The organism is Maribacter luteus, assembly GCF_009674825.1.
Lineage (GTDB): Bacteria > Bacteroidota > Bacteroidia > Flavobacteriales > Flavobacteriaceae > Maribacter_A > Maribacter_A luteus.
Genome location: NZ_WKJH01000005.1, coordinates 230,685 through 288,355, shown reverse-complemented (window position 1 = coordinate 288,355; position 57,671 = coordinate 230,685). Strand labels below are relative to the sequence as shown.

52 protein-coding genes and 1 pseudogene (2 of these 53 cut by a window edge) are annotated in these 57,671 nt (G+C 35.9%); 39 read left to right on the top strand and 14 right to left on the bottom strand.

All coding sequences use genetic code 11. The features are described 5' to 3' along the window. On the bottom strand, positions 1 to 453 hold the beginning of the coding sequence (locus GJ691_RS09145) for an SPFH domain-containing protein (RefSeq protein ID WP_154366092.1). 474 nt of this gene lie to the left of the window's left edge; only the first 453 of its 927 coding nucleotides appear in the window; it begins with the start codon at positions 451 to 453; the stop codon falls past the left edge of the window. A gap of 87 nt (positions 454 to 540) precedes the next feature. Continuing rightward, on the bottom strand, positions 541 to 2,046 hold the full coding sequence (gene gltX / locus GJ691_RS09140) for a glutamate--tRNA ligase (protein WP_154366090.1): 1,506 nt from the start codon (positions 2,044 to 2,046) through the stop codon (positions 541 to 543). 152 nt (positions 2,047 to 2,198) lie between these two features. Here gltX and GJ691_RS09135 point away from each other — a divergent pair, with 152 nt between their 5' ends. From GJ691_RS09135 to GJ691_RS09105, 7 genes are all read left to right on the top strand, one after another. Continuing rightward, positions 2,199 to 5,624, top strand: a complete 3,426-nt coding sequence (locus tag GJ691_RS09135) for a hypothetical protein (RefSeq protein ID WP_154366088.1) — start codon at positions 2,199 to 2,201, stop codon at positions 5,622 to 5,624. After that, on the top strand, positions 5,617 to 6,039 hold the full coding sequence (gene ybeY / locus GJ691_RS09130) for an rRNA maturation RNase YbeY (RefSeq protein ID WP_154366086.1): 423 nt from the start codon (positions 5,617 to 5,619) through the stop codon (positions 6,037 to 6,039). The genes GJ691_RS09135 and ybeY overlap by 8 nt, the downstream gene beginning before the upstream one ends. A 4-nt stretch (positions 6,040 to 6,043) precedes the next feature. Beyond that, entirely contained in the window at positions 6,044 to 7,912 is a 1,869-nt protein-coding gene (gene mnmG, locus GJ691_RS09125; RefSeq protein ID WP_154366084.1) for a tRNA uridine-5-carboxymethylaminomethyl(34) synthesis enzyme MnmG, read from the top strand. Beyond that, positions 7,909 to 8,385, top strand: a complete 477-nt coding sequence (locus GJ691_RS09120) for a hypothetical protein (RefSeq protein ID WP_154366082.1) — start codon at positions 7,909 to 7,911, stop codon at positions 8,383 to 8,385. The genes mnmG and GJ691_RS09120 overlap by 4 nt, the downstream gene beginning before the upstream one ends. Positions 8,386 to 8,514: 129 nt before the next feature. After that, positions 8,515 to 9,075, top strand: coding sequence for a hypothetical protein (locus tag GJ691_RS09115; protein WP_154366080.1), 561 nt, complete (start codon positions 8,515 to 8,517; stop codon positions 9,073 to 9,075). Next, a complete protein-coding gene (locus GJ691_RS09110) occupies positions 9,053 to 9,880 on the top strand; it encodes a class I SAM-dependent methyltransferase (protein WP_154366078.1) in 828 nt (275 codons plus the stop codon). Before GJ691_RS09115 ends, GJ691_RS09110 begins: the two co-directional genes overlap by 23 nt. A 315-nt stretch (positions 9,881 to 10,195) precedes the next feature. Further along, positions 10,196 to 10,702: an OmpH/Skp family outer membrane protein gene (locus GJ691_RS09105; protein WP_154366076.1), complete on the top strand. Its 507-nt coding sequence runs from the start codon at positions 10,196 to 10,198 to the stop codon at positions 10,700 to 10,702. 55 nt (positions 10,703 to 10,757) lie between these two features. Here the strand turns inward: GJ691_RS09105 and GJ691_RS09100 are convergent, their stop codons facing one another. Both GJ691_RS09100 and GJ691_RS09095 read right to left on the bottom strand, forming a co-directional pair. Further along, positions 10,758 to 11,156, bottom strand: a complete 399-nt coding sequence (locus tag GJ691_RS09100) for a DoxX family membrane protein (protein ID WP_154366074.1) — start codon at positions 11,154 to 11,156, stop codon at positions 10,758 to 10,760. Between the two features lie 11 nt (positions 11,157 to 11,167). Further along, positions 11,168 to 12,337 (bottom strand): DNA polymerase III subunit, encoded by a 1,170-nt coding sequence (locus tag GJ691_RS09095; protein ID WP_154366072.1) that lies wholly within the window; start codon positions 12,335 to 12,337, stop codon positions 11,168 to 11,170. Positions 12,338 to 12,474: 137 nt separating this feature from the next. On the opposite strand from GJ691_RS09095, the gene GJ691_RS09090 reads away from it, so the two are divergent. From GJ691_RS09090 to GJ691_RS09080, 3 genes are all read left to right on the top strand, one after another. Continuing rightward, positions 12,475 to 13,668 (top strand): phosphoglycerate kinase, encoded by a 1,194-nt coding sequence (locus tag GJ691_RS09090; protein WP_154366070.1) that lies wholly within the window; start codon positions 12,475 to 12,477, stop codon positions 13,666 to 13,668. A 115-nt stretch (positions 13,669 to 13,783) separates the two neighbouring features. After that, entirely contained in the window at positions 13,784 to 15,427 is a 1,644-nt protein-coding gene (locus tag GJ691_RS09085) for a LysM peptidoglycan-binding domain-containing protein (RefSeq protein ID WP_154366068.1), read from the top strand. 13 nt (positions 15,428 to 15,440) lie between these two features. Further along, positions 15,441 to 16,433: a DUF4837 family protein gene (locus tag GJ691_RS09080; protein ID WP_154366066.1), complete on the top strand. Its 993-nt coding sequence runs from the start codon at positions 15,441 to 15,443 to the stop codon at positions 16,431 to 16,433. A gap of 70 nt (positions 16,434 to 16,503) precedes the next feature. On the opposite strand, the gene GJ691_RS19510 is transcribed toward GJ691_RS09080, so the two are convergent. The 4 genes from GJ691_RS19510 to tatA all read right to left on the bottom strand — a co-directional run bounded on the left by GJ691_RS19510 (position 16,504) and on the right by tatA (position 20,296). Continuing rightward, on the bottom strand, positions 16,504 to 16,680 hold the full coding sequence (locus GJ691_RS19510; protein WP_179955071.1) for a DUF6747 family protein: 177 nt from the start codon (positions 16,678 to 16,680) through the stop codon (positions 16,504 to 16,506). 244 nt (positions 16,681 to 16,924) lie between these two features. Continuing rightward, entirely contained in the window at positions 16,925 to 17,095 is a 171-nt protein-coding gene (locus GJ691_RS19505) for a DUF6747 family protein (RefSeq protein ID WP_179955070.1), read from the bottom strand. Between the two features lie 190 nt (positions 17,096 to 17,285). Beyond that, a complete protein-coding gene (locus tag GJ691_RS09075; RefSeq protein WP_154366064.1) occupies positions 17,286 to 19,757 on the bottom strand; it encodes an OmpA family protein in 2,472 nt (823 codons plus the stop codon). Between the two features lie 353 nt (positions 19,758 to 20,110). Beyond that, on the bottom strand, positions 20,111 to 20,296 hold the full coding sequence (gene tatA / locus GJ691_RS09070) for a twin-arginine translocase TatA/TatE family subunit (RefSeq protein WP_154366062.1): 186 nt from the start codon (positions 20,294 to 20,296) through the stop codon (positions 20,111 to 20,113). Between the two features lie 489 nt (positions 20,297 to 20,785). Here tatA and GJ691_RS09065 point away from each other — a divergent pair, with 489 nt between their 5' ends. The 23 genes and pseudogenes from GJ691_RS09065 to purD all read left to right on the top strand — a co-directional run bounded on the left by GJ691_RS09065 (position 20,786) and on the right by purD (position 46,203). Further along, the gene (locus GJ691_RS09065; protein ID WP_154366060.1) at positions 20,786 to 21,655 is read left to right on the top strand and encodes a M23 family metallopeptidase; all 870 of its coding nucleotides are present in this window, start codon (positions 20,786 to 20,788) and stop codon (positions 21,653 to 21,655) included. A 1-nt stretch (position 21,656) separates the two neighbouring features. Beyond that, entirely contained in the window at positions 21,657 to 23,156 is a 1,500-nt protein-coding gene (locus GJ691_RS09060; RefSeq protein WP_154366057.1) for a GH3 auxin-responsive promoter family protein, read from the top strand. A 75-nt stretch (positions 23,157 to 23,231) separates the two neighbouring features. Further along, positions 23,232 to 24,917 (top strand): DUF6909 family protein, encoded by a 1,686-nt coding sequence (locus GJ691_RS09055; RefSeq protein ID WP_154366055.1) that lies wholly within the window; start codon positions 23,232 to 23,234, stop codon positions 24,915 to 24,917. 6 nt (positions 24,918 to 24,923) lie between these two features. Further along, a complete protein-coding gene (locus GJ691_RS09050; protein ID WP_154366053.1) occupies positions 24,924 to 25,931 on the top strand; it encodes a hypothetical protein in 1,008 nt (335 codons plus the stop codon). Between the two features lie 134 nt (positions 25,932 to 26,065). Further along, positions 26,066 to 27,079, top strand: a complete 1,014-nt coding sequence (gene pseB, locus GJ691_RS09045) for a UDP-N-acetylglucosamine 4,6-dehydratase (inverting) (RefSeq protein ID WP_154366051.1) — start codon at positions 26,066 to 26,068, stop codon at positions 27,077 to 27,079. Continuing rightward, entirely contained in the window at positions 27,080 to 28,225 is a 1,146-nt protein-coding gene (gene pseC, locus GJ691_RS09040) for a UDP-4-amino-4,6-dideoxy-N-acetyl-beta-L-altrosamine transaminase (protein WP_154366050.1), read from the top strand. Continuing rightward, positions 28,218 to 28,886 carry a pseudaminic acid cytidylyltransferase gene (gene pseF, locus GJ691_RS09035; protein WP_154366048.1) on the top strand — a complete coding sequence of 223 codons (669 nt, stop codon included), beginning with the start codon at positions 28,218 to 28,220 and terminating at the stop codon, positions 28,884 to 28,886. The genes pseC and pseF overlap by 8 nt, the downstream gene beginning before the upstream one ends. Then, entirely contained in the window at positions 28,887 to 29,708 is an 822-nt protein-coding gene (locus tag GJ691_RS09030) for an aldolase/citrate lyase family protein (protein ID WP_154366045.1), read from the top strand. A 1-nt stretch (position 29,709) separates the two neighbouring features. After that, positions 29,710 to 30,165: a MaoC family dehydratase gene (locus GJ691_RS09025; protein WP_154366043.1), complete on the top strand. Its 456-nt coding sequence runs from the start codon at positions 29,710 to 29,712 to the stop codon at positions 30,163 to 30,165. Between the two features lie 5 nt (positions 30,166 to 30,170). Beyond that, positions 30,171 to 31,058, top strand: coding sequence for an HpcH/HpaI aldolase/citrate lyase family protein (locus GJ691_RS09020; RefSeq protein WP_154366041.1), 888 nt, complete (start codon positions 30,171 to 30,173; stop codon positions 31,056 to 31,058). After that, entirely contained in the window at positions 31,055 to 31,711 is a 657-nt protein-coding gene (locus GJ691_RS09015) for a PglD-related sugar-binding protein (RefSeq protein ID WP_154366039.1), read from the top strand. The genes GJ691_RS09020 and GJ691_RS09015 overlap by 4 nt, the downstream gene beginning before the upstream one ends. Before the next feature lie 6 nt (positions 31,712 to 31,717). After that, the gene (locus GJ691_RS09010) at positions 31,718 to 32,722 is read left to right on the top strand and encodes a hypothetical protein (protein WP_154366037.1); all 1,005 of its coding nucleotides are present in this window, start codon (positions 31,718 to 31,720) and stop codon (positions 32,720 to 32,722) included. Between the two features lies 1 nt (position 32,723). Then, a complete protein-coding gene (gene pseI / locus GJ691_RS09005) occupies positions 32,724 to 33,734 on the top strand; it encodes a pseudaminic acid synthase (RefSeq protein ID WP_154366035.1) in 1,011 nt (336 codons plus the stop codon). Then, positions 33,716 to 34,987 (top strand): MATE family efflux transporter, encoded by a 1,272-nt coding sequence (locus GJ691_RS09000; protein ID WP_154366033.1) that lies wholly within the window; start codon positions 33,716 to 33,718, stop codon positions 34,985 to 34,987. Before pseI ends, GJ691_RS09000 begins: the two co-directional genes overlap by 19 nt. A 449-nt stretch (positions 34,988 to 35,436) precedes the next feature. Then, on the top strand, positions 35,437 to 36,477 hold the full coding sequence (locus tag GJ691_RS08995) for a polysialyltransferase family glycosyltransferase (protein WP_154366031.1): 1,041 nt from the start codon (positions 35,437 to 35,439) through the stop codon (positions 36,475 to 36,477). Beyond that, entirely contained in the window at positions 36,470 to 37,633 is a 1,164-nt protein-coding gene (locus tag GJ691_RS08990; protein ID WP_154366029.1) for an O-antigen polymerase, read from the top strand. The genes GJ691_RS08995 and GJ691_RS08990 overlap by 8 nt, the downstream gene beginning before the upstream one ends. Before the next feature lie 4 nt (positions 37,634 to 37,637). Beyond that, on the top strand, positions 37,638 to 38,726 hold the full coding sequence (locus tag GJ691_RS08985; RefSeq protein ID WP_154366027.1) for a glycosyltransferase family 4 protein: 1,089 nt from the start codon (positions 37,638 to 37,640) through the stop codon (positions 38,724 to 38,726). A gap of 7 nt (positions 38,727 to 38,733) precedes the next feature. Next, entirely contained in the window at positions 38,734 to 39,954 is a 1,221-nt protein-coding gene (locus GJ691_RS08980) for an O-antigen ligase family protein (protein ID WP_154366025.1), read from the top strand. Positions 39,955 to 39,990: 36 nt separating this feature from the next. Further along, positions 39,991 to 41,049: pseudogene (locus GJ691_RS08975) on the top strand (IS3 family transposase); the annotation flags it as partial. A 102-nt stretch (positions 41,050 to 41,151) separates the two neighbouring features. Further along, positions 41,152 to 42,273, top strand: coding sequence for a glycosyltransferase (locus GJ691_RS08970; RefSeq protein ID WP_154366023.1), 1,122 nt, complete (start codon positions 41,152 to 41,154; stop codon positions 42,271 to 42,273). Positions 42,274 to 42,470: 197 nt separating this feature from the next. Beyond that, the gene (locus GJ691_RS08965; RefSeq protein WP_154366020.1) at positions 42,471 to 43,823 is read left to right on the top strand and encodes an exopolysaccharide biosynthesis polyprenyl glycosylphosphotransferase; all 1,353 of its coding nucleotides are present in this window, start codon (positions 42,471 to 42,473) and stop codon (positions 43,821 to 43,823) included. Between the two features lie 27 nt (positions 43,824 to 43,850). Next, positions 43,851 to 44,834: a UDP-glucuronic acid decarboxylase family protein gene (locus tag GJ691_RS08960; protein WP_154366010.1), complete on the top strand. Its 984-nt coding sequence runs from the start codon at positions 43,851 to 43,853 to the stop codon at positions 44,832 to 44,834. A gap of 97 nt (positions 44,835 to 44,931) precedes the next feature. After that, a complete protein-coding gene (purD, locus tag GJ691_RS08955) occupies positions 44,932 to 46,203 on the top strand; it encodes a phosphoribosylamine--glycine ligase (RefSeq protein ID WP_154366008.1) in 1,272 nt (423 codons plus the stop codon). On the opposite strand, the gene GJ691_RS08950 is transcribed toward purD, so the two are convergent. Further along, complete coding sequence (locus GJ691_RS08950) at positions 46,198 to 46,419, bottom strand: DUF6341 family protein (protein WP_154366006.1); 222 nt, start codon at positions 46,417 to 46,419, stop codon at positions 46,198 to 46,200. The two genes, purD and GJ691_RS08950, sit on opposite strands and share 6 nt — an antisense overlap. Before the next feature lie 40 nt (positions 46,420 to 46,459). Between GJ691_RS08950 and GJ691_RS08945 the strand changes: the two genes are divergently transcribed. From GJ691_RS08945 to GJ691_RS08935, 3 genes are read left to right on the top strand one after another with little or no spacing between them, the layout of a single operon-like run. Continuing rightward, complete coding sequence (locus tag GJ691_RS08945; RefSeq protein ID WP_154366004.1) at positions 46,460 to 47,395, top strand: hypothetical protein; 936 nt, start codon at positions 46,460 to 46,462, stop codon at positions 47,393 to 47,395. A gap of 35 nt (positions 47,396 to 47,430) precedes the next feature. Beyond that, entirely contained in the window at positions 47,431 to 48,033 is a 603-nt protein-coding gene (locus tag GJ691_RS08940; RefSeq protein WP_154366002.1) for a DUF4254 domain-containing protein, read from the top strand. A 17-nt stretch (positions 48,034 to 48,050) separates the two neighbouring features. Next, the gene (locus GJ691_RS08935) at positions 48,051 to 49,094 is read left to right on the top strand and encodes a glycosyltransferase family 9 protein (RefSeq protein ID WP_154366000.1); all 1,044 of its coding nucleotides are present in this window, start codon (positions 48,051 to 48,053) and stop codon (positions 49,092 to 49,094) included. Between the two features lie 8 nt (positions 49,095 to 49,102). Here GJ691_RS08935 and GJ691_RS08930 read toward each other — a convergent pair whose 3' ends face one another. The 5 genes from GJ691_RS08930 to GJ691_RS08910 form a co-directional block, all read right to left on the bottom strand. Continuing rightward, positions 49,103 to 49,720 (bottom strand): TetR/AcrR family transcriptional regulator, encoded by a 618-nt coding sequence (locus GJ691_RS08930; RefSeq protein WP_154365998.1) that lies wholly within the window; start codon positions 49,718 to 49,720, stop codon positions 49,103 to 49,105. 236 nt (positions 49,721 to 49,956) lie between these two features. Then, positions 49,957 to 51,012: an arsenosugar biosynthesis radical SAM (seleno)protein ArsS gene (gene arsS / locus GJ691_RS08925; protein WP_154365996.1), complete on the bottom strand. Its 1,056-nt coding sequence runs from the start codon at positions 51,010 to 51,012 to the stop codon at positions 49,957 to 49,959. 81 nt (positions 51,013 to 51,093) lie between these two features. Next, on the bottom strand, positions 51,094 to 51,429 hold the full coding sequence (locus tag GJ691_RS08920; RefSeq protein ID WP_154365994.1) for an arsenosugar biosynthesis-associated peroxidase-like protein: 336 nt from the start codon (positions 51,427 to 51,429) through the stop codon (positions 51,094 to 51,096). Between the two features lie 118 nt (positions 51,430 to 51,547). After that, on the bottom strand, positions 51,548 to 52,240 hold the full coding sequence (locus tag GJ691_RS08915; protein ID WP_179955069.1) for a TIGR04282 family arsenosugar biosynthesis glycosyltransferase: 693 nt from the start codon (positions 52,238 to 52,240) through the stop codon (positions 51,548 to 51,550). A gap of 304 nt (positions 52,241 to 52,544) precedes the next feature. Further along, complete coding sequence (locus GJ691_RS08910; RefSeq protein WP_154365990.1) at positions 52,545 to 53,597, bottom strand: ferredoxin--NADP reductase; 1,053 nt, start codon at positions 53,595 to 53,597, stop codon at positions 52,545 to 52,547. A 138-nt stretch (positions 53,598 to 53,735) separates the two neighbouring features. Here GJ691_RS08910 and GJ691_RS08905 point away from each other — a divergent pair, with 138 nt between their 5' ends. From GJ691_RS08905 to porW, 3 genes are all read left to right on the top strand, one after another. Continuing rightward, the gene (locus tag GJ691_RS08905) at positions 53,736 to 55,205 is read left to right on the top strand and encodes a DUF5687 family protein (protein ID WP_154365988.1); all 1,470 of its coding nucleotides are present in this window, start codon (positions 53,736 to 53,738) and stop codon (positions 55,203 to 55,205) included. A gap of 45 nt (positions 55,206 to 55,250) precedes the next feature. After that, on the top strand, positions 55,251 to 55,970 hold the full coding sequence (locus GJ691_RS08900; RefSeq protein ID WP_154365985.1) for an ABC transporter ATP-binding protein: 720 nt from the start codon (positions 55,251 to 55,253) through the stop codon (positions 55,968 to 55,970). A gap of 142 nt (positions 55,971 to 56,112) precedes the next feature. Beyond that, a protein-coding gene (porW, locus tag GJ691_RS08895) for a type IX secretion system periplasmic lipoprotein PorW/SprE (RefSeq protein WP_154365983.1) crosses the window boundary here: on the top strand, positions 56,113 to 57,671 show its 5' portion. Its footprint extends 994 nt past the window's final position; only the first 1,559 of its 2,553 coding nucleotides appear in the window; it begins with the start codon at positions 56,113 to 56,115; the stop codon falls past the right edge of the window.

Genomic DNA, 57,671 nt, shown 5'->3' with positions numbered 1-57,671 from the left:
GTTGATCATAGCATCCTGTAACTCAGCTTTAACGGCAATGGCTATGTCGTCTTTTTTTACGAAGACATCATCTAATTTCATTTTAGGGACTTCGGCACGAACTACGTCGAATACATAGGATGTAATTTGATCATGGGGATATTCCAATTTATAAAAAGCTTCGTATACTTTTTCTTTGATGACTACATATTGTACAGAGACTTTCAATTTTACAAAAACATCATCCAAAGTTTTGGTTTCGACAATAACATCGAGCTGTTGGATTTTTAACCCAACACGGGCAGCAATACGCTGAACGAACGGTATTTTAAATTGAATACCAGAATGCCGAACACTTGTAAACTTTCCAAAAGTTTCAATGAGAACTGCGGTTTGTTGTTTGACGATAAATATTCCTGAGGCAATGGTTACCAATAAAAAAAGGAATAAGGGAATTAATAGATAGTCACCCATAATACATATGATTTTGTTAGTTAATGAATTTACGAAAAGACTTTTTTATATACGTATGAAAATGTGTTGTTTTGTTACAAGATAGGTTTAAAGTCGGTTTATCGCATTTTCTATTCTATCTATAGTTTCTTTAGAACCTATCATTTCCAGAATATCGAATATGTGGGGACCTTTCATTCCTCCAACGATAATTAAACGAAGGGGAGGCATTACTTTACCAAAAGAAAGTTCTTTGTCGGTAATCCATTGTTTTACTATGGTCTCTATATTTTCGGATGAAAAATCCTTAATATCTTTCAGTACGGATTTTAATTCTGTTAGTATCGACGGAGTGTCTTCTTTCCATTGTTTACGTACCGCTTTTTCATCATAAACCTTTGGCGCTTCAAAAAAGTAGTCACTTAATTCCCAAAAATCAGCGACGAAATCTGCCCGTTCTTTTATTAGTGCCACTACTTTTTCTAGATATGTGATATCGGGAAAAGATACTGGAATTTCACGTTTGGTAAGTTCAGCTGCGAATAAAGTAGCTAATTCTTCATTAGTCTTGTTCTGCAGGTATTGGTGATTATACCATTTGTTTTTTTCTGGATCAAAACGTGCGCCTGATTTGTTCACACGGTCTAAACTAAAGTTAGCTATAAGTTCTTCAAGACTGAATATTTCTTGTTCAGTGCCCGGGTTCCAACCTAATAGGGCTAAAAAGTTAACAACGGCTTCGGGGAAGAAACCTGCTTCACGATAGCCTTTGGATTCATTCCAATTAAGGGGAAATACGGGAAAACCAAGTTTTTCTCCGTCTCGCTTGCTTAATTTACCTTTGCCTACCGGTTTCATGATTAAAGGTAAATGTGCGAATTCCGGTGTTTCCCAATTAAAGGCTTTATATAATAGTTGGTGCAGGGCCAAAGACGGAAGCCATTCCTCACCACGAATTACATGTGTAATTTGCATTAGGTGGTCATCAACTATATTGGCTAGATGATAAGTTGGCATACCATCACTTTTATAAAGCACCTTATCATCTAATATGTTGGTGTCTATTTCAATGTCTCCCCTGATGATATCCTCTAAATGTAATTTTTGATCTTGTGGTGTAAAAAAGCGGATTACGTAGTCTTCACCAGAATCAATCCTCCTTTGGGTTTCCTCTTTACTCAAAGAGAGCGAATTTTTTAATTTTAGACGATTGTGCCAATTATAAATAAAGGTTTTTCCCTTAACTTCATGATCTTTTCTATGGGCATCCAATTCTTCTGCAGTATCGAAGGCATAATAGGCGTGACAATTATTGATTAGGGTTTCGGCGTATTCCTTATAAAGATGCTTTCTTTCACTTTGACGGTAGGGACCATAACCTTTGTCTTTTCCAGGGCCTTCATCAAAAGATAACCCACACCACTGCAAGGAATCTATAATATATTTTTCTGCACCGTCTACGTATCTGTTTTGATCGGTATCCTCTATACGTAGTATAAAATCACCTTTATGCTGTTTGGCGAACAAATAATTGAAAAGGGCGGTTCGTACACCACCGATATGTAAAGGCCCGGTTGGACTTGGAGCAAATCTAACTCTTACTTTCTTACTCATATAATCGTTTCTATTTTAGCAAAGATAGGGGATCAGCGGCATGAACCAAAGGAAGAATTATAGTGATAGATACGTTATGGAGGGGTGTTTTAACAAGATTTTGATGTTGAAGTACAAGAGATCATTTATCTTGGTATAAAATACGTTATATTTTGAAGGCTTACGATGACATAATTGATAAATTAAATCACTTCACTAGAAAGTATTATTCTAAGATGTTGATTAAAGGAATTCTTCTTTTTTTAACACTAGGAATGATTTTGTCTTTTTTTATCGTTGGAATCGAATATCTTCTTTGGTTGGGCAATACATGGAGAATGTTACTTTTCTTTTGTCTACTGTTGTTAACACTGGTGCTCTTTTATAAATTTATTGTAGTCCCAATACTATTTTTATTTAGGTTAAAAAGAGGACTAACATATAAAGAAGCTTCACGGCTTATTGGTGCTCATTTTCCAGATGTTGCTGATAAATTGTACAATCTTTTCGATCTTACCGAAAGTAAATACCAATCGGAATTATTACTAGCTAGTATTGAACAACGTAGTAATGATTTAGGCAATATACCTTTCGTCAAGGCTATAGATTATATGGATATTTTTAAATATGCACGCTATCTGTTGATTCCGATTCTTGTTTTTATAGCTATTTATATTTCAGGTAACTTGAACTCTTTTTTTAGTTCTTATAATAGGGTACTCAATTATGACGTGGCCTATGCACCCCCAGCTCCATTTACGTTTCATTTGCTTAATAATGACTTGAAGGCTTTGGAGGATAAATCGTATACGATTCAGGTTACTACTCTTGGAAGTGTTCGTCCGGACGTTGCATACATTGATATTAATGGTAAGGAGTTAATTCTTCAAAAAGAAGATGATATATTCTCTTATACTTTTTCCCCGCCACTTCAAGATTCGTATTTTCAATTTGTATCTGGTAATATAAAGTCAGAAAAATATCAATTAGAGGTTGTAGATATACCTTCGATACAGAGTTTTGAAATGAAATTGGTTTTTCCTGGGTATCTAAAAAGGGAAAACGAGATTTTAAGGAGTACCGGTAGTGCATTTGTACCTGAAGGAACAGAAGTCACATGGAATATTAAAGGGGAAAATACGGGTGCAATACATCTGGTAGATAAAGATACCGTATGGAATTTTTCTGAAAATTCTAGAACATTTACTTTATCAAAATCTATTCTATTTTCATATGATTACCAAATTACCGCTTCAAATGACAATGTAAAGGATTATGAAAAATTGGATTATAGCTTTACGGTTATCAAAGATGCCTTTCCGACTATAAAAGTTCAACAAGTTTTGGATTCACTTAATCCTAACACTTCATACTATGTTGGGGAATCAACTGATGATTACGGATTACGTTCTATTACATTAGTGTGTTATGATATTGAACAACCTGAAAGTAAACAGGTTATAAATTTGCTTAAACCCAATTCAAACTATAGTCAATTTTATTACACCTTCCCATCAGGATTGGTTGTCAATGAGAATGTTGATTATGAATTTTATTTTCAAGCTAATGATAATGATGGAATTAATGGAAGTAAGGGGGTTAAAAGTAAAATATTCAGAAGTAGGTTGTTCAATGAAAATGAATTGATAAATAAAGATCTTCAGATCCGTGAAGCTATTATTAAGAATATGGATCGTTCGTTGGATAAACTTGCGGAACAGGATAAAGAATTGGATAAAATTAATAGGGCACAGAAGGAAAAGAAAGAATTGAACTTCAATGATCAAAATGAGATTAAGAACTTCTTAAAGAAACAAAAGGTTCAGGAAGAACTAATGCAGAATTATAGCAAACAGCTTCAAGAGAGCTTAAAGAAAACAGATAATGAAGATGAAAATAGTAAATTATTGCAAGAACGGTTGGAAAGACAGGAGATTGAAGCAAGAAAAAATGAAAAACTCCTAGATGAGCTTAATAAAATTGCTGATAAAATAGATAAGGAAGAATTAAGTAAACGATTAGATGAACTAGGGAAAAAGCAACAAAATAGTAAACGAAATTTAGAACAACTTCTAGAATTGACCAAGAGATATTATGTAACTGAAAAGGTTGCGCAAATGGCTAATGAATTAAAAAAGCTTGCAGAAAAGCAAGAATTATTAGCTAACAAACCGAAGACAAAAGAAGATAGTAAAGATCAGGAAAAACTCAATGAAGATTTTGACGATTTTACAAAGGAATTTAAAGAATTACAAAAGGATAATGATCGGTTAAAAAAACCTATTGATTTGAATTATGATTCTAAAAAAGAAGAAGCTATTAAAGAAGATCAAAAATCAATAGTACAGGATTTTAATAAAACGCAATCTTTAGATTCTAATAAAGATGAACAGGATTCTAAATCAAACTTGGATAAAATCGGTAAAAAACAAAAATCTGCTTCTGATAAAATGAAGGAAATGGCAGAGAAATTAGAAAGCTCGGCTTCTGATGGGGGAGGTTCTACAATTACAGAAGATGCTGAAATGCTTAGGCAAATACTCGATAATCTTGTGATATTTTCTTTTAATCAAGAAGAATTGTTCGACGACTTGGAAGAAACTGATCTAGATGTTGCAAATTTTTCAAAATCGGTTAGGGACCAAAAGGAATTACGGAGCTTGTTTGAGCATGTTGATGATAGTCTTTTCGCTTTGTCTTTGAGAAGGGCTGAACTTTCTGAGTATGTTAACGAGCAGATAACGGAGGTTTATTACAACATAGACAAATCATTAGAGAGTATTGCGGATAATCAAATGTACCAGGGTGTATCTTATCAAAAATATGTTTTGAATGCTAGTAATGGCTTAGCGGATTTTCTTGCCAATATTTTGGATAATATGCAGCAAAGTATGCAGGCCGGTTCAGGTTCAGGCAAAGGTGAACCAGGTTTTCAATTACCTGATATAATAAAGGGTCAAGGAGATTTAAAAGAAAAAATCGAGGGTATGGGAGATGACAAAAGTGGACAGGCCCAAGGCGAAGGACAAGAACAAAAAGGGGAAAATGGTGAAAATGGTCAAAAAGGTGAAGGGGAAGAAGGAAATGCAGGTGGTGATACTAAGGGCAAAGGCGATAAAAAGAACGCTAGAGGCAAAGATGATACTAATGGCAATGAAGGGGTTAACGGAATTGGTGAGGAAGAACTTAAAGAAATATACGAGATATATAAACAACAGCAAATGCTCCGTAATCAATTGGAGGATGAACTAAAGGAGATGATAGATTCGGATGAAAGGAAACTAGGCGAAAAGTTGATAAAACAAATGGAAGATTTTGAGAACGATTTGCTTGAAAACGGTATCACCAAACGTACAGTAAGTAAAGTTAATAATATAGAACACGAGTTATTGAAATTGGAAAACGCGACTTTATCTAAAGGCCGAAAATCGGAGCGGGAAAGTAGCACCAATCTAAATTTATTTAGGAATCCAATTTTGTCCAAGCCTGCAATACTTGATGGATACAAAAACAACATTGAAATATTAAATAGGCAAGCGTTACCTTTGCGTCAAAATTATCAAATTAAAGTTAAAGATTATTTTGAACGGAATGATTGAATTTTTTTATGAACTTGATTTTGGATTGGATAAAGAAGAATATTATATCCATTGGTTAAATAGGGTTTTAGTTTCAGAAGGTTTCGTGTTGGGTGATTTAAATTATATTTTTTGTGATGATACCTATTTACTGGAAATCAACAAGAAGTACTTATATCATGATACATTTACTGATATTATAACTTTTGATTATACCGAGAGTAATGTTCTTAATGGGGATATTTTTATATCCATTGAAAGGGTTAGGGAGAATGCAGGTAAGTTTAAGAAAGATTTCGACAATGAACTTTTACGGGTTATGTCTCATGGCATTTTGCATCTGATGGATTATAATGATAAAACACAGGAGGAGGTTTTGGTGATGAGAGAAAAGGAAGAAGAAAAAATTAAAATGTTCCACGTGGAACAATTATAGAATTATGTTTGGAGAAGTATACGATGTTATTGTTGTAGGTGGTGGTCATGCCGGGGCAGAAGCTGCGGCTGCAGCTGCTAATATGGGTTCAAAAACCCTACTGGCAACAATGAATTTGCAAACTATTGGGCAAATGAGTTGTAATCCTGCTATGGGCGGTATAGCAAAAGGACAAATTGTAAGGGAGATCGATGCGCTTGGCGGTTATTCAGGTATCATAACCGACAAATCTGCCATTCAATTTAAGATGTTGAACAAATCCAAAGGACCGGCGATGTGGAGTCCTAGGGCGCAAAGTGATAGAATGCGTTTTGCTGAAGAATGGAGATTGGCATTGGAAAGAACATCTAATGTTGATTTCTACCAGGAAATGATCAGTGGTTTAATTATACAAAATCATAAAGTAGTCGGTGTAAAGACTTCCCTTGGAATCGAAATCAAAGCAAAATCAGTTGTATTGACCAATGGAACTTTTTTAAACGGTTTAATACATATTGGAGATAAACAATTTGGTGGGGGAAGAGCAGGTGAAAAAGCTGCAACAGGGATTACTGAACAGTTGACCACCTTGGGTTTTGAAAGTGGTAGAATGAAAACTGGGACACCACCAAGGGTTGATGGGCGTTCATTGGATTATTCTAAAATGATCGTTCAACCTGGGGATAAAATTCCTGAAAAATTTTCTTATTTAGATACGCCTGTTCTTACCAAACAGAGGGATTGTCATATGAGTCACACCAGTGAACAAGTACATGATTTGTTACGTGAGGGATTTGATAGATCCCCTATGTTCAATGGTAGGATTAAAAGTATTGGTCCGCGATATTGTCCATCAATAGAAGATAAAATAAATCGTTTCGCGGATAAGGATAGTCATCAATTATTTGTTGAACCGGAAGGGTGGGATACCGTAGAGGTTTATGTAAATGGCTTTTCTACTTCCTTACCTGAAGACGTGCAATTTAAAGCTTTACGTTCCGTAGTTGGATTCGAGAATGTCAAGTTCTTTAGACCTGGATATGCTATAGAGTATGATTATTTTCCACCTACCCAATTGAAGCATACTTTAGAAACAAAATTGGTGGAAAACCTTTATTTTGCCGGTCAAATAAATGGCACAACTGGTTATGAGGAGGCTGCTTCCCAAGGTTTGATGGCTGGTGTAAATGCACATTTAAAGATTAATGGCAAGGATCCTTTTATCTTAAAACGTGATGAGGCGTATATAGGGGTTCTTATAGATGATCTGATTACTAAAGGCACGGAAGAACCCTATCGCATGTTCACATCAAGGGCGGAATACAGAACGCTCTTACGACAAGATAATGCAGATTTGAGATTAACTCCTAAAGGTTTTGAGATTGGATTGGCAGATAAAAGTAGGATGGAACGTATGGAAGAGAAGGAAAGAAAATCAGCTGATTTCGTTTCTTTTTTCAAGAATACGAGTGTACTTCCAGAAGATATTAATCCTATATTGGATAGTGTTGATTCTGCTTTGGTAAAGCAATCGGATAAAATGTTCAAAGCTTTTTCTAGGCCAAAGGTAACCATGGATCACATGTTACAATTATCATCAGTTGCCCAATTTGTTGAACAAAATAATTTAGGTCGTGAGGAAATGGAACAAGCAGAAATCCAAATTAAATATGCGGGCTATATAGAAAAAGAGAAGAATAATGCCGATAAATTGCACCGTTTGGAAAATGTCAAAATCCCTGAAAATTTCGACTATTCAAAACTTAAATCCTTGTCGTTTGAAGCCCGCGAGAAATTAGAGCGCATTAAGCCGGTAACCATTTCACAAGCTTCTCGAATCAGCGGAGTTTCACCTTCCGATATAAGTGTCCTTTTGGTTTATATGGGGCGATGATACGATCACTTTTTTTCAAACAAAAAAAACCACAGACCATTGTTGTTTTGGGAATTGTAACGCTACTGCTTGGGTTATTTATGTCTTTTGACGACATAGGTACATTAAGTCAAAGTTTTGCGTTAATGTTTATTTCAATGGTGCTGTTGGGGTATTCAATTTCATTTGAAATTCGTCAGGATTTTAAAAATTATAAGCACTATAGATTATTGGGTTTTACTATTTTTAAAAGTAAGCTAAAGATTTCCTTTCCAGATTATTTGATTGTGTTCTCTGCACGACATAAACAAGGTACGGAATGGGGTTCTGTTGCTGCTTTGGGCAAACAACGTTCCGGGGATGATTTTGTAGTACGATTTTTTAAAGGGGTATCGCATTTTACATTATTCAGAACTAATTCTTATCAATTGGCCAAGGATAGGGCTATGGAGTTGTCTGAATTTCTTGGGGTGGAAATTAAAGGAAAAATTTGAATTGTTCCACGTGGAACATCATACGCGAACCGCTTCATTATAGAATCTATTGTATTGATTTTCCCCTAATATTTTTTATAAAATGGCTTGATTGTTGTGGCGTTAGGTTATAATCCAAACCATATTTTCATGAGAATTGTTGTATCGGCTGTAGTTGCTGTTTTTCTTTTCAACTCTTGCATACCATTACGAATTGCCCCCGATATCCATGATTATAAAATCACGAAAGGGAAATCTTTTAAAAAAGGCTTGCCCAAACGAGAAATGTTCGTTTTTGAAGACCCTAAAGAAGCAGATGGGTTTTATGATTATGTGAATATAAAATTTCAACTGAATAATGAAAATGTTTACGATGACGTTCCTTTTGAAATAAATACTCAAACATATTTCTTTTCTTTTTATGAGGTAGAGATTCCTGATAAGACCATTAATTTATTTCCTGCAGTCCTTGATGTTTTCGTAAATGCCGCTCTAGGAAATGAAGATGTGGAACCTATTTTTTCAGATGATGAAAACGGTGTAACCAGAAACGGTCATTGGTATATTGCTATAGAAGCATATAGTGACTATGAAAAGGATTGCTTAAAGGTAGGCTCACTTTCACGGGAAGTAGTTTTAAACTACCTTAGGGCTCTCAAAAAAGAATATATTTCTACCCACAACTATAATGAAACCGTATTTAAAAATTAAGGATCATTCCGTATCCGGTGAAAGTTTTGAACTCGAATTTGATGCCTCTTTAGATATGTTGTCAACGAGACCACAACCTGAAGATCTAGACAAATATTACATTAGTGAGGATTATATTTCCCACACAGATTCTAACAAAACTGTAATCGATAAGCTATATCAAATCATAAAGAGATATAGTCTAAGAAAAAAAGAACGACTGATTTCAAAATATGTGGTAGGTGAAAAAACACTTTTAGATGTTGGGGCGGGTACAGGTGATTTTCTCCTGGAAACAAAAAATAGGAGTTGGGTAGTTGAAGGCGTTGAACCGAATAGGGGAGCTAAGGATCGGGCTAATGCAAAAGGAATAATTCTACATGAAACCCTTCAATCCATAAAGAACAAAAAATATTCGATAATTACCTTATGGCATGTTTTGGAACATTTGCCAAATCTAGAATTACAAATTAAAGATTTGGTTTCATTACTTAATGACAACGGAACCCTTGTGGTGGCCGTACCGAATTTCAAATCATACGATGCAGGGCATTATAAGGAGTTTTGGGCAGCTTATGATGTTCCTCGCCATCTTTGGCATTTTTCAAAATCATCTATCGAAAAACTTTTTGCCGCACAGGGAATGAAAGTGGTGGAAATAAAACCGATGGTATTTGACTCGTTCTACGTTTCATTGTTATCCGAAAAATATAAGTCGGGCCATACTAATTTTGTAAAGGCTTTTGCGGTTGGTTTGTGGTCTAATTTAAAAGGTTGGCGCACTAAAGAGTATTCTTCCCATATTTATATTCTAAAGAGAGCATAAAACCGATTTTAAGGCGCTCTAACGACTTTTCGATCTCTAAAGGGTAATATGTATTGCGGATTTTAAAAAACACCCTGAAATTAGTTTGTATTTCACCAAATATAATAGATATTGTTAATTGCAATAGATTAACAGAATAGATATTGTCTATAGCATATAAAAACAGGTTTTTAGGGTTCATTTTATAACCGACGGGCATAGTTATCATCAAGACATAAATAGTGCAATAAAAGTAAAAGTTCTAAAAAGCTTTCCTATTTTTGCCCAATTCGAAAAAGTAAGTTTTTCTGAAAAACGGAATTTAAAACATAAGAAATGAAGAAATTAGTATTGGCCGCTATTGTTTTGGTCATGGTATCGTGTCAACAAGAAAAAATCGGATTTGTAGACAACGTAAAGTTGATGGAGGATTATCAGGAAAGATCTGATGTTGAAGCCAAATACAAAACCAAATTGGAAACTTTCGGGAAAAAGAAAGATAGTATAACCCAAGCTTTTCAATTAGAGGCACAGGCCTTCCAGGTAAAAGCACAGAAAATGTCGCAGCAGAAAGCGCAGGAAGAGTATGGGGTTTTTCAGCAAAAGGGACAGTTTATCGGCCAACAATTGCAACAAGAGGAACAGCAACTACAAATTGCGGGTCAGACCGAAATGGACAGTTTGGTCAACAAAGTAAAAGACGAAATCAAAGCCTATGGTAAAGCTAATGCCTATTCCTATATTCTAGGAGGAGGTGATGGTGGCAGTGTGCTATACGGTAAAGAAGCAAATGATCTTACGGAAGAAATCACTAAGATCCTAAATGACAAGTATAAAAAATAGGACTGTTCAAGTCTAATGAAGAAACCCTGACCATTTGGTCGGGGTTTTTTTATGCTCAAGATTGAAGCAAGAAAACCAGGAAAATAGCTGGTATAAAATAGACCGCAATGGTTTTGGCTCCTTCATAGTCCTTCGCAATTCGTTGACCAAAAAGCAACATCAACAAAACTATACATGATAGTATGGCGCCATATAATGCAAACGAACTGTCCCTGCTATTTATAATTTGAAAAACCCCTATACAGCAAAAAATCCCTGCGAGTATCTCCAAAAACAAAATAATACCCAATAACAACGGGACAGTATTTTTTAAGGGCGTTTTCTCAAAATGACCTTTTAACCAAGATAGATTGCCGTTCCAGTCCATTAATTTATCCAATCCACTTTGAATAAAGGTGATTATCAAAAAAAACAGAAGAAGAAGTTCGGTACTTTGGGTGATTAAGGTTGCCATATAAAAACGGTTTAAGGTTGGTTCTGTAAAGGGGTTTCTTTAGTATGGAGTAAACGGGTCAATTTAATGGATAGGTCGGTAAAGATGATTTTCGCATTACCGTTTCTCTCGATATGATAAATGGCATCTTCCAATTCAGAGACGATATTTAGGATATTGTTCTCATGTACGAACGGAGCGAATTTCTCCATTTTAAATCCGTCTACGTGCATGCGCATGAATGCCAATTCCTTTACATTATAATTTATGAGCATGGCCTGGCGCATGACCGTGATACAATATTGGAGAAATTTCTTTTGGGTTTCCCTACCGGTCTTAGCCACTTCTTCTGCCCACAAGATCAATTCATGTATAACCGTCTTGTTGCCCCTGGCTTTGAATGCACTGCGTACCCATTGTACAAACCATTTTTCAAAGACAAGATCCTCTGAATCCTTGTTCATTAAATCTAAGGCCTTGTTAAAGTTACCATCTGCTTCTAAAGCCAACCTAAGTGCCTCTTCACGCTCTAACCCCTTGTTCTCAAGACCTTTGGCAATAGATTCTTCGGCCAAGGGAGGAAATTGTAAAATCTGACATCGTGATCGTATGGTCTGTATGATCTGATCTTCATTTTGAGCGACCAGAAGAAAAACGGTTTTTTCAGGAGGTTCTTCAATAAGCTTTAAAAGTTTATTGGCCGAAGCGGTGTTCATTTTTTCCGCCATCCAAATAAGCATCACTTTGTAGCCTCCTTCGTAAGATTTCAATGATAATTTTTTAACAATGTCGTAAGCCTCGTCAACCCCGATCTGTCCTTGTTTTTTTTCTATCCCTATCAATCTATACCAGTCAAAAAGGTTACCATAGGGTTGTTCCTTCACAAATTCCCGCCATTCTTCCATATAATGGTTACTAACGGCATGGCTTTTTACCTTATCCGAATTTGCTACCGGAAACGCAAAATGCATATCGGGGTGCGAAAGAGAATCACATTTAATGTTACAAGCCTGGTTCTCCCCATTGTTTTCTGCATCCTGGTTGCCACAGATTATATATTGCGCATAGGCCAAAGCCATTGGCAAGGTGCCGGAACCCTCAGGGCCCACAAATAATTGTGCGTGGGGAATTCGACCGGCGTTGGCACTCATTGCCAAGTGTTTTTTGATATGTGTAAGTCCTAAAATTTCCTTGAAAAGCATGGTTCAAAGATAGTTCTTTTGCCTAAGTAAATAAATGCAACGAAACACGTGAAATTATGGGGTCCTATTTTTTTTAAGAACCTTATAAATCTTTACCTTTGCCATTCGTTAAAAGCATACTACTAAAGCATACTACTATGATGACCATCGACGATTTTAATTTTGAAAAGAAAAAAGCATTGATACGTGTAGATTTCAACGTACCCTTGGATGAGGATTTCAATGTAACCGATACCAATAGGATCGAAGCAGCAAAGCCAACGATTATCAAAGTCTTGGAAGATGGAGGTAGTGCTGTGCTTATGAGCCATTTGGGTAGACCAAAAGGCCAAAGAAACGATGCAATGTCACTAAAACATATCTGCGCCAAGGTTTCGGATATAATCGGTGTGCAGGTTAAGTTCGTTGATGATTGTGTAGGTGAAGAGGCTGAAAAAGCCGTTGCTGAATTAAAAGAGGGTGAAGTTCTTTTGTTGGAAAACTTACGTTTTTACAATGAAGAAACCTCTGGGGATGTTGACTTTGCGGAAAAGCTTTCCAAATTAGGTGATATTTATGTGAATGACGCTTTCGGTACCGCTCATAGGGCCCATGCATCAACTACGATCGTTGCCCAATTCTTTCCAGGCCAAAAATGTTTTGGCTATTTATTGGCTAAAGAAATAAAATCTATTGAAAAAGTGATGCGAACTGGGGAAAAACCGGTTTTGGCCATTTTAGGTGGAGCAAAGGTTTCTTCAAAAATCACCATTATAGAAAATATTTTGGACAAGGTAGACCACTTGATCATTGGTGGGGGTATGACCTATACTTTCGTTAAGGCACAAGGAGGTACCATTGGGGATTCTATCTGTGAGGATGATAAAATGGACCTTGCTTTAAGCATATTGGAACAAGCGAAAGCAAAAGGGGTCCAAGTACATATTCCAGTAGATGTTGTTGCAGCCAATGACTTTAGTAACGATGCCGATACACAAATAGTCGATGTAGATAAGATTCCTGATGGATGGCAAGGATTGGATGCCGGACCTAAGACCTTGGAAATTTTCAAGGAAGTTATATTGAAGAGCAAAACCATTCTTTGGAACGGACCTGTTGGGGTTTTTGAAATGGAAAGTTTTGCGAAAGGAACGATAAGCGTTGGCAACTTTATAGATGAAGCAACCCAAAAAGGGGCATTTTCACTTGTAGGTGGTGGTGATTCCGTTGCGGCCGTTAAACAATTCGGTTTTCAGGATAAAGTAAGTTACGTATCCACTGGTGGTGGCGCTATGCTAGAAAGCCTAGAGGGTAAGACCTTACCTGGAATCGCCGCAATATTAGAAGGGTAAGCGCGTTATCGATTAACGGAATGCGCGGTAACAATCCATACTTTAAGGTTTAAAATTTTATTCTTTCAAAAAAAAATGCGATTTTCGTTAGTTCCCTTTAACTAAAGAAATTCCTATGCATTTATATAAATTTGGACGATTAAGTTTTATTTTGGTTCTTTTTGCCAATATTTCGGTATTTGCACAAGAAGTAAAAGAGGTTCAAAAAGAACACATCAAAGTCATTAAGGCCAAGGATATTCCTTTGGATACCCTTGCTCTTGATATGCAGGGCATTGAGCAGATGGATGAGCTGGAGTCTTCAAGTGACCTAAACGACAATTCCTTACCGATCGTTACCATTGGGGATAAGAAAACCTATGATCTAAAGGATTTAAAGATCGCCTCTACATACGATAGTCTTTGGATGAAAGAGCTGTATGAGAATGCAGCACTTTACGATGAGATGTATGAAACGGTATTGGAGATAGATACCACAGAGGTTGTCGACAACACATTGAATACCGATACCCTTAAATTAAGATTACAGCGGTTAAACCAGAAAACACCTTTCAACGTTGCCTACAATCCATCTTTGGAGAAAGTGATCAATTCATTTTTGGTACGTAAGCGAGGTCTTATAGAAAGGATGTTGACGGTAAGTCAGTTTTATTTCCCGATGTTCGAGGAGCAATTGGATAAATATGACATTCCGTTGGAAATGAAATATTTGGCCATTGTAGAATCTGCCTTGAACCCAAGGGCCAGGTCGCGGGTAGGGGCAACGGGTCTTTGGCAATTCATGTACGGTACGGGAAAAATGTACAAACTCGATGTGAGCAGTTATGTAGATGAGCGTCGCGATCCTATTAAATCCACTGAAGCGGCATGTAAATATTTATCTAAATTATATGGGATATTCGAGGATTGGGATTTGGCACTTGCAGCCTATAATTCCGGTCCTGGAAATGTGAACAAGGCCATTCGAAGATCAGGTGGGTATAAGAACTACTGGAACATAAGAAGAAACCTCCCACGAGAAACTGCAGGTTATGTACCGGCATTTTTGGCCACAATGTATTTGTTGGAATATGCCGATGAACATGGATTAAAAGGGAAAAAAGTTGACCGCACGTATTTCGAAACGGATACAGTACATATAAAAAGCCTGATTTCCTTTGACCAAATTTCGGAATTGGTCGGTATTGGAGTAGAGGAATTAAAGGTGTTGAATCCTGCTTATAAGCTCGATATTATTCCTCATGTAGAAGGAAAAGAATATACACTTAGATTGCCTATTACAGAAATGGGAAAGTTCGTAGCGAACGAAGAGGCTATTTACGCCCATGTAAAAGAACAATTTAAAAGTAAGGAATCCCCTTTGCCGCAATTGGTAAAGACAGACGATCGTATTCGCTATAAAGTACGCAGTGGGGATTATTTGGGTAAAATTGCGGCCAGATATGGGGTCGGGGTTAGCCAGATCAAACGATGGAACGGTTTAAGGAGTAATAATTTAAGGATTGGCCAGCGACTGACCATATTCACCAGGAATCCGGTTTCTGCCTCTAAAACGGCTTCAAAAAGCCCTCAAACGGTAGCCAGTACCACAAATTTACCAGCATCAAAAATACATACTGTAAAAAGCGGTGACTCGCTTTGGACCATTTCGAGAAAATATCCGGGAATTAGTATCGAAAATTTACGGGAATGGAACGGTATTAGTGGTAATAATCTAAAACCAGGCACAAAATTGAAACTGTGCAATTGTTCATCGTAAACCAATAACACACATGAAACATTTTAAGTTGCTATTTGTTCTTTTCTTTGTAATCGTCGTTTCCTGCAAAGAAAGTGGAACAAAGAATTATTTGCCTAGCTCTATTGGAGCCTATAACTCGTTGATTGTAGTCATAGACAATGAGACATGGAAATCCAAAGTAGGCGATACGGTAAGGGAGTATTTTGCCGCATCGTCCTTAGGTCTGACAATGGAGGAACCTATTTTTACAATAACCCAGATTCCACCAGAAGTATTCTCAGGGGCCGTTCGCAATAGTAGAAATGTACTTTATGTTCAAAAAGACACCTTGAATTTGGCCCATATCAAAAGTGATATGTATTCCAAGCCACAGAAAGTGGCCGTTATCAAGGGAACTACCGATGATGAGATTATGGCCAATATTGCGCGTAAGGCACCGGAAATTATCGAAACGTTCAAAGGGTTAGAGATCAATGAGGCCCAACACCGATTTCTTAAATCCTTGAACAAGGAAAAGGACCTTCAGGATAAATTCGGGATTAGTTTAAATATCCCTTCAGTATATAAGGTTGTAAAGACCGAGGACAATTTTGTTTGGTACGAAAGACAGATACAGAAAGGAACAATGAACATCATAGCCTATACCATGCCTTGGGATAGCTTTGTTTCAGATTCAACTTTTGTAAAAGATATTGTTCGTATGAGGGATTCTATAGGCGACCTGTATATTCCTGGACCGGATGTTCCCGGTAAAAAGACCAGTATGCGAACCGAACCTGCTTTTTCACCTGCCATTTTCCCTGCTGAGATTGCAGGAAAAAAAGCTGCGGAGATCAGAGGATTGTGGGATATTAAGAATTACCCTATGGCCGGACCGTTCTTATCTTATATAATCAATGATAAGGAGCATAACCGTAAAATGGTAATTGAAGGATTTACTTTTGCGCCTTCCACCGAAAAAAGGGACTATATGTTCGAATTGGAAGCGATAATGAAGACTTTTCATTTTATAGAAGAAAAGTAAATAGTGCCAACAATAAATAAAAAGCCCCGTAGAGTAATTCTACGGGGCTTTTTGATTTTAGATCCATTACTTATAAATTACTGAAATTGAATCCTGTTGACACCCTAAATACTAAAGCATAAATTGCCATTACGATCAACGCGAAACAAAACCACGAAAATGCTTTAAAATATTTTTTAAAGAACATGCTCGTCCAGTTTTTAAATGCTTCCAAATAAATCTCCTTCAAAAGTAATAATTTGCTCATACGCCCATTGGTTTTAATTAGTAATGGCGCTAAAATCATTTTTTTTGCCTCGGGTTGAAAATAAATGGGGTGAAATACATATTATTTAGACAACGTTTAGGAACAAATTATAATTGATCTATAAAAAGCTGTTTTATGCGATGAAACGCTCGTTTAAGTTTTTTGACAATGAATGGCCGTGAAATAAAAAACGCCCTTAAAAGGGCGAATTCGTTGGTTAGGTTGGTTATGATATTCAATAAGCTCAATCGAACGCAAATCCTGTGGATATCCTAAATAAGAAGGCATAAAGCACTAGAATATAACTGGCGATACAAAACCATGAAAATGCCTTGAAGTATGATTTGACAAATGCATGACCTAAATTTCTAAAGGCTTCTAAATAAATTTCCTTGATCAATAAAACGTTTTTCATGTTGATTGGTTTAGGTTAAATAAAGATTGTTAGGGGTTTATATAACAGACAATCAGGTGATTAAGTGCGTTGAAGGGGTCGTTTTGTTGTAAATGGACTCTATAATGTTGTGAATATGGCTTAAGGACATAAAAAAAGCGATGACCATTATCGACCATCGCTTGTGAAATTTTCTGATTTTGGGGTTTAATTACATGTCCACTATTATAAATTCGGATCTACGGTTAAGGAGGTGGTCGGTTTCGGAACAAGGTACCGTACCATCACATTCATTGATCAATCTTTCTTCACCATACCCTATGGCGCTTTCAATCCTGTCCGCATCAATACCCTTGGAGATTATATAATCCCTGGTAGACTTGGCACGTTTGTCAGATAAATACTTGTTGTAAGCACGCTTACCTCTAGAGTCGGTATGTGATTCTATTTTAATGACCATTTTAGGATATTCGGTCATCACTTGAACAAGTTTGTCAAGTTCTTTGGCCGCATCTTTCCTAATATAGGATTTGTCGAAATCAAAGTAGATCATTTCGGTTTTCAGCTTACGAATTCCATCCTCAACCGCTATCATTTCTTTTAACCTACGCAATGCGATTTCGGTATTGATTACCTCGTTTTCCTTGGTCGAAACTGCAATTTCCTCATCAAAGAAATCACTTACAGTAGTTTTAATGGTATACTTGGTGTCACCTTCAAGGTCTTCGAAAATGAAGCTACCTTGATCATCGGTCACCATTTCTTTCATTTTGATATTGTTTTCATCCAATAAGGTTATCATCGTTTTTGGCATACGTTCACCTGTTATCAAATCGGTAACCACACCGGCGATGGCATTTTTACTTTCAGGGACTTCTTCAACGATTAGGCGTTTAAAGGAATAGAGGTCATCATCGCCTTGACCTCCTTTTCTATTGGAAGCGAAAAAACCTTTTTGGCCCTCTTTATTTACAATAAAAGAAAAATCATCTTTGTTGCTATTTATGGGTTGGCCTAGATTCCTAGCCTCTAAAAAACCACCATCTTCGGCTATGGTCGCTTCAAAAATATCCAATCCGCCAAGGCCTACATGACCATCGGATGAGAAATATATTTTTTCGTTGTTCACAAAAGGAAACATTTCCTTTCTTTCGGTATTTATTTCGGGCCCCAAGTTTCGTGGTTCTGAAAAATTACCGTCTTCCAATACATCCACAACAAAAATGTCGGTTTGGCCGATACTTCCTGGCATATCGGATACGAAATACAATTTTTTGCCATCAGGACTTAACGCTGGGTGTCCTGTGGAATAACTGTCACTGTTGAAAGGAACTTCGGTGGCTTCTGTCCATTCCCCATTGATTTTCTTGGATCTATAAATTTTCAGGTGGTTAATGCCTTTTTTGTCCCTTTTCAATTTTTTGCCATAGTTATTTCTGGTGAAATACATGGTTTCATTGTCGGGTGAAAAAGTAACCGAAGCCTCGTGGTATTTTGTATTGACCTCTTTAGAGAATTTTACGGCATTTTTTAATTCTTGTGATTCGTCATTTAGTTTGGCCGCATAAAGATCTAAATAAGGCTGGTCGTTCCATTTATATTTTCTTGTAGCGAATATTGACGTATCATTCGCAGAAGCATAAACTATTTGATCTTCGTTATAATACATTGGACCGAACTCTGAATATTTGGAGTTTATCGTAAGATTGTGAATATCAATATTCTGTATTTTATTCGTTAATTGATCCAATTTTACTTCGTTGGGCAATGCTTTTTTGGACAATGCGTCGGTAATGGAAGCATTTGGATCCTTAATTTTTCGATTATATAATCGCATTAAGCGCTTAGATCTTGCGTATTTTCCGGTACCTTTAAGTGAATGGGCATATTTGAAAATATTGTCGGCGGACATTTGTTTCCCATATTTTTTATATAAAATGTTGTACCAGTGATAGGCCTTTTCCATATCGGTATTGAAATAATGTGCATCACCTACCTTTTGTATGACATCGAAAGAGTAGTTTTTCTCATCCTTGCTGAGGGCCTTTTCATATAGTTCAGCTGCTTCCGCATACCACATTTTATCAAAATAACTATCAGCTTTTTGAATCAATTTAGTTTTGTTAACGGGATTGTTGTCGTTGGCTGCGTCAATTATCTTGGAGCTATCTAACATATCGTATGTCACTTCTTCCAAAGCCAAGGGTTCGGTATCATGGTTTTTTTTTGAAGAAGAACTATTTAGAATCCAAATAGAGTCTTTATTATGGCCTTTCAAATATGTATTTCCTGCATCAAGGGCACTTTGCCTATTAGTATAACGTCCCAAATGCACATAATACATATGTTCTTGGGTATTGTGTATAACACCCGAATCAAAACCTTCTTTTATATATTTTGTGGCGGTTTGGTTCGCATAATTACCTGTTTCAGCAGAGGCGGAAATAATGTAGAAACCATCTTCTATATCCAAATTGGTTAATTCTCTTATTGGAATGCCTGTTGGTGCTTTGGCCTGATCTAGATTTCCAGAACTGCTGTAATCTTGATTTTCAACTGTATTTTCAATAGGGTAGGTACTATCAACTTGTGTTATTTCTTTTGTGGGGGAGATTTGCGCTATTAGTCCATAAGAGAAAAACAGCAATAAGAGAATGGAAATATTTTGAATTTGGAATTTCATGATAGCAAAACTAGAGTTGGTCTTAATTAGGTCTGGTCGTTATCTTATTTAACATCTTTGTAGATTATCCCAGAATGTATTAATTACCGAAACTAGGTGTTCTTTGCTTCTGGAAATATTTTTTGTTGTGAAATGAAGTGTTTATGTCGTGTATAACTGCTTTTTGTCGATAAATCCCTTATTTCTAAGGGGATAAAAGGTGTAAAAAGCTTAATACTTACGAAGTTGAAGTTTGTTTGGTGAAACAATAAGAGAGAGAAATATAATGGAAGGTAATATTTGTTTCTCCTTAATTGAAAGGAACAAAAAAACACCCTGAATAGGGTGTTTCATTAATATATTTTCGGATTTTATTATTTTTCGGTTTTCTCCTCTATCTCGTCATCTTCCTTAGAGGCATCCTTAAATTCTTTAATACCACTTCCCAAACCTCTCATAAGTTCTGGGATTTTTTTGCCGCCAAATAAAAGTAGTACGACCAAAACAACAATTGCTATTTGCCATGGGCCTATGGCCAAAAAAGTATGTAAAGCTGTCATGAATAAGTATTTTTAAGGTAAACAAATGTACTAAAAACTTATTAGTTTGCTGTTAAAATTAAGGTAAGCTGCTTATTTTTTAATTCAAAATTAGGACTAGTCCAAGATTAATTCAGCAAGAAACCCATGAATGAGGTTTTTTTAAAGATGAAAAACTTCCCATTTCTTTAAAATACCGAATAGTATATAATAAATTTCGTTCTGTCAAGATTTTGTGATTAGTGTGTAATTAAGGGGCCGCGTTTTTTTTTGGGAAAATTGGGTGGGTCTTTAATAGTTATATGTTTTTTGTTAAATTAAAGTATTCGGCTATTATAGATTCATTTTATATCAACGTAAATCGGTTCCTGATTTCCTAAATGATATTATAACCATAAAAACCAATAGGGGCAAATAAACGTATGTAATGAACAGTTTTAACTTATCTTATGGAATTATATATTTTAAAGTTGGTCATAATATTGAATTCTAATTTTATCTTTGCTAACAATGGCTAAAAAAGTAAAGAAAAGAAAGGATATCAAAAGAAAGCTACTTCACAAGTACCGTTTGGTAATCCTTAATGAAAATACCTTTGAAGAAAAAATAAGTTTTAAACTGAGCCGATTGAATGTATTTGTTTCTGGCTCAATTTTTATAATTTGTTTGATTGGCCTTACCATTCTATTGATTGCCTTTACACCATTACGCGAATATATTCCCGGATATTCCTCTACTAAATTAAAGAGACAGGCGACAGAACTTACCTATAAGACCGATTCTTTGGTGAACTCCCTAAATTATACCAATAAGTATTTAGACAACATCCGAAAAGTTCTTCGTGGTGATATTGAAAATACAGAAATCAATAGGGACTCTCTGTTTGAACAATTTAAATTAGACCCTTCAAGTGTAGATCTTAATCCGATTAAGGAAGATTCCATGTTAAGGGCAGAGGTGGCCTTAGAGGATAAGTACAATTTATTCGAAAGGAATAGTGATAAATCAAGTGTGGTATTGTTTCCACCTTTAAGTGGCACACTTTCCGATACCTTTGATAGGGACAAAAAACATTACGCCGTTGATATAGTCGCTCCTAAAGATACACCGATAAAGGCCGTTGCCAATGGCATCGTGATTTTTGCGGAATGGACTGCCGAAACCGGATATGTTATCATATTGGAGCATAAGGACGGTTTACTAAGTGTTTACAAGCATAATGGCTCTTTGAGCAAGGCGCAGGGTGATATCGTAAGGGCCGGTGAGGTAATAGCCTCGGTAGGTAATACAGGTGAATTAAGCACAGGGCCACATTTGCATTTCGAATTATGGGATAATGGGAATCCTGTAAATCCTCAAGATTTTATAGATTTTAAATAATATGTCATTAAAGTCAATCGCGGCCAAAATTTTCGCAAAACGTGTCGCTAAAAAAACGGAAAAATGGGTAAACCATCCATTGGAAACCCAAGATGCGGTATTCAAGGATTTGATAAAAACCGCCAGCAACACACTTTTTGGCAAAGAACATCATTTTGAGCAGATAAAGACCCATGCCGATTTTGTAAAAAATGTCCCTATACGGGATTATGAGGAACTTAAGGGCTATGTTGAAAAAGTAGTGGCCGGAAATGCCGATATTCTTTGGCCCGGCAAACCTATATATTTTGCTAAAACCTCAGGAACCACTTCAGGAGCAAAATATATTCCCATAACAAAGGTTTCCATAAAACATCAGGTAGAAGCTTCACGAAACGCTATTTTAAATTACATCAATGAGACGGGCAATGTAGATTTCGTTGACGGAAAAATGATCTTTCTGCAAGGGAGCCCCGAATTGGAGGATAAAAACGGAATCAAATTAGGCCGGTTATCCGGAATTTCGGCCCATTATGTACCAAGCTATCTACAGAAGAACAGGTTGCCCAGCTGGGAAACCAATTGTATTGAAGATTGGGAAACAAAAGTTGACGCCATAGTAGATGAAACCATAAATGAAGATATGACCGTCATAGCCGGAATACCTTCATGGGTTCAAATGTATTTTGAGAAGCTTAGTGCCAAAGGGAACAAAAAAGTGGGGGAATTGTTCAAGAATTTTAGACTGTTCATTTATGGTGGTGTAAATTATGAACCCTACAGGGCCAAGTTCGAAAATCTTATAGGGAGAAAAGTGGATAGCATAGAACTGTTTCCCGCAAGTGAAGGTTTTTTTGCCTATCAGGATTCCCAATCCGAAAAGGGGATGTTGTTGCTATTGAATTCAGGCATTTTTTATGAGTTTGTAAAGGCCGATGAGTTTTTCAATGAAGACAGGGAACGACTTACGCTTAAAGATGTTGAGATAGGTGTAAATTATGTAATGATCATATCAACTAATGCCGGGTTATGGGGATATAACCTTGGGGATACCATTCAGTTTATTTCATTGAAACCATTCAAGGTAGTGGTTTCGGGTCGAATAAAACATTTTATTTCGGCCTTTGGTGAACACGTTATCGCGAAAGAAGTTGAAGAAGCAATGTTACAAGCCGTTTCTGCCACTGACGCTCGAATAAACGAGTTTACGGTGGCTCCTCAAATTACCCCGAAAGAAAATGAATTACCCTATCACGAATGGTTGGTCGAGTTTGAAAAGCATCCAACGGATATGAAAAAATTCATTGAGACTTTGGATACTTCACTACAAAAGCAGAACAGTTATTATTTTGATTTGATCGATGGTAAGATTTTGCAGACCCTAAAAATATGTCCGATCAGAAGCGGTGGTTTTCAGGAGTATATGAAATCGATAGGAAAGCTTGGCGGGCAGAACAAGGTACAACGTTTGTCGAACGACCGTAAAGTAGCCGACAACCTATCCCGATTTGCTGAAGAATAATAGCCACTGGCACGAACTTTATTGAACTGCTTATTTATCATATATTTAAATTGTAATTTTGCATGAAATTTACGTATGAAAAATACTAGAGTAACAACAAGGGCACAAGAATCTACCAATGCCATTGAGCGTTTGTACATAACCATGCGCCACCTTTTCAATCGTGGTTTTTATAAACCCATGGGCGTATCGGGAGAAACGTTAAGAAATGCCCTTTTGCAATTACGACCGGAGATTTATGGTTCAATTGCTGAAGAAAAAGCGGAATTGGACGGACTTGTTTATGTTTTAGAACGTTTGCCCGAGGGTATTGAACAGTGTAGGTATATTAACCTTACTTCGGATGAAGGCTATGGAAAAGCCCATTTTGCACCGATTATTCCACCGAAAAGGAGAAGAAATTGTTATCGCATCGATGATGAACAGATGAATATCGAGATCACTAGGGGAAGATCAGATATTTATGATATACTTACGCATCTAACGTTTTTATTTATAGAGTCCCATAAAATATGTAAGCATGTCCTTATAGAGGATACGGCTGAGACCATTCGTGATTGGGGCAAATTGGAAGCTGCCTTTAAAAAGAAAAAACTGACTTTGGCCGATCGCGAGGTAGCTTTGATACATACTTCGAATATTCTGAACCGACCTTTTGAGGAAGTTCTGGAATACCACAAAAAATTCGCTACCAAAGCCGAACCTGAAAAGTTTCTTCATATAATCTATTGGATGGGTAAGCTGGCCATTGAGGAAGAGGTAACCGGAAACAAAAGGGCCATTACCTTTACATCAATGTTACGTGAAAGGTTAGGGCACCATATTCATGGGGAACGTTGGGCGAATACCATTAAAGAAGTTTTGGCGAAAAATGATTTGTTGTCAAGACCTATTCATATCATAAGTGCGAATATGCACAGTGTAATGAATTCGCTCTTTGCCAAAAAAGCCTTGGCAAAAGAATATCCTAAGGATGGCTCCTTGGAAATTTATAAGGCACTGAGTTCACATGAAAATCATTTGTTACAAAAGAAAGTAAGGGATGTTGCAAGAAAAAATGGGATGATTACTATAGATGATGAGACGGGCACCAATATCGATGTCCAGATTTTCGATCTGGCGAAGATAGGGGATGATGCTTGTTGCTATGATTTGCCGAAAGGCCTTTCAAAGGAAGAAAAACCTGTTATATTTGTAATGGATTATGCCTTTGGGGAGCAAGCCTATGAAACCATAGATGAGTTGCTCAAACCTTATAAAAGCAAGGAAAAAGGAGATATTTTCTTGGATGTTGCTTCGATTTCAATCATGGGTAAAGCAGGGATTTTAGAAGGGGGAAAAGGGGACTTGATGATACCTTCAGCACATATTTTCGAAGGTACGTCGGATAATTACCCTTTTAAGAACGAACTTTGTGCGAAAGATTTTCAAGGTCATGGGCTTGAGGTTTTTGAAGGAGCCATGGTTACGGTTTTGGGAACTTCCTTGCAGAATAGGGACATTTTGAAGTTTTTCCATAAGTCCACATGGAACGTCATTGGTTTGGAGATGGAAGGGGTACATTATCAGAAGGCCATTCAATCGGCATCGAAAATACGTAAGAGTATTCGAGGCGATGTAAAGGTAAGATATGCCTATTATGCCTCTGATAACCCGTTGGAAACAGGAGGCACGTTGGCTTCAGGTGGTTTGGGAACCACAGGGGTAAAACCCACATATTTGATTACAGACCGGATATTAGAACAAATATTTAATTCATAAGATATAATGGCAGAAAATAATACGCCTAACAACACCAACTCCTCGGACGAAATAGATTTGGGACAGTTGTTTCAATTAATAGGGAAAGGGTTTAACAGCATTTTCAGGGGTTTTTTGAGAGTATTTCTTTACTTAAAAAAGAATGCCTTGATTCTATTGGGATTGATAGTTTTAGGAGGTGCAATAGGCTTTGGTTTAAACCGCATAACCACAAAGAAATTAAAGACAGAGGTTATAGTAAAACCGAATCTTGACAGCCGAAATTATTTGTATGAGGTAGTTGATGAAATTCAATCGAACATAAAAGCCAAGGACACCCTGTTTTTCAAGGATTTGGGTATTGATATTGAAAATTTGGATGGCTTTGAGGTTACTGTCGAATCCTTAGGGGATACTAGAAAAAACAATGAGCAGGGAACAGAATATCTAGAGTTATTGAAGGGCTTTGAAGGGTCTTCCGAGGCCATTTCCGATATCGTTAGGGCAGAAATCTTAAGTAAGAGTACGTTGATCAACCATAAGATCACTTTTTATTTTAAGGATCCGATCTTAGGCCAAGACTATGCCAAAAAACTAATGGCTTATATAAATTCCAATGCATATTTCAATGAATTGATAGAAATCTATAATGTGAATGCGGAAGAACGTATAAAGCAAAATACAAATTTAGTTGGGCAAATAGATGGATTGATAGCTAGTTATGGGGACAAATTAGCGAGCAAGGATAGCAATCCGGTCACTCAAGGTACAATTTCGTTTGATACGGAAGAGAAAATCGACCTAAAGGGCTTATTCGACCTTAAGAACGGTTTGCTTAAAGATATAGAAAGTAAAAAAGTAGAACTGAAGACCAGAACTGAAGCAGTAAAAGTCATTAATTTCGGAAAACCACAACAAGTTCAGAAAGCTTTTTTTGGGAAGAAAATTATATTGATTCCCTTGCTATTGGTCGGTTTGTTCTTTTTGGGTTCTTTTCTTAAGTTTTTGAATAAAAAGGTTGGAGAGGTATACTGAAAACTCTTGCTTTTAAATTTACGCTTGATATAATTTTACTTAAAATTCCCACAAAAATTGTTAAGGTGATTAATTATCGTAATTTTGGCAAGAGACCGAAAATAAGGGTTTTAATTAATACTCAACAAAGAAAAATGGATTTTACTGGCAAATCACTGTTGATCACTGGAGGGACTGGTTCCTTGGGAAAGGCTTTAACAAATTATATTTTAACAAATCATTCTGAAATAAGAAGGGTAATCATCTTTTCTAGGGATGAACAAAAGCAATTTCAAATGGCACAGGAATTTCCGTTTGAAAAATATCCACAAATTAGATTTTTCATAGGAGATGTCAGGGATAAAAATCGATTGATTAGGGCCTTTCAAGGTGTGGATTACGTTATTCATGCTGCGGCGATGAAACATGTGCATTTAGCAGAATATAATCCAGAAGAATGTATAAAAACAAATATTGGTGGAGCCCAGAATGTAGTTGATGCATGTTTTGCCACAAGTGTAGAGAGAGTGGTTGCCCTATCCACAGATAAGGCTTGTGCACCAATAAATCTTTATGGGGCCACAAAATTGACTTCGGATAAGTTGTTTATTGCGGCAAATAATATAAAAGGGGACAGTCCAATACGTTTTTCAGTAGTGAGGTACGGAAATGTTATGGGATCTAATGGGTCGGTAATCCCTTTTTTCATAAATAAGAAAAAAGAAGGTTCTTTACCAATCACAGATCCCGATATGACACGTTTCAATATATCCTTACAAGGAGGGGTGGATATGGTTATGCATGCCATGAAATATGCTTGGGGTGGAGAACTTTATGTTCCTAAAATACCATCGTACAGGATTATGGATGTAGCAGAAGCCATTGCACCTGAATGTGAAAAACCTGTTATAGGCATAAGACCTGGTGAAAAAATTCATGAAGAAATGATTACCCCTTCAGATTCATTCTATACCTATGATCTAGGCAAATATTATACTATATTGCCTTCAACCCATAAATGGAAATTAGAAGACTTTGTAAAAGAATTTAGTGCAAAACCCGTACCACCGAATTTTAGTTATAATTCGGGAGAAAATGATGAATGGGAAACAGTGGAAAGTCTTAGAATTTTAATTAAGGAACATGTAGATACTAATTTTACGGTTTAAATGAAGGCCATACCATACGGAAGACAGAATATTCAACAGGATGATATCGATGCTGTTGTAAAAACACTATCAAGTGATTTTCTAACTCAAGGACCAAAGGTCAAAGAGTTTGAAGACAAATTCGCCAAATATGTTGGGGCAAAATATGCGGTGGCTGTTAATAATGCAACTTCTGGATTACATTTAGCTGTTTTAGCCTTGGGTTTAAAACCAGGAGAACGGGTAATCACTACACCAATAACATTTGCCGCATCTGCTAACTGTGTTAGATATGCAGGAGGTGAAGTTTGGTTTGCAGATATAGATTCGGAAACTTATTTGCTGTCTTTTGAAAAAACAAAAAAACTTATTGAGAGTAAGCCCAAAGGTTTTTTTAAAGGGATAATCCCCGTTGATTTTGCAGGATTACCTGTGAACCTTGAAGAATTTCGCAATTTAGCCGACGAACACAATCTTTGGATAATCGAAGATGCGGCACACGCACCTGGAGGTTACTTTATAGACTCTAAAGGAAATGAACAAAAATGTGGAAATGGCAACTACGCGGATATTGCTGTTTTTTCATTCCATCCAGTTAAACATATTGCCTGTGGGGAAGGTGGAATGGTAACCACAAATTCAGAGGTGCTCTATAAGAAATTATCATTGTTGCGAACACATGGTATTACCAAGGAAAACATGCAGGAAAACCATGGTGGTTGGTATTACGAAATGCAAGAACTAGGGTTTAATTATAGATTAACGGATATTCAGTCCGCTTTAGGCATAACCCAGCTCTGTAAAAATGATGCTGGAGTCAAAAGAAGAAACGAGATTGCTGATGCTTATAAGAATGCTTTTGAGGGTGTTATTAAGTATCAACATCTACCAAATGGAACCTATAATGCACATCATTTGTTCGTAATAGAAGTTGACAATAGGAAAGGATTGTATGATTTCTTGAGAGCACATAATATTTTTGCACAAATACACTACATACCTGTACATACGCTTCCTTATTACCAGGGTATTGGATATGCAGTTGCGGATTTAAGCCAAGCGGAACACTATTATTCGAAGTGTATTAGTTTACCCATGTACCCAAGCTTAACAAATAAAGAACATAATTTTGTAATAGAAAAAGTATTAAATTACATGAATGGCTAATTTAGCAATAATACCCGCAAGAGGAGGAAGTAAGCGTATACCAAGAAAGAATATCAAACATTTTTTAGGCAAACCAATAATTGCTTATTCTATAGAGGCTGCAATTAAAAGCGGCCTTTTTGATGAAGTTATAGTTTCTACTGATGATACTGGAATAGCGAAAATAGCTAAAAGTTTTGGAGCAAAGATACTTTTCAGATCCCTTAAAAATTCAGATGATTATGCTACCTTGGCAGATGTAATAGAAGAGGTTAAAAATCATTATTCTAACAAACAAATATTTTTTGATGCAATCTGTTGTATATTACCTACAGCACCATTAGTTACTGTAGAACTCATAAAAAAAGGATATGATAATTTAATAGAAAATGAAGCTGACTCTGTACGTCCTGTGGTAAAATTCGGATACCCAATCCAAAGAGCTTTTAAGTTGGATAAAGGTAAAGTTTCTTTTGTTAATCAAGAATTCGCAAGTACAAGATCTCAAGACTTAGAACCAGCATTTTTTGATTCGGGAATGTTTTATTGGATGAAATTTGAACTAGGTTTAAAAGGATCTAATAGATATGCTTTTGAGATAGAAGAAATGCAAGCTCAGGACATAGACACCCCTGAAGATTGGAAATTGGCAGAATTAAAATATAAATTAAATAATCAATAAATGGAATCCTTTTTTTTTGTACCTGCAACAAAAATGAACAAGATTCAGGAGCTTCGTAAATTAAAAATCAACACATTTATTATAGATTTTGAGGATGCCATAAAGGCTTCACAGCGAAGTGACTTTTTTTTTGAGCTCGATAATTTAGAAAATTCCAAAGATTGTTATCTGAGGGTTCCAATCCATAATTTAGCAAATCCTAAAGAATTGGATTTGTCTTTACTAAAGGCTTTCATGGACAAAGGCTTTTCTAGATATGTATTACCTAAGATTAATTCTGTAGACGAACTGGATCTGGTTTTGAAAATTTTGGACCATGATTCTTTTGATATTATCCTTTTAGTAGAAACACCTAAATTATATTTGGAGCTCTTGTCAATGACTTTTGAAAATTTGGGAAAACTTACAGGAATAGGATTGGGGAGTCATGATTTTATGTCAATCATAGGAGCTAAGCATCAGTTGGATAACTTAGAAATAATTCGGCAAAATATACTATACTTAGCCAGAGCTTGGGAGATTACAGCAATAGATATTGCCTCCATGGAACTTAACAATGAGACGAGTTTTAAGAAAGAAATTATTGATGGTCATAGCAAAGGTTTTGATGCCAAATTCATTATACATCCCAACCAATATAAAATTCTGAATAGTTTTCAATTCTATACAGAGGAAGAGTATTTATTTGCGTTAAAAGTTGACAAGGTGGTTTCTGAATTAAAGAATAGTAAAGAATTTAACCCTATATTAATAGATGGAAAAATAATAGAACAACCTCATCTAAATAAAATAAAAAAAATACTGAAAAACTACAGAAAATAATATGAAGGCGTTTGAATTAGGAAACTATTTTGAGGATTTTAAGGTTGGGGAGGTAATAAACCACAATACTTCCAAAACTATTTTTGAGAGTGATAATAACCTGTTTAGTCTTTTGACGATGAACCATCATCCAGTGCATACTAATTTAGAATACGTAAAGAACCATCAACACAAAAAAATATTAGTGGTAGGAACATTAGTTTTTAGTTTGGCAGTAGGTATTACGGTTCCAGATATCAGCGGAAAGGCAATTGCCAATCTAGAATATGAAAAGGTGAAACATTTAGCCCCTGTTTTTATCAACGATACGATTTATGCTAAAACCGAAGTGTTAGATAAGTGGCTTACAAAGTCCAATACTACTAGAGGTATTGTTTATGTGGAGACTATTGCTTTTAATCAGAAAGAGGAACCCGTATTAAGTTTTAGAAGAAAAGTGCTAATTTCTAAAAAATAAGACGAATGGACAAAATATTAATGAGGAGTCTAATGTTTGTTCCTGCCCATAGTGAAAAATTAATGTCAAGCGCGGCAAAAATACCCGCAGATGTTTTACTATTGGATATAGAGGATTCAGTACAGCCTGCAGAAAACAAACAAGTTGCCCGAGATATGGTACTTAAATATTTAAGTCAGGGTAAATTTAAAGGCAAACATATCTTTCCAAGAATTAATGACAGGGAAAGTGGCCAATTGTTAAAAGATGTTACGCAACTTTCAGTTAATGGAGTAGATGGTTTTATGTACCCGAAAGCAAAAACCGGGAAGGACATTTATTTTTTCGATAAGCTTTTGGAAACTATTGAGTACGAAAAAGGAATGGAGACAGGTACATTTAAAATTATACCTTTAATAGAGACAGCCTCCGCTGTAATGAATGTTCAAGAAATTTGCTCCGTTTCAAAAAGAGTAATTGCAGTGGCCTACGGTTCCGAAGATTTTATTACCGATTTAGAAGGAATACATGATAAGGAGCATGTAAGTTTGTTCACTCCAAGAGCCATGATAGCAATGGGTGCAAGGGCACAAAATGTAATTCCTATTGATACTGTTCACGTTCGTGTAAAAGATTTAGCAGATTTAGAGGAAAATTTAAAGTTATCTGTTAAACTTGGATTTGAAGGAATGCTAGTTTTAAACCCTTTGGAGTTAGAATTGGTTCATCAGTATTATTCACCTACTGCAGAGCAGGTAAAACATTCCCAAAATATCCTAGAATTCGATCAAGAGGCAAAGAGAGAAGGAAAAGGAGTAGCCATTATAAATGGGAAATTTATTGGTCCGCCGTTTGTAGCCAAAGCAAAGAAAATACTAAAGAAGCACGAACTTGTAAGTAAGAAGAAGAAATGAAAAAGTTAATTATTATAGGAGGTTATGGTAACGGTACTGTTGTGCAGTCAACAGTAGAAGATATAAATGAGGAAAAACAGCAGTGGGAACTTTTAGGATTTTTAAACGATAATGAAAAGGAACCTATTAATGGGTATCCTGTTTTGGGCCCAATAGATAAAGAAACGGTTCAGAATTATCTTAAAGACTCGAATGTTTATTTCTTCTACAGCCTTATATCTGTGAAGTTAAATCATAAGTTTTTGTTTAAGCTTATTGAGTTGGAAATACCAAAGAATAGATTTGCAACTCTTATACATCCTACCGCTGTGGTATCTAAATACGCTAAAATAGGATATGGTGTTTGTATTCAGCCTTTTGTATCCGTAGGTCCAAATACATCAATTGGGAATTTTATTCAGATTTTTGCACAATCTTTAATAGGTCATGGAGCAAAATTGGACGATTACAGTTATGTTGCCAATAATGCGTGCATAGGGGCAGATGTTCACTTAAAGGAGGGTGCCTATTTAGGAACTAATGCAACTACTTTGGAGTATGTGACCTTAGGTAAGTGGTCTATTACGGGGATAGGGGCAGTAGTTTTAAAAAATGTAGATGACTACGCCAAGGTAGTAGGAAGCCCCGCCAGGGTTATTGGCTCAACAAAATAAGCTTTTTTGAAAAGAAAAATACTTTTTAGGGTCGATGCAGGTGAAAAAGTGGGTTTAGGCCATTTTTTTAGAAGTTATAGTTTGGCCAAGGCATTAGCTCAGAAAGGATACGCTGTTACCTTTGTTCACACCAGATCTGGTTTTTGGGACACTCTTGATAATTTTGAATTTCCACATAGTATACTTCAAGAAAAGAACAGCAGCAAGGAGACTATCAATATATGTTTAAATGGTAAATACGAGATACTTTATGTAGATGGTATTATAGATTTTGATAGTAACGATATTAACACATTAAAGGACAATGCTAAGTTGGTTTTTTATCAGAACCTGAGTGAATCAAGATATTTAGCAGATGTATATATTCTTCCATCATTACATCAAAAAGAATCGTTTTTTGAAAAATTCAACAATATTAAAACTCAAATTTATCAAGGGCTTGAATATTTTACTTTTAATGAGAAAATCAGAAATCTTGGATTAAAGGAAATCCAAAGTGATGATTGTGTAAATGATATAGGAATTATTTGCGGAGGTAGCGACCCACGGAATGTGATGTTAATGGTATATAAGCTAATTGACTTTTTAAAATGGGAGAACATTACTTTTAATTTCTATTTTGGGGAAAATTACATGCACCATAACAGTATTCCACAATCAACACCCAAAAACGTAAATTTCTTAGCTTACGACATTAGTGTCATCAATAATAGCGATATGCTTATTGCGGTATTTGGAGTAAGTACTTATGAGTTTATGGCTTTGGGTATGCCAATTATTAGCATTGCCCATCAACAGGCCAATGCTCATGCATCCGAGGTTTTAGAGCATAAGACGGCATCTATTTGTCATTTGGGGCTAATAGATAATATAAAAACAACGGAGCTTAATACAACTATAGCTAAATTTGTAAAAGATATAATTTTCCGTAGATCGTTAAACAAGAATTCCAAGATGGTATTGGATTTTAATGGTATAGAAAGAGTAGTAAAAATCTTAGAACGTATTTAAAATGATAAATTCTGAAAAGGTATTCGTAATTGCGGAGTTATCCGCTAATCATAATAACGATTTAAGTCTTGCAATGGAAACCATTGATGCCATAGCTGAGTCTGGAGCTGATGCTGTGAAAGTGCAAACGTATACCGCCGACTCTCTTACATTGGATGTAGACAATGAATTCTTTGGACCTAGAAAAGAAGGGTTATGGAAAGGAAAAACCTTATATGAGCTTTTTACCGAGGGTAGTTTGCCATATGAATGGCACGCGGAACTTAAAAGCCATGCAGAAGCGCTGGGATTAATTTTTTTCTCATCTCCTTTTGATAAAGAAGGCGTAGATTTTTTAGAAAACTTAAATATTAGTCTTTATAAAATCGCTTCGCCTGAAATTACGGATATACCATTAATTTCTTATGTTGCCTCAAAAGGCAAACCAATTATAATGTCTACGGGGCTTGCAAGTCTAGCAGATATAGAATTAGCTGTGAACACATGTGAAAAAGAAGGAAATTTTGATATTACTTTATTAAAATGTACATCCGAGTATCCTGCTACGCCAGATATGGCAAATTTATTAACCATACCAAACCTTAAAGACACCTTTAATGTAAAAGTTGGCTTGTCCGACCATAGTTTTGGTAGCACCGTGCCCGTGGTTGCGGTATCTCTTGGAGCTACGGTAATAGAAAAGCATTTTGTTTTGGATAGGAAAAAGGGTGGTATTGACGCTGCTTTTTCAATGGAGCCAAAAGAGTTTAAGGAAATGGTGTCCGCCGTTAAAGACGCAAAGGATGCTTTGGGTTCTGTTTCTTATACTTTAACGGAGACAAACAGGAATAGAAGGCGGTCTATTTTTGTATCAAAAGATGTTAAAAAGTACGATAGGATTACTCTAGATAATATAAAATCTATTAGACCTGGCAACGGCTTGCACCCCCTATATTTTAATGAAATTTTAAACAAAAAATTTAGTCAAGAATTAAAAGCCGGAACACCCTTAAGATGGGAATTGATATGCTAAATAAAAATAATCTTGAAAAATTACTTACACTTTTTTGTAGGCTTCTGGGATTGGGGTCAAGATTTCTATTGACTTTTTTGATTACCAAAGAAATATCCCTTGAGTTCCAAGGAGAGTATACCTTGGTTACAACAACGGTTGCATTATTGATAATATTCTTTGGATTTGATTTTTATGTTTATTCAAATAGATTGATTATCAAGGGTAGTTTGGATAAGATTTTTTATTTAAAAAATTCTCTTATTTTTTACTCTTTTTCCTATATCCTGTTGTTTCCCATTATGTGGGTGATTTATAATAAAATAACTTTTATAGACTTAGGCTCGTTTTGGGTGTTATATTTTTTAATTATTTTCGAGCATTTGGGGCAAGAATTTTTTCGCACTTATATTTCTTTGAGAAATCCAGTTTTTGCGAACATATTGCTTTTTATTAGAACAGGTATATGGGCGGGTATCATTGTGGTTAATTTAGTTTTCAATCAAGGTTTCACTATCAGTATAGCAGAAATTTTACAATTGTGGTTACTTTTCGCTTTTATAACATTCGTTCTCGGTGTTTGTTTTTACCCTGGAATAACTATGTTTTTCAGTACGCAAGTAGATTTTTCATGGATAAAGAAAGGAATAGGTGTTGGGTTAACGATGTTCTTATCTACTATTTGCTTAAAAACTATGGAGTATTCAGACAGATACTTAATCACTTATTTTTTGGGAAAGGTAGATTTAGGTGTATACGCTTTATATTTTCAACTGGCCAATTTAATTAATGTCATGGTTTTTACTATGTATATATCTTTTGTGTATCCTGACATCATTCAAGCTGTTCATGAAAAAGATTTGACAGGGATTAACAAAGGAATGAAAACAATAAAAAATAAAACATTCTTATTGATAGGTATTTATGCGGTCTTTTCAATAATTTTTATACCATTTTTTTTAAATTATATAGGCAAAGACGAGCTTTATTCAAATGTTCCAATTTTCTATATTTTATTAGCGGGATGTTTACTGTTGAATTTAAGTTTCTCTTACCATTATTTGATCGTAGGATACGAAAATGAAAAACAAATTTTAAAAGCTACCCTTTTAGCTTGCGTTTTTAATGTAGCGGCAAATATAATTCTAATTCCGTTAATGGGAATTTATGGTGCTGCAATATCCCTTTTAATAGGCAATATTTGTCTGTTTATTTTCAAAAGGAGGTATAGTAATAACATATTATCACAATGGAAAAAAACAAAATTATCATAGCTTTAATGTCCTTCCACAAGAACACATTGGTACAAATATTTCAAAGTTTGTTCAGTGTAAAAGGCAACTTTGTTTTCCGTTGAGAATGTGCAATCTTTAATTCTTTCGATTGTGAGGTTTTAATAATCAATGATTTTAATTTTCAGAAAAAACTTTATAATAATTATTACTAAAAAACAAAAAAGGTAATGACCAATAAAAGGAGTAAATACCTTAGAAAGTAGATATACTTTTAATAACGACATTTATGTGGATAAGAGGAAGGGTATCTTTACACATATGTTCTCACATACAGACTTTATTTAGTCAATAGTAAGCGATTTAACGGTTATTGAAGATAATAAAGTTTGTTTAAAAATAACGCTGACAAAGTATGCTTATAAATATTTATAACCGTTTCTTCTTATTGAAAAGGTGTAGTAGACATTAATTTTAAATAAAAATAAAATATGATAAGAAAAAAGATTAATGTTTTTTTGCCAATTACATCATATTCAATGTATTTGTCAGAGTTGGTAATAACGCAACAAAATCTTCAAGGAGAATGCAATATATTATTGAACCCTCATGGTTTTAATCATGATAGCCTATTATGGGATAGTGTTTGGATGGATGATATACCTCGAATGAACTCAAGGAGAATATTTAAAAAGGTGTTGATTAATTTTCATTATATACGTCGTCTTTCTTCTTATTTTAAGAGAATAAAACCAAATTTAGAAGTAGTTAATCAGGAACTTTGTAATTTTTATTATGTTGATCTATATCATGTATTAACCAACCATATTTTTAGTAAGTATCAATTTAGGGCCAGGTTTATTATAGAAGATGGAATGCTTAATTATTATGAAAGTGAAGGAACGGTTCTGAAATTAGTTAGATTAAAAAATTTGTATTACGGTTTTTTTGGATTAAGTTTTAAGGCTTTACTTAACAAAACACATTTAACTGGCATCTACTTAGATTCGGTTTGTAAACAGTTTGTTACCAATCCCAACGAAACTTTAATCCCCGATAAGTCAATTTTGATAAATCTAGGTAAAGTGCCAATTGAAACTTCCTTTTCCGATGTTCTACTAATTTTAGGCCAAGAACCATTGATTATGTCCGGAATGTCTTATAAGGTTTATTCAGGCTACATCATTGATATGATTAATATTGCTGAAAACACTTATGGGACTTATAAGGAAGTTATATATAAGCCTCATCCAAGAGCAGAAGAAAATCTACTGCTGAAGGTGAAGGAATTACTATGGAATGGCAAAGAAGATATCAATTTCTACTTAGACAAAAAAACAGTCGAACAAAGCTTGTTGGAAATACTTCCTAAAACAATATTTTCTTTTCGTTCAACTTCACTAATATCCATTAAGAACATGTCAAATGGAAGAATTAATATTCATGCTTATATTCCTGAAGGATTAAAGGTTAATCATCGGATTGAAAATGTATTAAGAGTTTTAAATATAGAAATTCACCGAAATGTTTAGACTTAGAAACTTAATCAATCCAGGGGTTATTGTAGCATTATCAAGCCTTTTGAGCTTTTTGGGATGGTTAATCCTTTCTGAGAAAATGTATTATACTTTAAAAAAACCATTCTCTCTATTTTCCTTTGGGGTGTTTTTAGCATTTATCTGGTATTGTTTTGCAATTTTCATTTCATTTTTGGGATTTAAAACAGGAAATTGTTTAAAAATTAAATCATCCTTTGTAGACAAAAACGTTTCCATTGATTCGGATTTGGTGTATAAAACTATTGTGGTTTTAGCCGCGATAGGCTCTTTATATTCATTGGGATACATAATCTCTAAAGTAGGTGGTTTTGGAGAAGTTGTCGAGTTAATATTAAATAACAATGCCAATTTTTTAAAAAAAAATCTTTATAAGGATTATTCCATAGGAATTCGGAGTTTACGTTATGTTTCCATTCATGCCGTTACATTGATGATAATTAGGAGGCTGATTTTCAAAAAAAAGAGAATAATTCTGGATGTCTTTGCGCTTGTGACTTTGTTAATTACTGCGACTATTTCCAGTAGATTATCTATTGTCATGATGTCTATTCAAACAATTTTGATTTTAGTAATTTATAACAAAATAAGAATTAAGTTCAGGAACATGGTTCTTGGTGGTATTTTGTTTTATTTGGTAATTAGTGTTTTTAATTATACCAGAAATTATAATTTTTATTCTGAGAAAGTTGGTTTGAATTTTTTTGAAGCTGGCGCTGCCGATATGATTGTTTATTTAGGAACTCCTTTCCAAGGAGCCGTATCTGTTGGAGAAAATCATGAAACTATTAAAGAACAACCGATGAATTGGCCCTTGTATTCAGGCATTCCATCTTCATTGACAACAAATTCCAGTTTTTTATATTATTATAGGGATTATGGATGGTGGTGTTTTATGGTTGCCGGTTTTCTACTGTTCGTGTATGCTTTTTTTGCTGGGGTATTTGCCAAGTTTAGGTATAATATTTTATTTTTAATATATACATCTATTATGTATATATTCGCCGAGTTTTGGAGAATAGACATGTTTTTTGAAGGGGTAATGATTACCTTATTACTTACACCTATTCTTGCCAGTTTTATTGTGATATCAATGAAATTATTAAGACATGTGAATACCGGAAAAAATTAACTCCATGAATCAAGAAATTGCTAAAAAGAAGTTTATATGTATTGATTCTAGGATGCTTGATAGTTCGGGAATTGGAGTCTATTTGGAAAGAATTATTATTGGATTAATCTTAAATGGTAAATACAAGATATCACTTTTAGTGAAACCGAAACATGTTGATTATTTTAAAAAGTATTCGTCTAGCAACATTAGATATAAAGTACTTCATAGCCCGATTTACCATCCCTTTGAGAGTATAGAGCTTTCATTGAAAATACCCAGATGTGATATTTATTGGAGCCCTCATTTCAATTCAAGCGTGTTTCCAACTTTAGCAAAAGAAAGAATTTGTACCATTCATGATGTTTTTCATTTGGCTAATCCTCAATATTATTCGAAAATTAAATTTTATTATATACGTTTACGTTATCATATATCTTGCCTTTATTCAAAAAAAATCATTTCAGTTTCACAATTCACAAAATGTGAGATAAAAAAGTATTTTCATAAGATTAATGAAAGGAAAATTACTATAATTAAAAATGGTTTAAAATTTGAAGATGTAGCTCCGCCAATGAAAAATAAAGAAAGTGTAAGTTTACGAATCTTATTTGTTGGAAATTTAAAACCACACAAAAATATAAAGTGTTTATTAGAGGCATTCAAAAAAATCAATATTCCCAAAGAGCTAATAATAATTGGGGAAACTAAAGGCTTTTTGAAACCTATGGAGGAAAAAATTCTTAATGAAATGCATAAGGATGATGATATATTTTTATTGGGAAGAGTTGATGAATCAAAATTAAAAGAATGTTATGAAAAGGCCCATTTATTGGTGTTCCCATCACTTTATGAGGGTTTTGGCCTTCCAATATTAGAGGCATTTCATTATAGTTTGCCTTGTATTATTTCGGATATTAGTCCTTTTCGTGAGGTAGCGGGTAAGGCAGGGTTATATTTTAACCCACACGATTCTTTTGATTTAGCGGATAAAATTCAAATGCTTATGACGGATCTTAAATATCGAAGACACCTGATAAGTGAAGGAAAGAAGAGATTGAAATTTTTTTCTTGGGAAAAATCCATTGAATCCCATATTCAGCTTTTTAAATAACCATTATATGTTAGACCTAATTGAGAAATCAATAGACCAAAAAGGTCATGTTTTTGTCAGCATTTTTATTCTCACTCTCTTTTTAAAACACATCTACGCTCCTTATGCCTTAGGTTTGATTGTTATTTATTCTATTTTTTCTTCTGTGAATAAAAACTCTTTTAAATTGGATAAAGATCTATGGGTTTTTTCAATAATTCCTTTAGTCTTTATTTTTAATATTTTAATATTTGGGGCTAACATAGATACGTATCAGAAATTTATTAGAATACTACCTATAATCTTAATGCCTTTTGCTATAAGTTTGATTAAACTCACTTCACGACAAATCCATTTTGTACTTAGTTTTTATATCTATTCCTTAATAATATTTTCAATTTTTTGGATCGGTAGTGTTTCAACTTATTATTGGCAAATCGAAACTAGAGAACATCTCCTTAATTTAAACAGGACCATACTTTACGGTCAGGTTTATATTCCGAGATTTTTTGACTTTCATACACCTTATATTTGTTTATATATTTTAGTTGGTTGTTTAATTTGTTGGTATAAGTTGAAAATTACCAATAGAATCTATTATTTAGGTATATTCATTTTTTTTATTTTATTGATGCTTTATTTTACGGGAAGGACTGCACTTTTCATTGGATTATTGTTACTTGTATATACATTGCTTGATTTTCTTATTAGTAGTAGATACAACTTAATCATCGTGTTAGGAATGGTTATTGTACTATTCACAATTGTAGTTTTATCGGTAAATATGTTTCCAATGTTGCATGATAAGCTTCTAAATATTTCAGAAAAAGGATTTGGCGTTTTTCATAGAATAGATTATTGGAAAGCTTCTATAAATTTAATTAAAGAACATCCTATTTTTGGGTATGGTTTTAAAAATTACCAAAGTGAATTGTTGGCTTATTTTGGGAAAAAGGATGTTACTAATATTCACAATCAATATCTTGAATATCTAGTTCCATCTGGCTTAATAGGTCTTTTATGTTATTTATATTTTAAAGGAAAACTCATTATAAAATCTATTAACACAAAGAATTGGATATTTTTAATTTTCATCATAATGTTTAGTTTAACTGAAATTACAGAATCAATACTAAGTCGACAACGAGGAGTAATGTTGTTCTCTTTGTTTAGTTCATTGTTTTATTTCAGCAATTACAGGGAAACACCTCCTCCCGATGTAAGCTCCATTAAAAACCGAACTGTTTAAAAGTAGAATAATACTATTTAATTTTAAACAGTATTAAGATTTTCACCCACGCAGATTACAAAGATTTTAAAGGAGTTCGACAATGGTAAAAGTGTCGAGAAGATCACTTGTGAGCATGGCGTAAGTTCGACGGCGTTTTTCAAATGGCGCTCCAAGTACGCCGGAATGAATTCAAAGGAATTCAAACGACTCAAGGAATTTGAGGAGAAGAACCGAAAGCTCAAGCAGATGTATGCAAGCTTGGCACTTTACCATCAAATGGCAAAGGAGATCATCGAAAAAAAGCTTTAAAGTCTTGCCGTAAGCGTAGTATAGCTAAAGAACTTGTTCATTACGGTATCAGCAGGGCGTAACGTGTATTGGATATGAGCGTGAGTGTATATTATTATAAACCTTTACCGAATGACGATACGGAAATCGAAAAGGCCTTGCAAAAAAAGGCCAAGGAACATTGGAAGAAAGGCTTCTGGAAGGCCTACGACCGTTTGTGCAATGAAGGTAAGATTTGGAACCATAGACGGGTCCATCGTGTGTACAAGGGCACTTTAATTGCTTTTGAGAAGAAAAGTAAAGAAAAGTCTGCAAGGGTGAAAGTGCCTCTGGAAGTACCTGATGAACTCAACCATACCTGGAGTATGGATTTTGTAACCGATGTCCTGGAAAACAAGAGACGATTCAGGTCATTTAACGTAATTGATGAATTTAAATGGGAGGCACTTTCACCCTTGCAGACTTTTCTTTGACTAGTAACCGTATCGTTTGGGTACTGAACCATCTTATCAACAAAAAAGGAAAACCAAAGAAGATTCGCTTGGACAACCCCCGGAGTTCATTGCCCGGACAGCGAATGATTGGAGCGAGATGCACGGGATAGAGTATAAGTATATTTAACCGGGAAAACCGACCCAAAACGCCTTTGTGGAAAGGTTCAACGGCAGTTATAAGAGAGCGACACTCAACAGGTTCATCTTTGAGGACATCGAACAGCTAAGGGAACGGGTACGGATTTGGATGGACGATTACAATAACCACAGGTCACACAATGCCCTAGGATAATTGTCTCCAAAACAATATTTGGAACTTAATTTCTTGTGAGGTGCCGCACAAGGAATTAAAAACGATAACTTTGATTAAGTTTAAGAAAAATAAGCAGTTCTATCCGAGGGGAGCTTACGGTTCGACCTGAATATTTGAGATATGAAAGTAGCTATAATACATTATTGGTTGATTACCAGAAGAGGAGGTGAAAAAGTAATAGAGAGCATTTTAAAGCTATATCCTAATGCGGATATTTATACACTTTTCTTAGATGGTAATATATATGGGCCCAATTTGCCCAAAAATTCTATTACAACATCTGTTTTAGACAAACCTTGGTTGCGGAAATACTATCAAAAAATATTTCCCTTGTACCCCATTGGGATTAAATCATTGAAATTAAAAGATAATTATGATTTAATAATCTCGTCAGAGTCTGGACCAGCAAAAGGAATTAAAATTAATGATAGTACCCCACATGTGTGCTATGTTCATTCTCCAATGCGCTATTGTTGGGGGTTTACGGATGAATATTTACAGAGCATACCAAAAATACTTCGCCCAATTGCAAGATTCTTTTTTGGTCGATTACGCGAATGGGACATTACAACCATAAGCAATGTTACTAGTTATGTCGTTAATTCTGAGAATGTTGCCAATAGGGTAAAAACTTACTACGGAAAGGACTCAAAAGTAATTTATCCACCAATAGAATTGTCACTTTTTGATAGGCCATTGATTAAAAATATGAAGAGAGATATTTATTTGAGTTTTGGGGCCATCACCCCATATAAGCGTATAGACTTACTTATCGAAGTATTTAATAGGAATGGAAAGGAATTGGTAATTATAGGAAATGGTTCTGAAAAGGAGAAATTAGAATCGAATGCAAATTCCAATATTAAATTTTTGGGAAGTTTGCCTTGGAATCAAATAGAAAAATATCTTGACAGGACCAAAGCATTGATTTTCCCAGGGGAAGAAGATTTTGGTATGATTCCTTTAGAAGTCATGGCATATGGAATTCCAGTTTTGGCCTTTGGTAAAGGAGGTGCTTTGGAAACGGTGATTGAAAATGATTTGGTCAATGAATCTTCAGGTTTCTTGTTTGAAGCTCAAACTCGAGATTCCATCCAGAAATGTATTGATAAGTTCGAGCTAAACGAAAATGGATTCGACCCAGAATGGATAAGGGGTCATGCTAGGGAGTTTGGTGAGGATAAATTTTTAGATAATTTTCGTGGTCACGTAAATAGTTTAATCAACCCTGACCTTCAATAGTAGTTAAATCGACTTAATTTAATTTGGTTTATTGGCCATGTTAATAGATGTGATATTGTGTTATATGGACAGGATTTTATCTATGGGATGCGTGGAAAAGATAGTTGTTCTTAATTAAAATTGTTTAATTTGCATATTGCGCATAACTAATCTTAATATGGTATTTTCATTGCCAAATTAATTAAAAACTTTCTGAATTGAAATATAGAAAAGGTAGATGGTCAAAATCAATTAAGCCTTTAATGGCTTTCGCTGATTTAACTATACTTATTTGCGGCGTCTTTTTGTTTGAAATTCAATTAAGCAATTATTATTCATTTATTGTGTACATTTCCATTGCTTGGATAATCATATCGTTAAAAAACGGTTTTTATGAAGTGGATAGACAGGCTAGGGTAATACAATTATTTTCACTTTTATTTAGGCAGATAGTATTGTTTGTAATCGTATTATATGCTTATATGGGTTTTTTCAAGCAGCCCAATGTCGGAAGATTGGCCCTCGCGAACTATGTGGTTTATGTAACCGTTGTTGTTTTTTCATTTAAGTATTTAGTATTTTTTCTTTTAAAAAAATTCAGGGTTCTCTTAAAAGGAAATGGTCGAACCGTGATTGTAATTGGGGATAATTCAAAAACAAGACAACTCATTAAAATATTTAAATCGAAAAAGGAATATGGTTTTGATTTCAAAGCCAAGTTTTCAGTCAAGGCCCAGGATTTTTCAATAGCGAAATGTTTGGATTATGTAGTTGAGAATGGTATTGATGAAATTTATTTTTCTGTTGCGGAACTATCCAACGAGGAGATTAAACAGCTTGTTGATTTTTCTGACAATAATTTAAGAACCCTAAAATTCATACCAGACAATAAAGATATATTTGCAAAAAACCTGAAATATGAATATTACGATTATATACCCATATTGTCTTTAAGAAACATCGCGGTCCATGAACCTATAAATGCATTTATAAAAAGGTCTTTTGATATTGTTTTTTCATCCTTGGTAATATTGTTCGTATTATCTTGGTTGACACCGTTGATGGCAATATTGATTAAGTTGGAATCTAAAGGGCCTACTTTATTTTTACAAAAAAGACATGGCCTGGACAATCGCGAGTTTTTTTGTTTTAAATATCGTTCTATGGCAATTAATAAAAGTACGGATGATTTACATGTAAAAAAGAACGATATGAGGGTTACAAAAATAGGTAAGTTCATTCGAAAGACCAGTTTGGATGAAATGCCTCAATTCTATAATGTGTTTTCAGGACAAATGTCAGTTGTTGGGCCAAGGCCTCATATGATTTCTCTTTCTGAGGTTTACATGAAAAAGGCAAATCGATATATGTTAAGGCATAGTGTGAAACCTGGAATCACGGGATTGGCTCAAGTTAGTGGATTTCGAGGAGAAGTTGAGGAAGATTCAGATATAATTAATCGCGTTAAATATGATATCTTTTATCTTGAAAACTGGTCCTTGTTGATGGATTTGGGTATTATTTTGCAAACAGTATTGAATTTGTTTAAAGGCGAGGAGAAAGCTTATTAGTTAATTTTGATTTAAAAGGGTTTTTTTATGAAAAAAATTTTAATCACCGGTGCTGCAGGTTTTCTAGGATCACATCTTTGTGATCGGTTTATCAATGAAGGGTTTCATGTCATAGCCATGGACAACTTGATAACAGGTGACCTTAAGAACATTGAACATCTTTTTAAATTGGAGCAGTTTGAGTTTTATCACCATGATGTGACCAAATTCGTTCATGTGCCCGGAAAATTGGATTATATATTGCATTTCGCTTCTCCTGCTAGCCCAATAGATTATCTGAAAATCCCTATTCAAACCTTAAAAGTTGGTGCTTTAGGAACCCATAACCTTTTGGGACTCGCACGGGAAAAGAAAGCACGTATCCTTATCGCTTCTACTTCGGAAATATATGGAGATCCATTAGTGCATCCGCAGACGGAGGAATATTATGGAAATGTAAACACCATTGGCCCAAGAGGGGTCTATGACGAGGCCAAACGCTTCCAAGAGTCCATTACCATGGCATATCATAGGTTTCATGGGTTAGAAACAAGAATAGTCCGTATATTCAACACCTATGGACCAAGAATGCGTTTAAATGATGGTAGGGTCATTCCTGCTTTTATGGGACAGGCCCTAAGAGGTGAAGATTTGACCGTATTCGGTGATGGGTCCCAAACACGTTCTTTCTGTTACGTGGATGATGAAATAGAAGGTATTTATCGGTTGTTGATGAGTGATTATAGTTACCCAGTGAATATCGGAAACCCCAATGAAATCACGATCAAGGATTTTGCCGAGGAAATCATAAAATTGACCGGTACTACCCAAAAAGTAATTTACAAAGATTTACCCCAAGACGATCCTCTTCAGAGACAACCGGATATCTCAAAAGCGAAGGAGATTCTAGGCTGGGAACCCAAAGTGGGTAGGGCCGAAGGCATGAAAAAGACTTTCGATTATTTTAAGACTCTTTCAAAAAAAGAGCTCAAAAAGACCGAACACCGTGATTTTTCCAGTAGAAACAAGTGATAAGCCACTAGTCCGATTGTTTGTTCCCTCACAATTTTATTGATGCAACACAGGGTGTTTTAAGCGTCCAAGTCTTATTTTTGCGCAAACTTTAATTATGAACATTCTTATTCTTGGGTCAGGTGGTCGCGAACATGCCATCGCATGGAAACTTGCACAAAGCCCTAAATTATCAAACTTGTTTATTGCCCCTGGTAACGCAGGAACGGCCAGTATTGGGACAAATATATCCGTAGGGGTAAATGATTTCGAAAAAATAAAGGAGATTGTTCTTTCCAAGGATATTGATATGGTAATTGTAGGTCCCGAAGATCCATTGGTGAACGGTATCCATGATTTTTTCCTGAACGATGCAGAACTTAAGGATGTTCCTGTAATCGGGCCACAAAAAGCAGCGGCTACCTTAGAAGGCAGTAAAGAGTTCGCTAAAGAGTTTCTCATTAGACATAATATACCTACTGCAGCATATCAAAGTTTCACTTCAGAATCCTTGGAAGCGGGGTATGCCTTTTTGGATTCCCTTAAACCGCCTTATGTTTTAAAGGCAGACGGACTTGCAGCTGGGAAAGGTGTGGTTATCTTGAACGATTTACAAGAGGCCAAGGATGAACTAAAAATCATGTTGGTCGATGCAAAATTCGGGGAAGCAAGTACGACCGTTGTTATCGAGGAGTTTTTATCGGGTATTGAATTAAGCGTATTCGTACTCACAGATGGTAAGGGCTATAAAGTTTTGCCAACGGCCAAGGACTATAAAAGGATTGGCGAAGGAGACACTGGGTTGAATACAGGCGGCATGGGGGCAATTTCCCCGGTTCCTTTCGCGGATAAGGCATTTATGGACAAGATACACGACCGTGTGGTCAAACCTACCGTAGAGGGCCTTAAAAAGGATAATTTGCCGTACAAAGGTTTTGTCTTCATCGGCTTGATAAAAATTGGGGATGACCCATTCGTTATTGAGTACAATGTTAGAATGGGAGACCCAGAGACCGAAGTTGTCATTCCTAGGATTAAAACTGATTTGGTTACTGTGTTCCAAGCGGTTGCCGATCAAAAATTGGATAGCATCGACCTTGAGATTGATGACCGAACCGCATCAACGGTTATGTTGGTGTCCGGAGGATATCCGGAAGCCTACGAAAAAGGTAAAGAAATAATGGGTTTTGAGAATATCGGGGATTCCATTGTATTCCATGCCGGTACAGATCTTAAAGACGGAAAAGTGGTGACCAATGGTGGCAGGGTAATGGCAATTACCTCCTACGGGGATAATTTTAACCAAGCACTACAAACCTCTTATCAAAGTATCGATAAGATATGTTTTGAGAAAATGAACTTTAGAAAGGATATCGGGTTCGACCTATAAATACGAATGTGCGGAGCAAGATTTGTCCTCTTCGTTGTTGTCGTTGTATTTCTTTAACTGAACCATCCAATAAACGAAGGCTACAAAACAGATGATCATAAACAACCAGTTGACCGTATTGGCTGCCCACCAGTTCTTGGTGAATCTTAAAAAGTCATAGGGCCAAAAAAGTCCGTTTACAAATAAATCCTGTATGCCTTCAAAAAATGCCTTCATGTTATAGTATATTTACGGAACAAAAATATAAAAACCGAGGATGATTGCAAGTATTTTTGGAAAAACAAAACCTGTAAACCATATAATTGTAGTTACTTTTCTGTTTCTGTTCTATTGGCTTGTTCATTTTTTTCTCTTTAAAAAGGTGTATGCCGCTGAGGAAATATTGTGGCAAACGGTGATTTTGGGCATTTTACTTTTCTCCGTACTCATTGTGGATTTTATTGTTAAGCGTAATAAAATAACCCTTGCAAATTCGTACGCGATTTTATTTTTTGGGCTGTTAATGGTGCTATTTCCTGAAACCTTGACGGACAATCATGCCATTCTTTGTAATTTCTTTGTGCTTTTGGCTATTCGAAGGTTAGTCAGTATGCGATCTTTAAAGAACATTAAGATTAAGGTTTTCGACGCTTCGTTATGGATACTTTTTGCCAGCCTTTTTTATGATTGGGCAATCCTTTATCTTATTGTGGTCTATATCACCATATATATTTATGACCCTAAAAACCTTAAAAATTGGTTGGTGCCATTTGCCGCTTTTTGCGCTGTTTTATTATTGAGTTCGGGTTATTTGGTTTTAACCGATAATTTAGAATTCTTTAGATCCCATTATAAATTCTCCATACTCTTTGTGCCCGAATATTATTTAAACTGGGTAAGTAGTACCAAATCCATCATTTATGTTTTGGGATTGTTCGTATTAAACATATTGACCTTTATCCAACTTGGAAATGCAGGGGTTGGAAAGATCGTCACCACCCGTATTATAGTTTTTTTCTTGATTATAGGATTGGTTATAGATGTCTTGGTTAATTCTAACGGGCAGTATCCGATTATACTCACTTTTTTCCCAACAGCGGTTTTAATGACAAATTATATTGAGTTGTTGAAGCGTGAAAAGTTTCGTGAAATAGCACTGATATTTTCTGTAACGATTCCGTTTATTGTCTTCCTGTCCACGATGTTTTTATAGCAAATAAAGGGTATCTTTGTAGAAAATAATATCAGATGTTCAGTTCTTTAGCCAATCGTATTTTTCAGGAAAGTATCATAAAATACCACGAAATCGATACCGTGGACCAACCTTTTGAAAATCCATATCCAAAAGATGATATAGCACATTTGTTATACCGTAAGAATTGGATAGATACAGTGCAATGGCACTATGAGGATATTATAAGGGATCCAAACATTGACCCGGTAGCTGCATTGGTTTTGAAACGTAAGATTGATGCCAGTAATCAGGACAGAACAGATTTGGTTGAATATATTGATAGCTATTTCTTAAAAAAATACCAATCGGTTAAAATTGCCGACAATGCTGTGATCAATACGGAAAGTCCGGCATGGGCCATAGACCGTTTGTCCATTTTGGCTTTAAAAATCTATCATATGCAAGAAGAGGCCGACAGAAAGGACGCCTCGCAAGAACATATAAAAAAATGTCAAGATAAATTGAACGTGTTACTTGAACAGCGAGTGGATCTATCAACGGCCATTGATCAATTGTTGGGAGATATCGAAGCGGGTCAAAAGTATATGAAGGTCTACAAGCAAATGAAGATGTACAATGACGACGAGCTTAATCCGGTGCTTCGCGGTCAAAAATAAATTTTCTTTAGGGAACTATGGATAACGGCAATCACCTATTGGTAATAAGGCTCTCAGCCATGGGTGATGTCGCAATGACCGTCCCGGTTATAAAATCCCTTCTTGATACATACCCCGATTTAAAGGTAACCGTACTTACCAAAGGGTTTCTTTCCCCTATTTTCATGGATTTGGATAGGGTAAACGTTCATGTTGCGGATGTTTCCAATAAGCATAAAGGGGTTTATGGGCTTTGGAAATTATTTAAAGAATTAAGGTCTTTGAAAATTGATGCGGTTGCCGATTTACATAACGTACTTCGAAGTAATGTCCTAAAACGGTTTTTTCTTTTGGCCAAAATCCCTTTCGTTCAAATTGACAAAGGGAGAAAAGAGAAAAAGGCACTTACGGCAGAAAAGGATAAGGTTTTTAAACAATTGAAATCTACCCATCAACGTTATGCCGATGTTTTTATTCAATTGGGTTTCCCTTTTATACTTCCTGAAAACAACTTTTTAGCGAAAAAAGTACTGTCACAAGAAGGCCTTAACTTGTTGGGTAGTGATCCTCGAAAATGGATAGGCATTGCCCCTTTTGCGGCTTTTGAAGGTAAAATGTATCCTTTGGAACTAATGGAGGAAGTGGTAAAGCATCTAAACAAAACCAATCAGTATAAAATATTATTGTTTGGAGGTGGGGGCAAGGAAAAAGAAATTTTGGACCAATGGGGCAATACCTATTCTGATTGTATTTCCCTCGTAGGTAAACTCGCTTTGGAAGAAGAACTGGCCTTGATATCGAATTTGGACCTTATGCTCTCAATGGATAGTGGAAATGCCCATTTGGCGTCTCTATTCGGTATTCCCATAATCACTCTTTGGGGCGTTACCCATCCGTTTGCCGGTTTTTATCCCTATGGACAAGATTTGGATAATGCCTTGCTTTCCGATAGGGAACGTTATCCTTTAATACCCACTTCTATTTATGGTAACAAAGTGCCCGAAGGGTATGAAGATGTAATGACCTCTATAACACCCAAAGCAATCTTGAATAAGATTGCTCTTCTATTGAATGCTATTTAGGTTTTTGATCAAATTGCAGGTTGCTTTACTTCTATTGATTTAAAGAACTGCTTTAATTGGGCCATAAACCTATATTTACGCGCACTTGGAGCGTTATCTGCCATAAGTGTACGAACACCCATGTATGAACTCATTAAGAACAAAGCAACGCCTTCAGCATCTACGTGCCTATCTATATGGCCGTTAAATTTGCCTTTTTGAATAGTGGAAACCAAATTAACTTCCCAAATTTGGAGTATATCGTTCAAGTGTTTACTTATTTTTTCATTCTTACCACGAAACTCGTTCACGAAATTGCTCAATACAAAACCGCAATCCAATTCATTGTGTACCGCTGTTTCCAACGCATTTTCAAAACAATCGGTGATTAACTGTACGGGATTGTCATGCCCTTCAATGGGTTCGATCAACAGGCTATAGACCTTACGGGCCAATAAGTTCTCAAGAATCTGGATAAAGAAATCTTCCTTGGAATCAAAATGATAATAGAACGCGCCTTTTGAGAGGGAAAGTTCTTTTAAAATATCATCAACACTGGTATTGTAATAGCCATTATTATAAAACAATTCAAGGCCTGTTACTTGTAATCGCTGCATGGTTGCCATGCGTTTTAGGTTCTTGTCCATAAGATTGGGTTTAATGGTTCAATTAGACCGTTAAGTCTTTAACAAAGAACCCACAACCTTGTTTTAGGCACAGGAATAAGGGATGAGGTCAACGAAAAACTCGTTAAAATGTAAAAACCTCGGTGAACTACCTAAATATCGAACACTTGAACAAACCGCCCGGTCGGTTTAAGTGTACTTTTCTCAAGACAAAAGGATGGGCTAAATCTTAAGAAAAATGCTTTTCGACTTAAAAATCAAGCGACCGTTCCTTGGCAACTACTTCCTGCACCTGCCGTACAACCATAACAATGCTGGGAGATAATGATGTCCCTATCATTCAATATATCCTCATTATAATCTTTTATATGTTTGATCTTACTGTCGACTTTCAAATCGAGCATTTGGTTAAAATCACAATCATACAGCCATCCGTCCCAACTAACTGAAATCGTATTGGTACACATTACATTTTCAACCGCCATGGGATTATAGGCTTCTACCAGAGCATACATATAGTCTTCATAATTATCCGAAGCGATCAAATAATCCAAGAATCTTGAGATTGGTAAATTGGTAATGGCGAAAAGATTATGGAATTGGATATCAAAATCCTCTTTCAAGGCCTTTTTAAAATCCCTTTCCATGGCCACTTGATCTCCAGGTAAAAAAGCACCGGAAGGGTTATAGACCAAATCCAATTTAAGATTACTATCGGGTAGGCCATAGCCAACGGCATTCAATTCCTGTAATGCTTTAATCGATTTATCGAAAACGCCATCTCCACGCTGCTTATCGGTTTTCCCCCTGGTGTAGTGTGGCATTGATGACACCACATGCACATTGTGTTTTTTAAAGAACTCAGGCAAATCATGGTACTTTTTGTTGGCCCTGATGATGGTTAGGTTAGAACGTACGATAAAATCTTGGATACCTGCCTTGGCCGCTTCTTCAACAAACCATCGAAAGTCAGGGTTCATTTCCGGGGCACCTCCTGTAAGATCCAGGGTATGTGCTCCTGTGTTTCGAATAACCTCCAGACAATATTGCATGGTCTCCCGGGTCATGATCTCTTTACGGTCCGGGCCTGCATCAACATGGCAATGCTCACAAACCTGGTTGCACATATAACCCAAATTGATCTGAAAGATTTCAAGTTTTTTGGGTCGTAAGGGAAAATGTCCGGTAAGACCTATTTTGTCTTTGAAATAGGGCAATTCACCTTCTTCAAAAATACCTCCATTGAGTATTTTTAGTTGCTCGTTTTTTTCGGCAAGTTCATTGTGTCTTGCCTTTAATGATTTTGTCGCCATAATTATTTTTTCGGTTGACGGCCACAGTGTCAGGATTAGACCTATTTTGTCCAAAAGTCAGTTTGTGGCGCCCTGTACTTTTTACATACTTAATTTATCGTACTTGTTCATCATTTGCACGCCATGTACCAATGTTGCCCCACTTTCAATTGCCGCTCCGGCATGAACGGCTTCCATCATTTCTTCTTTGGTAATTCCCTTTTGCAATCCGTCTTTGGTATAAGCATCAATACAATAAGGACATTTTACAACATGGGCAACGGCCAATGCGATCAAGGATTTTTCACGGGCCGAAAGTGCCCCTTCTTCAAAGACTTTTCCATAGTAATCGAAGAATTTAGTTCCTATTTCTTCACTCCACTCCGTGATTTTTCCAAATTTCCTTAGGTCTGCTGGGTCGTAATATGATTTTGCCATTGGTATGCTTTTATATAAATGTTATTGAATTTTGGGGCGATATCCCATTCATTTCATTATGAAATGGTATGGATCTCCCAAATGGTTTTTAATGTTATTTGATTATGGAAAAGGTGGTTTATCTATAAACCGAAAAGAGTTCAGGAGAACCTTTGTTTTGATGAATGCGGTATTTGAACTCTTCCTTGAATGGAAGCTCAATTGAATAAATCGTAGAATGGGGGTCTATCAATTTCAGAATGATTCTCCTGATAAATCGTGTAAGTTGGTTTGTGAATTTTGAAAGAAGCTTAAGGTCCCGATCGGTATCAATATCAAACAACCTATCTAATTGGATAATGTCCGAACTTTTAAAAGGGAGTGCTTTCTTTATTGATAAACGTAATTCTGAAGTCTGCCACGGTAGATTTTCGAAAATTTCTTTATCAAAGTTCTCTTTGTGCAGTCCCATTAAATAAAATCCACCATCTGAAGATGGTCCAATGACCAATCTGTTTTTTTCCAAGAGCGTGGCCGCTTCTACGATGTGGGAGGTTTTCAATTGTGGCGTATCATTGCCAATGGTAATGACACGTTTAAAACCTTTTTTGAAAATAGCTTGAATTGCGTTTGAGAATCGTTCTCCAAAAGTATCGCCTGTTTGTTCTTTTTCGGTGTAATGAAAATAAGGCAGCCCGGTTTTTGAGACCATTTCGAGACTATACTCAGATAGCGCATTGAACAACGCAGGGCTATTTAGTGTCTTTTTGCGTCTGCATTCCTCTTGGGAGGAGAGAGCAAAAACCAAAATAGCCGTTTCTTGTATGTTCAATGCCTGCATTTATGGAGCGTTCCTGTAAATTTATATAAAACCTATTTCAAATAGGTCGAAAATAGGTGGTATTCTTAACATGTTCTAAAATATTTTGTTTAAATGGTATTTTAAAAAAACCGACCCACGGGTCGGTTCTTCGGTTTTGTTTTGGCATTTGTTTATGTGGATGCTAGGACGGATTGTCAAATAACATCGATTAAAAACAGGAGTTTGGCAATAATTGATGCTTTCATGTTACTGTACAAACCGCTTGGTTTGAAATAGGCGGACCCACATCATATGTTTCGAGGGGCTAAAACTCTTAAACATCGTCATAATCGACTTTTAAGGTCGAGGTTAATGGGTGTGCTTGGCATGTAAGGATCAATCCTTCCTCTATCTCCCCATCTGTTAGGATCTGGTTTTTGACCATTTCGGCTTTTCCTTCGGTAATCTTTGCGATACAACTACTGCAAACTCCTCCTTGACAAGAATAAGGGGCATCAATATTTTCCTTTAAAACCGCATCAAGAACAATATCGTTCTTACTCATGGTAAGGTGGAATTCCTCGTCATCCACGATTACCGTTACTTGTGTTTTACCATCTGAAGTTACCGGTTTAGAATCGGAAACGGTTTCAGTGGTACTGAACAATTCAAAATGTATTTTGTCCTTAGGCACGCCATTTTCTTGAAGTGTATCGGTTACCAAATGAATCATGTCTTCCGGACCACAAAGATAGAATGCGTCAAAATCGATATTCTTGTGTTTGTTCTTTAAAGCGTAGTTAACGGTAGATACATCAATACGCCCGAACAAAGAGCCTTCTTCCTGCACCTTGCTATTCGTGAAGTAAATAAAAAACCGATTGGCATAATCTAGCTGTAGCTTTACCAAATCCTTATAAAACATGGTTTCAGCATTCGATTTATTCCCATATACAAGTACGAAGTTATTATGGGTATTGCTTTCCAAAACCTCTTTTACAATACTCATGATAGGGGTAATACCACTTCCGGCCGCAAATGCAGCCACGTTTTTTTGTTCACTGGTAGATTTAAAAACAAAACGCCCTTCAGGAGGCATTACTTCCAAAACATCACCTACTTTCAATTGGGTATTGGCAAAATGTGAGAATCCGCCTTTATCCACTTTTTTTACCCCGATAGTTATATAATCGCGTTTTGGGGATGAACTTATGGAATAAGCACGACGCAATTCCTTACCTTTAATTTCTTTTTTTATGGTGATGTATTGCCCAGGGACGAAAGCAAAAGTCTGCTTAAGTTCTTTGGGCACCTCAAAAGTTATGGCCACCGAACTTGGTGTAAGGTGTTTGATCTGTTTTACGGTCAAAAGATGAAAATGAGTCATGCTAAAATTCTTATGAATGAAGTACAAAACTAAGCAAAGCAAGGGCTATAAAAAATGGGTTCATTAAAAAAATAAGCTCTAATTGTAACAAAACCATGTTTATAAACACTAACTCCACAGAACAAAAAACCAACCTGTATGTTCAAACACTTTGTTAGCCTCCAGTGGAAATCGTTCTTTAGATCTTCCAATTTCGGAAAAAGTCTTGCCCTAAAACTATTAATGGGTTTCTTGGCCGTTTATTTAATGCTTTCCTTTGCTAGTTTGGGTATCGGTCTTTATTTTATCCTGAAAAAAGCATTCCCGGATTCGGAACCTATGCTTATTGTTAGTGGGTATCTCTTATATTGGGTGTTGATTGAGCTTTTCTTTCGGTATTTTATGCAAAAACTACCGGTCATGGATATTAAGCCACTGCTGTTATATCCTATCAAAAAAAGTAAGATCGCACATTATATTTTAATTAAGTCAGGACTTTCCGGTTATAACTTCCTTTCCCTCTTCATAGCTGTTCCTTTTTCGATTGTTTTAATGGTTCAAGGGTATCCTGTAATTAATGTCCTTAGTTGGCTATTTGCGATTGTTTGTATAATACTTACCATCAACTACACCAACTTTATCATTAATAAGAGCGATAAGGTGTTACTGTTTTTGGGTGCGCTTATTTTGGCCTTATACGGTTTGGAGTATTTCAATATTTTCTCCGTTAAGGAATATGCCGGTCAGTTGTTTTACAGTCTGTATCAAAATCCTATTTTGGTATTGATTCCTTTGTTATTGGTCATAGGCACGTATTATGTTAATTTCAACTTTCTTCGAAAAAAGCTGTATCTCGATGCTTCCCTGAAAAAGAAAGCGGTCAAGGTCGAAACTTCCGATCTGACTTGGACCAAACGTTTTGGGGATATTGCTCCTTTTCTTCAACTGGATTTAAAACTCATCTGGAGAAACAAACGTACCAAGATGCAGGTGTTCATTTCTTTGGCAATGATCCTTTATGGATTGTTTTTTTATAGTATGGATACCTATGGGGATACCAGTACCATTTACCTTTTTGTCGGGATTTTCATGACCGGGATTTTTCTTTCGAACTTTGGTCAGTTCATTCCGGCGTGGGACAGTGAGTACTACGGAATGATGATGTCACAGAATATTCCCCTGCGAAAATATCTTGAAAGTAAGGCCGGACTAATTTCCGTGAGTATAGTCGTTATGTTCCTGCTCTCAATACCATACGTGTATTTTGGTTGGAAAGCCTTGGCCATTAACTTTGCTTGCGCCCTTTACAATCTGGGTGTTAATGTTCCGGTGATTTTGTTTTTCGGATCTTTCAATAAAAAAAGGATAGACCTTACCAAAAGTGCCATAGGTAACATGCAAGGAACCAGTGCAACGCAGTTCTTGGTGTTATTGCCGTTAATGGTGGTTCCAAGTGTCCTTTATTTTGTGCTAAAAACATTTGTTTCATTTGAAGTGGCCATTGTAACCTTATCGGTTATGGGAATCATAGGTTTCGCGTTTCGGAACACATTGTTGAACAAGGTTACCGAGGCCTATAGAAAAAGGAAGTACACCATGCTTGCGGGGTTTAAGGAGCAGAATAGCTAAAAACCATTCGGTATATATTGTAAAAGGATAATTAGAGAAAATAATATGATCACAACACAACATCTTACCAAGAAATATGGAAGCCAAATGGTTTTGAACATAGAGCATTTAGAAATTCCGAAGGGTCAAAGTTTTGGTCTAGTAGGTAATAACGGTGCCGGAAAAACCACTTATTTTAGTTTACTGTTGGATTTGATACAGCCTACAACTGGGCATATCGTTAATAATGAGGTGCAGGTGAATACCAGTGAGGATTGGAAGCCTTTTACCTCTTCGTTTATAGATGAATCTTTCTTGATCGGTTATCTGACCCCGGAAGAGTATTTTTATTTTATAGGAGAGCTTAGGGGCCGAAACAAGGCCGATGTGGATGCACTGCTGGCCAACTTCGAGGATTTTTTCCATGGGGAGATTTTGGGTCAGCGTAAATACCTGCGAGACCTATCCAAAGGAAATCAAAAAAAGGCGGGTATCGTGGCTTCATTTATCGGTAACCCCCAAGTAATTATTTTGGATGAGCCGTTTGCGAATTTGGATCCGACTACACAAATCAGATTAAAAGCAATTATCAAGGATTTGGCGGCCAAAAAAGAAATAACCGTTTTGGTTTCAAGCCACGATCTTATGCATGTTACCGAAGTGTGTGAACGAATTGTGGTTTTGAACAAAGGCGAAGTGGTACGCGACATTCAGACATCTGCCGAAACCCTAAGGGAACTCGAAAGCTTCTTTGCGGGCACCCAAGTTTCAAATGAGGAGGAATAACTGCTGGCATTCATTTGACCCAAACTAAATCTATCTTTTTGTTCGAGGAGGTGTTACCGTGGAATAAATCTGTATTTTATCGACCAACTGCATAATAATCCCGTCGTTTTTCAGTTTACTAGGTGTACGAATACAGAGAATTTTGAAGCTTCGATATAAAATTATCTTTTCAGCCCTTTCGGCTGTAATCATCCTAAGTGCATGTTCTACCAAAAAGGACGCATTCCTTAACAGGAATTGGCATGCAATGAATACCAAATACAATACTTTGTATAATGGTGAGATTGCCTTTGAAAAAGGGCGGGAAGAACTTAATGCCAACTACCAAGACGATTATTGGGAAATTCTGCCCATAGAGCGATTGGAGGTGACCGATGAGGTTAAGCTAGATTCAGAGGATAACAACCCAAATTTTATTATTGCGGAAGAAAAGGCCACAAAGGCCATTCAGAAGCATAGTATGGATATTAAGGAGATCGAACGCAATCCCCAGACCGATGAGGCCTTTTTACTTTTAGGCAAGGCCCGTTATTTTGACGAACGCTACATTCCGGCCTTGGAAGCCTTTAATTATATTCTTAGGAAATACGATGAGAGCGATAAGTTGAACGAAGCCAATATTTGGCGGGAAAAAGTGAATATCCGTTTAGAGAATGATGAGCTGGCCATTAAAAACTTAAAACGCTTAATGAAGTTCGAAGATCTAAAAGATCAAGAATATGCAGATGCTAGGGCAATGATGGCCCAAGCATATATTAATCTAAAAGCACCGGATACGGCGATACAGCATTTAAAAGTTGCTTCGTACTATACAAAGAAGAACCCGGAGAAAGGCCGATATTTTTATATTATCGGACAGTTATATAACCAATTGCAATACAAAGACAGTGCTAATTATGCTTTTGATAAGGTTATTGAACTGAATAGGAAATCACCAAGAGTGTATATGATCAATGCACATCTGCAGAAAATCAAGAACACCGAACTGACGGATGGGAACAAGGAGGAACTTTTCGAATACTTGACCGATTTGGAAGAGAATAGGGAGAACCGCCCATTTCTCGATAAAATATATAGGCAATTGGCAGAATACCATTTGGCTACCAAATCAGATAGTTTGGCGTTGGTATATTTCAATAAATCCTTACGGGCTACCCAGAATGAACCCAAGCTCAATGCTTTGAATTACGAAAATCTGGCCATCTACAATTTTGACCAGAACCAGTACAAGACCGCAGGGGCATACTACGATAGTGTTTTGACCAACCTATATGAAAACACTAAAAAATACCGATCGGTCAAAAAGAAACTTGATAACTTGGAAGACGTTGTAAAATATGAGAATGTTGTACAATACACTGATAGTGTTATTACCCTTTTCAACCTTTCCAAGGATGATCAAATTGCTTTTTTCGAGGACCATATCGCGGCATTGCGGAAAGCAAAGGAAGATGCGGAAAAGAAAGAAATTGAACGCATTACCCAAGGTTTTGCGGCTTTTGCAGAGAGCAAAGGTGGAAAGGAGAATAAGGGCAAGTTCTATTTCTATAATATTACCAGTCTAGGGTATGGTAAAAATGATTTTACCAACAAATGGGGCAATCGGACTTTGGAAGACGATTGGCGATGGTCGAATAAAAATACTATTTCAGTTTCGGATCAAGACACGGGAATCGCTGATGGCGGTTCTAAAAACCTTGA

What these genes read in the sequence shown, in the direction of transcription:
- gltX (WP_154366090.1), bottom strand. Translation starts at nt 2,046, where the DNA reads ATGAGTAAGAAAGTAAGAGTTAGATTTGCTCCAAGTCCAACCGGGCCT.
- ybeY (WP_154366086.1), top strand. Translation starts at nt 5,617, where the DNA reads ATGATTGAATTTTTTTATGAACTTGATTTTGGATTGGATAAAGAAGAA.
- mnmG (WP_154366084.1), top strand. Translation starts at nt 6,044, where the DNA reads ATGTTTGGAGAAGTATACGATGTTATTGTTGTAGGTGGTGGTCATGCC.
- GJ691_RS09120 (WP_154366082.1), top strand. Translation starts at nt 7,909, where the DNA reads ATGATACGATCACTTTTTTTCAAACAAAAAAAACCACAGACCATTGTT.
- GJ691_RS09115 (WP_154366080.1), top strand. Translation starts at nt 8,515, where the DNA reads ATGAGAATTGTTGTATCGGCTGTAGTTGCTGTTTTTCTTTTCAACTCT.
- GJ691_RS09110 (WP_154366078.1), top strand. Translation starts at nt 9,053, where the DNA reads ATGAAACCGTATTTAAAAATTAAGGATCATTCCGTATCCGGTGAAAGT.
- GJ691_RS09105 (WP_154366076.1), top strand. Translation starts at nt 10,196, where the DNA reads ATGAAGAAATTAGTATTGGCCGCTATTGTTTTGGTCATGGTATCGTGT.
- GJ691_RS09100 (WP_154366074.1), bottom strand. Translation starts at nt 11,156, where the DNA reads ATGGCAACCTTAATCACCCAAAGTACCGAACTTCTTCTTCTGTTTTTT.
- GJ691_RS09095 (WP_154366072.1), bottom strand. Translation starts at nt 12,337, where the DNA reads ATGCTTTTCAAGGAAATTTTAGGACTTACACATATCAAAAAACACTTG.
- GJ691_RS09090 (WP_154366070.1), top strand. Translation starts at nt 12,475, where the DNA reads ATGATGACCATCGACGATTTTAATTTTGAAAAGAAAAAAGCATTGATA.
- GJ691_RS09085 (WP_154366068.1), top strand. Translation starts at nt 13,784, where the DNA reads ATGCATTTATATAAATTTGGACGATTAAGTTTTATTTTGGTTCTTTTT.
- GJ691_RS09080 (WP_154366066.1), top strand. Translation starts at nt 15,441, where the DNA reads ATGAAACATTTTAAGTTGCTATTTGTTCTTTTCTTTGTAATCGTCGTT.
- GJ691_RS19510 (WP_179955071.1), bottom strand. Translation starts at nt 16,680, where the DNA reads ATGAGCAAATTATTACTTTTGAAGGAGATTTATTTGGAAGCATTTAAA.
- GJ691_RS19505 (WP_179955070.1), bottom strand. Translation starts at nt 17,095, where the DNA reads ATGAAAAACGTTTTATTGATCAAGGAAATTTATTTAGAAGCCTTTAGA.
- GJ691_RS09075 (WP_154366064.1), bottom strand. Translation starts at nt 19,757, where the DNA reads ATGAAATTCCAAATTCAAAATATTTCCATTCTCTTATTGCTGTTTTTC.
- tatA (WP_154366062.1), bottom strand. Translation starts at nt 20,296, where the DNA reads ATGACAGCTTTACATACTTTTTTGGCCATAGGCCCATGGCAAATAGCA.
- GJ691_RS09065 (WP_154366060.1), top strand. Translation starts at nt 20,786, where the DNA reads ATGGCTAAAAAAGTAAAGAAAAGAAAGGATATCAAAAGAAAGCTACTT.
- GJ691_RS09060 (WP_154366057.1), top strand. Translation starts at nt 21,657, where the DNA reads ATGTCATTAAAGTCAATCGCGGCCAAAATTTTCGCAAAACGTGTCGCT.
- GJ691_RS09055 (WP_154366055.1), top strand. Translation starts at nt 23,232, where the DNA reads ATGAAAAATACTAGAGTAACAACAAGGGCACAAGAATCTACCAATGCC.
- GJ691_RS09050 (WP_154366053.1), top strand. Translation starts at nt 24,924, where the DNA reads ATGGCAGAAAATAATACGCCTAACAACACCAACTCCTCGGACGAAATA.
- pseB (WP_154366051.1), top strand. Translation starts at nt 26,066, where the DNA reads ATGGATTTTACTGGCAAATCACTGTTGATCACTGGAGGGACTGGTTCC.
- pseC (WP_154366050.1), top strand. Translation starts at nt 27,080, where the DNA reads ATGAAGGCCATACCATACGGAAGACAGAATATTCAACAGGATGATATC.
- pseF (WP_154366048.1), top strand. Translation starts at nt 28,218, where the DNA reads ATGGCTAATTTAGCAATAATACCCGCAAGAGGAGGAAGTAAGCGTATA.
- GJ691_RS09030 (WP_154366045.1), top strand. Translation starts at nt 28,887, where the DNA reads ATGGAATCCTTTTTTTTTGTACCTGCAACAAAAATGAACAAGATTCAG.
- GJ691_RS09025 (WP_154366043.1), top strand. Translation starts at nt 29,710, where the DNA reads ATGAAGGCGTTTGAATTAGGAAACTATTTTGAGGATTTTAAGGTTGGG.
- GJ691_RS09020 (WP_154366041.1), top strand. Translation starts at nt 30,171, where the DNA reads ATGGACAAAATATTAATGAGGAGTCTAATGTTTGTTCCTGCCCATAGT.
- GJ691_RS09015 (WP_154366039.1), top strand. Translation starts at nt 31,055, where the DNA reads ATGAAAAAGTTAATTATTATAGGAGGTTATGGTAACGGTACTGTTGTG.
- pseI (WP_154366035.1), top strand. Translation starts at nt 32,724, where the DNA reads ATGATAAATTCTGAAAAGGTATTCGTAATTGCGGAGTTATCCGCTAAT.
- GJ691_RS09000 (WP_154366033.1), top strand. Translation starts at nt 33,716, where the DNA reads ATGGGAATTGATATGCTAAATAAAAATAATCTTGAAAAATTACTTACA.
- GJ691_RS08995 (WP_154366031.1), top strand. Translation starts at nt 35,437, where the DNA reads ATGATAAGAAAAAAGATTAATGTTTTTTTGCCAATTACATCATATTCA.
- GJ691_RS08990 (WP_154366029.1), top strand. Translation starts at nt 36,470, where the DNA reads ATGTTTAGACTTAGAAACTTAATCAATCCAGGGGTTATTGTAGCATTA.
- GJ691_RS08985 (WP_154366027.1), top strand. Translation starts at nt 37,638, where the DNA reads ATGAATCAAGAAATTGCTAAAAAGAAGTTTATATGTATTGATTCTAGG.
- GJ691_RS08980 (WP_154366025.1), top strand. Translation starts at nt 38,734, where the DNA reads ATGTTAGACCTAATTGAGAAATCAATAGACCAAAAAGGTCATGTTTTT.
- GJ691_RS08970 (WP_154366023.1), top strand. Translation starts at nt 41,152, where the DNA reads ATGAAAGTAGCTATAATACATTATTGGTTGATTACCAGAAGAGGAGGT.
- GJ691_RS08960 (WP_154366010.1), top strand. Translation starts at nt 43,851, where the DNA reads ATGAAAAAAATTTTAATCACCGGTGCTGCAGGTTTTCTAGGATCACAT.
- purD (WP_154366008.1), top strand. Translation starts at nt 44,932, where the DNA reads ATGAACATTCTTATTCTTGGGTCAGGTGGTCGCGAACATGCCATCGCA.
- GJ691_RS08950 (WP_154366006.1), bottom strand. Translation starts at nt 46,419, where the DNA reads ATGAAGGCATTTTTTGAAGGCATACAGGATTTATTTGTAAACGGACTT.
- GJ691_RS08945 (WP_154366004.1), top strand. Translation starts at nt 46,460, where the DNA reads ATGATTGCAAGTATTTTTGGAAAAACAAAACCTGTAAACCATATAATT.
- GJ691_RS08940 (WP_154366002.1), top strand. Translation starts at nt 47,431, where the DNA reads ATGTTCAGTTCTTTAGCCAATCGTATTTTTCAGGAAAGTATCATAAAA.
- GJ691_RS08935 (WP_154366000.1), top strand. Translation starts at nt 48,051, where the DNA reads ATGGATAACGGCAATCACCTATTGGTAATAAGGCTCTCAGCCATGGGT.
- GJ691_RS08930 (WP_154365998.1), bottom strand. Translation starts at nt 49,720, where the DNA reads ATGGACAAGAACCTAAAACGCATGGCAACCATGCAGCGATTACAAGTA.
- arsS (WP_154365996.1), bottom strand. Translation starts at nt 51,012, where the DNA reads ATGGCGACAAAATCATTAAAGGCAAGACACAATGAACTTGCCGAAAAA.
- GJ691_RS08920 (WP_154365994.1), bottom strand. Translation starts at nt 51,429, where the DNA reads ATGGCAAAATCATATTACGACCCAGCAGACCTAAGGAAATTTGGAAAA.
- GJ691_RS08910 (WP_154365990.1), bottom strand. Translation starts at nt 53,597, where the DNA reads ATGACTCATTTTCATCTTTTGACCGTAAAACAGATCAAACACCTTACA.
- GJ691_RS08905 (WP_154365988.1), top strand. Translation starts at nt 53,736, where the DNA reads ATGTTCAAACACTTTGTTAGCCTCCAGTGGAAATCGTTCTTTAGATCT.
- GJ691_RS08900 (WP_154365985.1), top strand. Translation starts at nt 55,251, where the DNA reads ATGATCACAACACAACATCTTACCAAGAAATATGGAAGCCAAATGGTT.